At 68.0% G+C, this 55,606-nt stretch carries 55 protein-coding genes (2 of these 55 cut by a window edge); 18 read left to right on the top strand and 37 right to left on the bottom strand.

From position 1 onward, the window contains the following. From ABZ833_RS35005 to ABZ833_RS34995, 3 genes are all read right to left on the bottom strand, one after another. Positions 1-53 carry the start of a hypothetical protein gene (locus ABZ833_RS35005; RefSeq protein WP_361055509.1) on the bottom strand. The gene continues 199 nt to the left of window position 1, outside the view, so only the first 53 of its 252 coding nucleotides appear in the window; it begins with the start codon at positions 51-53; its stop codon lies off the left edge, out of view. Positions 54-501: 448 nt separating this feature from the next. Next, complete coding sequence (locus tag ABZ833_RS35000) at positions 502-795, bottom strand: hypothetical protein (protein WP_361055506.1); 294 nt, start codon at positions 793-795, stop codon at positions 502-504. Between the two features lie 1,653 nt (positions 796-2,448). Next, positions 2,449-2,838, bottom strand: a complete 390-nt coding sequence (locus ABZ833_RS34995) for a hypothetical protein (protein WP_361055503.1) — start codon at positions 2,836-2,838, stop codon at positions 2,449-2,451. Between the two features lie 600 nt (positions 2,839-3,438). Between ABZ833_RS34995 and ABZ833_RS34990 the strand changes: the two genes are divergently transcribed. Beyond that, a complete protein-coding gene (locus tag ABZ833_RS34990) occupies positions 3,439-3,591 on the top strand; it encodes a hypothetical protein (protein WP_361055500.1) in 153 nt (50 codons plus the stop codon). A gap of 677 nt (positions 3,592-4,268) precedes the next feature. Here ABZ833_RS34990 and ABZ833_RS34985 read toward each other — a convergent pair. From ABZ833_RS34985 to ABZ833_RS34970, 4 genes are all read right to left on the bottom strand, one after another. After that, complete coding sequence (locus tag ABZ833_RS34985) at positions 4,269-5,063, bottom strand: protein kinase (RefSeq protein ID WP_361055497.1); 795 nt, start codon at positions 5,061-5,063, stop codon at positions 4,269-4,271. Between the two features lie 12 nt (positions 5,064-5,075). After that, positions 5,076-5,969, bottom strand: a complete 894-nt coding sequence (locus ABZ833_RS34980; RefSeq protein WP_361055494.1) for a radical SAM protein — start codon at positions 5,967-5,969, stop codon at positions 5,076-5,078. Positions 5,970-6,712: 743 nt separating this feature from the next. After that, the gene (locus ABZ833_RS34975) at positions 6,713-7,093 is read right to left on the bottom strand and encodes a hypothetical protein (RefSeq protein ID WP_361055491.1); all 381 of its coding nucleotides are present in this window, start codon (positions 7,091-7,093) and stop codon (positions 6,713-6,715) included. Further along, positions 7,090-7,305, bottom strand: coding sequence for a hypothetical protein (locus ABZ833_RS34970; protein WP_361055488.1), 216 nt, complete (start codon positions 7,303-7,305; stop codon positions 7,090-7,092). The genes ABZ833_RS34975 and ABZ833_RS34970 overlap by 4 nt, the downstream gene beginning before the upstream one ends. 116 nt (positions 7,306-7,421) lie before the next feature. On the opposite strand from ABZ833_RS34970, the gene ABZ833_RS34965 reads away from it, so the two are divergent. Both ABZ833_RS34965 and ABZ833_RS34960 read left to right on the top strand, forming a co-directional pair. After that, a complete protein-coding gene (locus ABZ833_RS34965) occupies positions 7,422-8,264 on the top strand; it encodes a helix-turn-helix transcriptional regulator (protein ID WP_361055485.1) in 843 nt (280 codons plus the stop codon). Beyond that, positions 8,261-8,458, top strand: a complete 198-nt coding sequence (locus tag ABZ833_RS34960) for a DUF397 domain-containing protein (protein WP_361055482.1) — start codon at positions 8,261-8,263, stop codon at positions 8,456-8,458. Before ABZ833_RS34965 ends, ABZ833_RS34960 begins: the two co-directional genes overlap by 4 nt. Positions 8,459-8,559: 101 nt before the next feature. On the opposite strand, the gene ABZ833_RS34955 is transcribed toward ABZ833_RS34960, so the two are convergent. Next, positions 8,560-9,336, bottom strand: a complete 777-nt coding sequence (locus ABZ833_RS34955; protein ID WP_361055479.1) for a hypothetical protein — start codon at positions 9,334-9,336, stop codon at positions 8,560-8,562. Between the two features lie 50 nt (positions 9,337-9,386). After that, on the bottom strand, positions 9,387-10,214 hold the full coding sequence (locus tag ABZ833_RS34950) for a helix-turn-helix domain-containing protein (protein WP_361055476.1): 828 nt from the start codon (positions 10,212-10,214) through the stop codon (positions 9,387-9,389). Between the two features lie 267 nt (positions 10,215-10,481). Here ABZ833_RS34950 and ABZ833_RS34945 point away from each other — a divergent pair, with 267 nt between their 5' ends. Together ABZ833_RS34945 and ABZ833_RS34940 are read left to right on the top strand one after the other, a co-directional pair. Beyond that, positions 10,482-11,051, top strand: coding sequence for a peroxiredoxin (locus tag ABZ833_RS34945; protein ID WP_361055788.1), 570 nt, complete (start codon positions 10,482-10,484; stop codon positions 11,049-11,051). A gap of 15 nt (positions 11,052-11,066) precedes the next feature. After that, on the top strand, positions 11,067-11,597 hold the full coding sequence (locus ABZ833_RS34940) for an alkyl hydroperoxide reductase (RefSeq protein WP_361055473.1): 531 nt from the start codon (positions 11,067-11,069) through the stop codon (positions 11,595-11,597). Positions 11,598-11,658: 61 nt separating this feature from the next. On the opposite strand, the gene ABZ833_RS34935 is transcribed toward ABZ833_RS34940, so the two are convergent. From ABZ833_RS34935 to ABZ833_RS34915, 5 genes are all read right to left on the bottom strand, one after another. Continuing rightward, positions 11,659-14,988, bottom strand: a complete 3,330-nt coding sequence (locus tag ABZ833_RS34935; RefSeq protein WP_361055470.1) for a PQQ-binding-like beta-propeller repeat protein — start codon at positions 14,986-14,988, stop codon at positions 11,659-11,661. Between the two features lie 126 nt (positions 14,989-15,114). Further along, a complete protein-coding gene (locus ABZ833_RS34930) occupies positions 15,115-16,491 on the bottom strand; it encodes an AI-2E family transporter (protein WP_361055467.1) in 1,377 nt (458 codons plus the stop codon). 126 nt (positions 16,492-16,617) lie between these two features. After that, positions 16,618-17,358, bottom strand: a complete 741-nt coding sequence (locus tag ABZ833_RS34925; protein ID WP_361055464.1) for a lytic transglycosylase domain-containing protein — start codon at positions 17,356-17,358, stop codon at positions 16,618-16,620. 391 nt (positions 17,359-17,749) lie between these two features. Then, positions 17,750-19,072 carry a PhoH family protein gene (locus ABZ833_RS34920; protein ID WP_361055461.1) on the bottom strand — a complete coding sequence of 441 codons (1,323 nt, stop codon included), beginning with the start codon at positions 19,070-19,072 and terminating at the stop codon, positions 17,750-17,752. A 318-nt stretch (positions 19,073-19,390) separates the two neighbouring features. Beyond that, on the bottom strand, positions 19,391-20,152 hold the full coding sequence (locus ABZ833_RS34915; RefSeq protein ID WP_361055785.1) for an isoprenyl transferase: 762 nt from the start codon (positions 20,150-20,152) through the stop codon (positions 19,391-19,393). A gap of 129 nt (positions 20,153-20,281) precedes the next feature. On the opposite strand from ABZ833_RS34915, the gene mgrA reads away from it, so the two are divergent. Next, complete coding sequence (gene mgrA, locus ABZ833_RS34910; RefSeq protein WP_249588050.1) at positions 20,282-21,319, top strand: L-glyceraldehyde 3-phosphate reductase; 1,038 nt, start codon at positions 20,282-20,284, stop codon at positions 21,317-21,319. A 15-nt stretch (positions 21,320-21,334) separates the two neighbouring features. On the opposite strand, the gene ABZ833_RS34905 is transcribed toward mgrA, so the two are convergent. After that, positions 21,335-21,838, bottom strand: coding sequence for a hypothetical protein (locus ABZ833_RS34905; protein ID WP_361055458.1), 504 nt, complete (start codon positions 21,836-21,838; stop codon positions 21,335-21,337). Positions 21,839-22,183: 345 nt separating this feature from the next. On the opposite strand from ABZ833_RS34905, the gene ABZ833_RS34900 reads away from it, so the two are divergent. Next, the gene (locus tag ABZ833_RS34900) at positions 22,184-22,543 is read left to right on the top strand and encodes a DUF192 domain-containing protein (protein ID WP_361055455.1); all 360 of its coding nucleotides are present in this window, start codon (positions 22,184-22,186) and stop codon (positions 22,541-22,543) included. 257 nt (positions 22,544-22,800) lie between these two features. Here the strand turns inward: ABZ833_RS34900 and ABZ833_RS34895 are convergent, their stop codons facing one another. Continuing rightward, positions 22,801-23,214 carry a helix-turn-helix domain-containing protein gene (locus ABZ833_RS34895; protein WP_361055452.1) on the bottom strand — a complete coding sequence of 138 codons (414 nt, stop codon included), beginning with the start codon at positions 23,212-23,214 and terminating at the stop codon, positions 22,801-22,803. Positions 23,215-23,275: 61 nt separating this feature from the next. Between ABZ833_RS34895 and ABZ833_RS34890 the strand changes: the two genes are divergently transcribed. Then, positions 23,276-24,466 (top strand): winged helix DNA-binding domain-containing protein, encoded by a 1,191-nt coding sequence (locus tag ABZ833_RS34890; RefSeq protein WP_361055449.1) that lies wholly within the window; start codon positions 23,276-23,278, stop codon positions 24,464-24,466. Positions 24,467-24,516: 50 nt separating this feature from the next. On the opposite strand, the gene ABZ833_RS34885 is transcribed toward ABZ833_RS34890, so the two are convergent. Continuing rightward, positions 24,517-25,278, bottom strand: coding sequence for a class I SAM-dependent methyltransferase (locus ABZ833_RS34885; protein ID WP_361055446.1), 762 nt, complete (start codon positions 25,276-25,278; stop codon positions 24,517-24,519). A 326-nt stretch (positions 25,279-25,604) separates the two neighbouring features. Here ABZ833_RS34885 and ABZ833_RS34880 point away from each other — a divergent pair, with 326 nt between their 5' ends. Together ABZ833_RS34880 and ABZ833_RS34875 are read left to right on the top strand one after the other, a co-directional pair. Then, a complete protein-coding gene (locus ABZ833_RS34880) occupies positions 25,605-26,150 on the top strand; it encodes a hypothetical protein (RefSeq protein WP_249588056.1) in 546 nt (181 codons plus the stop codon). Beyond that, the gene (locus ABZ833_RS34875; protein WP_361055441.1) at positions 26,147-26,605 is read left to right on the top strand and encodes a hypothetical protein; all 459 of its coding nucleotides are present in this window, start codon (positions 26,147-26,149) and stop codon (positions 26,603-26,605) included. Before ABZ833_RS34880 ends, ABZ833_RS34875 begins: the two co-directional genes overlap by 4 nt. A 598-nt stretch (positions 26,606-27,203) precedes the next feature. Here ABZ833_RS34875 and ABZ833_RS34870 read toward each other — a convergent pair. From ABZ833_RS34870 to ABZ833_RS34820, 11 genes are all read right to left on the bottom strand, one after another. Beyond that, positions 27,204-27,866 carry an OmpA family protein gene (locus tag ABZ833_RS34870; protein WP_361055438.1) on the bottom strand — a complete coding sequence of 221 codons (663 nt, stop codon included), beginning with the start codon at positions 27,864-27,866 and terminating at the stop codon, positions 27,204-27,206. Positions 27,867-27,869: 3 nt separating this feature from the next. After that, on the bottom strand, positions 27,870-28,472 hold the full coding sequence (locus ABZ833_RS34865; RefSeq protein WP_361055435.1) for a hypothetical protein: 603 nt from the start codon (positions 28,470-28,472) through the stop codon (positions 27,870-27,872). A 32-nt stretch (positions 28,473-28,504) separates the two neighbouring features. Continuing rightward, positions 28,505-29,098 (bottom strand): pilus assembly protein TadG-related protein, encoded by a 594-nt coding sequence (locus ABZ833_RS34860; RefSeq protein ID WP_361055782.1) that lies wholly within the window; start codon positions 29,096-29,098, stop codon positions 28,505-28,507. 11 nt (positions 29,099-29,109) lie between these two features. After that, positions 29,110-29,298, bottom strand: coding sequence for a hypothetical protein (locus tag ABZ833_RS34855; RefSeq protein WP_361055779.1), 189 nt, complete (start codon positions 29,296-29,298; stop codon positions 29,110-29,112). Between the two features lie 492 nt (positions 29,299-29,790). Then, positions 29,791-30,681 carry a DUF5936 domain-containing protein gene (locus ABZ833_RS34850; protein ID WP_361055432.1) on the bottom strand — a complete coding sequence of 297 codons (891 nt, stop codon included), beginning with the start codon at positions 30,679-30,681 and terminating at the stop codon, positions 29,791-29,793. Between the two features lie 35 nt (positions 30,682-30,716). After that, positions 30,717-31,661, bottom strand: a complete 945-nt coding sequence (locus tag ABZ833_RS34845) for a type II secretion system F family protein (RefSeq protein ID WP_361055429.1) — start codon at positions 31,659-31,661, stop codon at positions 30,717-30,719. 70 nt (positions 31,662-31,731) lie between these two features. Continuing rightward, on the bottom strand, positions 31,732-33,090 hold the full coding sequence (locus ABZ833_RS34840; protein ID WP_361055426.1) for a CpaF family protein: 1,359 nt from the start codon (positions 33,088-33,090) through the stop codon (positions 31,732-31,734). A gap of 10 nt (positions 33,091-33,100) precedes the next feature. Then, a complete protein-coding gene (locus tag ABZ833_RS34835) occupies positions 33,101-33,430 on the bottom strand; it encodes a TadE/TadG family type IV pilus assembly protein (protein ID WP_249592868.1) in 330 nt (109 codons plus the stop codon). Between the two features lie 116 nt (positions 33,431-33,546). Continuing rightward, positions 33,547-35,157 (bottom strand): AAA family ATPase, encoded by a 1,611-nt coding sequence (locus tag ABZ833_RS34830; protein WP_361055422.1) that lies wholly within the window; start codon positions 35,155-35,157, stop codon positions 33,547-33,549. A gap of 91 nt (positions 35,158-35,248) precedes the next feature. Further along, entirely contained in the window at positions 35,249-35,962 is a 714-nt protein-coding gene (gene cpaB / locus ABZ833_RS34825) for a Flp pilus assembly protein CpaB (protein WP_361055419.1), read from the bottom strand. A gap of 109 nt (positions 35,963-36,071) precedes the next feature. Next, the gene (locus ABZ833_RS34820) at positions 36,072-36,980 is read right to left on the bottom strand and encodes a hypothetical protein (RefSeq protein WP_361055416.1); all 909 of its coding nucleotides are present in this window, start codon (positions 36,978-36,980) and stop codon (positions 36,072-36,074) included. Positions 36,981-37,196: 216 nt separating this feature from the next. Here ABZ833_RS34820 and ABZ833_RS34815 point away from each other — a divergent pair, with 216 nt between their 5' ends. Then, positions 37,197-38,210, top strand: coding sequence for a chitinase (locus ABZ833_RS34815; protein ID WP_361055413.1), 1,014 nt, complete (start codon positions 37,197-37,199; stop codon positions 38,208-38,210). 66 nt (positions 38,211-38,276) lie between these two features. Here the strand turns inward: ABZ833_RS34815 and ABZ833_RS34810 are convergent, their stop codons facing one another. Beyond that, the gene (locus ABZ833_RS34810) at positions 38,277-39,608 is read right to left on the bottom strand and encodes an Nramp family divalent metal transporter (protein WP_361055410.1); all 1,332 of its coding nucleotides are present in this window, start codon (positions 39,606-39,608) and stop codon (positions 38,277-38,279) included. A 148-nt stretch (positions 39,609-39,756) separates the two neighbouring features. Between ABZ833_RS34810 and ABZ833_RS34805 the strand changes: the two genes are divergently transcribed. Together ABZ833_RS34805 and ABZ833_RS34800 are read left to right on the top strand one after the other, a co-directional pair. Beyond that, a complete protein-coding gene (locus ABZ833_RS34805; protein WP_361055407.1) occupies positions 39,757-41,097 on the top strand; it encodes a M14 family metallopeptidase in 1,341 nt (446 codons plus the stop codon). 141 nt (positions 41,098-41,238) lie between these two features. Then, positions 41,239-42,057, top strand: a complete 819-nt coding sequence (locus ABZ833_RS34800; RefSeq protein WP_361055404.1) for an MBL fold metallo-hydrolase — start codon at positions 41,239-41,241, stop codon at positions 42,055-42,057. A gap of 89 nt (positions 42,058-42,146) precedes the next feature. Here the strand turns inward: ABZ833_RS34800 and ABZ833_RS34795 are convergent, their stop codons facing one another. The 4 genes from ABZ833_RS34795 to ABZ833_RS34780 all read right to left on the bottom strand — a co-directional run bounded on the left by ABZ833_RS34795 (position 42,147) and on the right by ABZ833_RS34780 (position 46,048). Beyond that, a complete protein-coding gene (locus ABZ833_RS34795) occupies positions 42,147-43,676 on the bottom strand; it encodes a gluconate:H+ symporter (protein ID WP_361055401.1) in 1,530 nt (509 codons plus the stop codon). Positions 43,677-43,805: 129 nt separating this feature from the next. Continuing rightward, complete coding sequence (locus ABZ833_RS34790) at positions 43,806-44,216, bottom strand: RidA family protein (protein ID WP_361055398.1); 411 nt, start codon at positions 44,214-44,216, stop codon at positions 43,806-43,808. A gap of 6 nt (positions 44,217-44,222) precedes the next feature. Next, positions 44,223-44,981 (bottom strand): IclR family transcriptional regulator, encoded by a 759-nt coding sequence (locus ABZ833_RS34785; protein ID WP_361055395.1) that lies wholly within the window; start codon positions 44,979-44,981, stop codon positions 44,223-44,225. After that, positions 44,978-46,048, bottom strand: coding sequence for a sugar kinase (locus tag ABZ833_RS34780; RefSeq protein ID WP_361055392.1), 1,071 nt, complete (start codon positions 46,046-46,048; stop codon positions 44,978-44,980). Before ABZ833_RS34780 ends, ABZ833_RS34785 begins: the two co-directional genes overlap by 4 nt. Before the next feature lie 129 nt (positions 46,049-46,177). Between ABZ833_RS34780 and ABZ833_RS34775 the strand changes: the two genes are divergently transcribed. Continuing rightward, positions 46,178-47,485: an amino acid deaminase gene (locus ABZ833_RS34775; protein WP_361055389.1), complete on the top strand. Its 1,308-nt coding sequence runs from the start codon at positions 46,178-46,180 to the stop codon at positions 47,483-47,485. Positions 47,486-47,684: 199 nt separating this feature from the next. Next, positions 47,685-49,295 (top strand): D-aminoacylase, encoded by a 1,611-nt coding sequence (locus ABZ833_RS34770; protein ID WP_361055386.1) that lies wholly within the window; start codon positions 47,685-47,687, stop codon positions 49,293-49,295. 17 nt (positions 49,296-49,312) lie between these two features. On the opposite strand, the gene ABZ833_RS34765 is transcribed toward ABZ833_RS34770, so the two are convergent. Continuing rightward, complete coding sequence (locus tag ABZ833_RS34765; protein WP_361055383.1) at positions 49,313-49,924, bottom strand: hypothetical protein; 612 nt, start codon at positions 49,922-49,924, stop codon at positions 49,313-49,315. A gap of 177 nt (positions 49,925-50,101) precedes the next feature. Between ABZ833_RS34765 and ABZ833_RS34760 the strand changes: the two genes are divergently transcribed. Next, the gene (locus ABZ833_RS34760; RefSeq protein WP_361055380.1) at positions 50,102-51,529 is read left to right on the top strand and encodes an FG-GAP-like repeat-containing protein; all 1,428 of its coding nucleotides are present in this window, start codon (positions 50,102-50,104) and stop codon (positions 51,527-51,529) included. A 68-nt stretch (positions 51,530-51,597) separates the two neighbouring features. On the opposite strand, the gene ABZ833_RS34755 is transcribed toward ABZ833_RS34760, so the two are convergent. Then, positions 51,598-52,464 (bottom strand): trypsin-like peptidase domain-containing protein, encoded by an 867-nt coding sequence (locus tag ABZ833_RS34755; RefSeq protein WP_361055377.1) that lies wholly within the window; start codon positions 52,462-52,464, stop codon positions 51,598-51,600. 178 nt (positions 52,465-52,642) lie between these two features. Further along, positions 52,643-53,476, bottom strand: coding sequence for a serine protease (locus ABZ833_RS34750; RefSeq protein ID WP_361055374.1), 834 nt, complete (start codon positions 53,474-53,476; stop codon positions 52,643-52,645). A gap of 229 nt (positions 53,477-53,705) precedes the next feature. Here ABZ833_RS34750 and ABZ833_RS34745 point away from each other — a divergent pair, with 229 nt between their 5' ends. Next, positions 53,706-54,917, top strand: coding sequence for a pyridoxal phosphate-dependent aminotransferase (locus ABZ833_RS34745; RefSeq protein WP_361055371.1), 1,212 nt, complete (start codon positions 53,706-53,708; stop codon positions 54,915-54,917). 81 nt (positions 54,918-54,998) lie between these two features. Further along, complete coding sequence (locus tag ABZ833_RS34740; RefSeq protein ID WP_361055368.1) at positions 54,999-55,409, top strand: hypothetical protein; 411 nt, start codon at positions 54,999-55,001, stop codon at positions 55,407-55,409. Between the two features lie 135 nt (positions 55,410-55,544). Here ABZ833_RS34740 and ABZ833_RS34735 read toward each other — a convergent pair whose 3' ends face one another. Continuing rightward, on the bottom strand, positions 55,545-55,606 hold the 3' end of the coding sequence (locus tag ABZ833_RS34735) for an Ig-like domain repeat protein (protein ID WP_361055365.1). 1,738 nt of this gene lie beyond the right edge of the window; only the last 62 of its 1,800 coding nucleotides appear in the window; its start codon lies off the right edge, out of view — the gene reads right to left on this strand; it ends in the stop codon at positions 55,545-55,547.

Here is a 55,606-nt window from a genome sequence, read left to right as displayed (position 1 = left end):
CACGCCTGGTAATCGGCAGGCTCGTAGTAGAAGAAGCGCGTGTACTTAGACATGGGCGCGCTCCACCCGATGCGCTTCACAGTTGCACCCCGGCATATTCGTGCAGTACATGGCCGAGTACCCATGCTTCGGAAGCACGATGTTCGCCCGGTAGTTGACATTCCCGGAGAGCCACCACTCGACCCGCTTTACAGCGGATTCCCAGTCATCACCCATGCGTCCCGGACAAGCTCCCCCATCAAAGGGTTCCGTGAGTATCCAGAACGTGACTTCACTCCGGATTACCATGCCCCAACGCTTGTCCATGTGTACTTGCACATGAGCGTTATTGCTTAGCCACACGGTGAGCACAAGAGAGTTACCTATCTCCTGCCTGCCTATCTCACCTATTCCTAGCATACCTAACCCCTCTCCGTACCTCACTGCGCCTATCGCAATGGGCGAGAGGGTGCACGGGGACGTAGCCCTACTCTCCGCGCACCCGACTCCCTTACGAGAGACCTACGAAAGCGGCGTCACACGCACGTTGAAGCCGTTCACCATGCAATAGCCAGTGCGGTAGATATCGGCCTTGGAACGCGTGCACATGCCCTGATGTGCAATCGTCGACGTGAACGCGACAACGGCGCGAATCATGTTCACCCATCCCCGGACCGGAACACGATAGGACCCCAAAGCGTCCGTGATGCTCACCTCAAACACGTCATGCCGCAGGTTTTCGCGATGAAAGGAGAAGTCTGCGTTGTTGATCAGATCCCCCACATCGTGCCGAGCCACCATTTCAAGTGATGCCATTACTACCTCTGAGGGTTGCTGTACGGCCCGTACGGGCCCTTGCGAGTGCCTTACGGCACTTCCCCCGGTAGACACGAACTCAGGGGCTTAGGGAGCAATCCACGGGGCGAGTGAGTATCAGTCACTCTGCCTCGCCACACTCCGGCCCTCCCTTGTTGCTCATGTCCGCCGTAGGAAATCCATAAAGCTGTACTTGCTTCGCTCGCCTCTTGCGCTTTGCATTGCTTCCGCTGGTGTTGATCCGTTCCGTAGGTACGTCACAACGGCTTTCACAGTGCGCCACGTTCAATGTCCGCTAGGCACGTAGGTCTATTCATCCCGGTTGACCAATCCCGGTTATAGAACTCAGGTTGGCGGCCTGGCTCATATGTCTGCTCACTCAGAGAGTGAGAGGAATCGCGTGTCGTCGGGTCGGTCCGCCTCTTACTCATTCCCATCACTGCGCTTTCGCTAGCCCTTGCCACGGCAGGCAAGACCCCATCAAATGCGTCTGAGGCTGCGTCTAAGCCTCTTGTAGGTGCAGCACAGGCCTACGGCCTATCTGTGGAGCTACAAGCGCTCAGAACGCCACTCAGGGCACGTCACATACTCACGCTCAGAGAATGAGCAGTCAGGATGACTGCCACTCAGACTCGCTATCCAGTTATCAAGGCACGTGTTCTCTGGTGTCACCCGTCGCATTCACGTCCGGACCACCACCAGGATTGGTCATCCATCAACCCCGAACCCCTGCGCCCGAATCCCGATCTCGGCGTGAACCCCGTTTCCGCTATCCCCTTCTGGGGTGGTACTCCGGGGCGCCTCTCTCGTTCGGCGCGGTTGGTGTTGCATGGAGAACACTGCCCGGAGAACGCACAGGGGGCAACTTAAGGCGTGAAGTTGAGTAAGAGCCGCGCTCGCGCACGTAGAGCCCCATAACCGCAGGTCAGAGGCGGCCTCCGCTCAGGATGATACTTGGACATAAACGCATGAACTACCCTCGTACACAGGGGGCAACTAATTTGCAAACGCTTTACCTTTGAAGTGGACATTAATGGGCAGATTGGGCACGCTCGTTACGCTTCCGAGATATACAAGACCCCTACCTATATACCCATCCCCTGTACACAGAAGCCGCTTATTGGACATCAGGCTGCGTGCTTTGTGCCCGTATTCATGTAGGTATCGCCGTGACGCAGGTCACTGACGCGCGAGCGCCTCACTCGCCCCTCAGTCACCGTTCCGAAATTCGCGCCCCGTAAGCGCACTAGCACCCTTCACGAGCTCGCAAGGAATGCACGCCTATTGATGCACCACTTAGCAATGCGACATTATTATTCACAAGCGCACAAGTAATTATTGTTACCTCACCCCTAGTGGTGCACATATACGGGGGTAATATAACGAGAATGCTCCCATGAGGACCGCAGGGGCGCCTTCCTTCCATCGTGTACGGGTTTCATCATTCACAATGGAACAAGCACTAATCTGCCGAGCATGCCTCCAGCTCCCTTGCGGGGTGAGGCTCGGCCGGCACTGTGACCTTCGAGGGTCCACGATGATGCATCAGATGGGGTGCGGTAACAACAATGTTGTGGCCTCAGCCACACTTCTGGGTAATCTCGTCCCGATTCCCTCTATAGGACACGTACGTAATCTATGGAGCCGGTTGGTCTATGCCTCAGGAGTCCGCGGGATCATTTCAAGAGACGTCACATACATCGCCAGTAGATAGGTTCTCGCCTTGTCACTTAGCGGGCCATGCATCTCCTCATAGTCCCGGACGAGGTGATCAATGAAGTCGCGCGATGGGGGTACGGCTCCTGTTATGTACTCTTCGGCGAACAAGTATTCAACCTTGTCTGCTCGCATTAGTTCAGAAACGCTTGTACCAAGTGAATGAAACATTGCATGCAACGTCTCAGCCAGCATGCGTCTCGCTTGGGGCTCGACGTTGGGGCAAGCATCAACGGAGCGCGGAAGTATCAGTTCCTGGGAATCTTCACCATGCGGCGGCAGGCCCCGATAGTTCAGCTTTTGAAAGATTTCAAGGGTCGCCGCCATAGGCTCCATGTCGGGCTCTGGGTTGTGCACCAGGTCGCAAAGGGGACAGGGACCCGTAGCGGTCCGCTCCATGGGACAGGAATAGGGAGGGAGCGGGACGATTTCCCGTGTCGTCCCTCCCGTCGGCTGTAGAGCAGAGACCAGGGCAGACAACCGTGAGTCGAAAGCGTCCCAATCGTCAGCAGGTCGGCCGGCAACTGGCCGCGTGTCGAGTTCGGCAAGCGTGTAGGCCACGGCAACCGCAGGGCCTTCACTGCATGTCTCCCCCAGCAGCAGGCGCCGCACCGTGGCGGTACTTACCTTCTGCCCTCTTGCTGCGGCGCGTTTTGCGATCACTGACAGCGAGGGCGTTCCCGCCTTCCTTCGCAGCTCCTTCAGCCACTCCAACCATGTACGAAGCGGCCCCTCGGGGATTGATTCCGGGATCTCTACCGCTCTACTAGCTGACCCTGGCAAGACGCCCCTCCCCTCGTGGGGCCGAGGGCTCGGTTCACCACGATTCACCACGGTTCTTTGTGCCTCGTAGCGTACCGCCGCAGAACATCACTGCCGTGGGTGCTGGAAGCTCAACTCATCTGCACAGAAGGGGAGGTGAGCGGCATGAAGCTCGATAGGGAGTGGTGGCGCACAGTCCGGTACGCCATCGAGGAGGAGCGCCGGACAGTGCGTCTCATCAGCATCCTGCTGACGGTGGGCGTTCTCGCGGTTGCGCTCATCACGATCACGAATGGGGTCTCTGTGACGATCGGCTGAGTAGGAGACTTCACGGGCCAGAGCCCCGGCAGTCTCGCCGGGGCTTCTCCGTCGCGGTACATTCGAACGTATGAACGAGAAGCCCGATGCCGTGGAGGTCCCCCGGTGGGCCCCGCAAGACGGTGCTCCTCCCTATGTCCACTACTACGGCGATCACGACTATCTGCGAGTGAACGTCCGAGTCGCCGGCAACATGCACCGGGCTGTGGCCACGGAACGCCGGGACTACCAAGACGGTCGTCAAGCGCTCCACCTGGCCGTGTGGCCCGCTCTGGGTGACGGTCGGCGTCGGTTGTGGGTGTGGTGGGACCCTGAGGCGGTTCGTGTCTCGTCCCACGGCACGAGCCCTGCTGAGGCCCAGGTCCACGATGGCGACGCTCGGCGCGTGCCCCTCAGAGGGGAGCGGGGCCCGGCGCCCTCCGTTCTACGCCTCTCCGGTCGCCCCCTGCCTATCCGCGTACGAGTCGGGGGCCAGTGGCACGATGGAGAGATTCACGCGCGGCTGTCATACAAGGACGGCCGCGAGGCCGTGCAGTGCCGAGTGACTTTCGTTGAGGGCGGCTGGCCCATCAGGTACTGGCGGCATTACTGGTGGGACCCAGAGGCCTTCGAGCCTCAGTAGTAGGCAGAAAGCCCCCACCTTCGCTGAGGGCTTTCCGTGCTGCGATTGGGCGTATTCACCTCTGCCTGTAGTCAACCCACGCCTGGGCAGTCGCCTCCATAGCGCCAAGCCATTTCTGTTCAGGAAATCGCTTGGCTCGCTTGCGGTACATCCGAAGGTTGGCCATGACGAAGGCGTCGATTGCCGCAGGATCGGACTTCGACCACGCAGGGCACTGCGATACCCACGACTCCGCAGCCTCCGGGCTGTGGCCCGCTGCGATGAGCTGCAATGCGAGAAGCGCGGGATCGATCAACGCGCTTCCCCTGGTGGGCCATGCCCAGTCAACGACCCAAGATCCCGCATCGCCGACGAGAAGGTTGCTCGGGTTGATGTCCCCGTGGATGAGGCTGTCACCCTTGAACAACGCGGCGTCACTCTGGTCCGACGCGAAGCGGTCCCATCGGGTCTCTGCCCAGTCCTCAGCCACTGCCGGCAGAGAGACGCCCCCGATTCTGTTCAGAAGCTGGACGATGGAGGGGAGATCGGCGGAGCTTGGTCCGAAGTCGCTTGTTCGGCCGTCGACCAGCTCGAATCCGAGCGCGATCCACTGATCGTTCTCCGCATGCCATAAGAGGCGCGGAGAGAGCGGGTGCACGGCTTCGTTGATCATCCGCTCTCGGGCGAGGGAGTCTCGCCGCCCCCCAGCTCGATTCTCGATCCCCTTCACGAAGAATCGTCCCTGACTAGCATCGATCAGCGCCAAGACATCAGAGCTGAAGCCTCGCGCTGGGGGCTGCGCGTCGGAAACGTCTCCTGTGTAGGGGTGGATGAGGTCCAAGAACTCGGCACTGGGGAGGCGGCGGTTCATTCCGACTTCCTTCTAGTTCCGCGGAGTGCACTCACTGCCCGGAAATCCGGGTGAGCACTCGTCGTCGTTGTCGTCATCGTCATCGTCATCCCCGCCGTTACCGCCCATGCGGATGACGGACGAGCGAATGAGGACTCCGGCTGCGGTCATGTCGTCGCCATCCAGGATGTCCTCAAGGGAGCGGCTGAGGACGTTGCCGACCGTCACCCACGTTGAGAAGACGCACGGCGACACGTTGCCGTCAGGGCCGATAGACGCGCGTCCGTCGCCGCACTGGCCACAGAGTCCGGAAGCGTTCGGCTCCTGCCCGCACGCGGCTCGGCCGAAGGGGCGAACCTTGTCCGTCTTGATCCTCTGTACGCCCAGGGCAGTCAGTTCGCGGCGTGCTTCTTCGATGCGCTGACCGCCCCCACAGTCGATGATTGCAACACGGATTGGAATGCCGAGGTCGACGGCCTTAGTGATGTTGGCCTTCGTGCGAGCGTGACTCGGGCGCCCCGTGATCGCGTCATGCTCGTTGGGGTCGTCCGAGTAGTACGACGTTGCGAGGCGGGCGCCCCTGCGTTGGAGGAACTCCCACCAGGGGCCTGAAACGTGAACGAGGTTGCTGTAGACCTCAACCACCATTCCGCGGTTCAGGGCGTGTTCCGCGAGTTCGAGTGAGCTGGGATGAAGCAGTGGCTCGCCGCCGAAGAGTTGGACTGCCGGAACGCCACTTGCGGCCCCCTGATCGATGACCCTGATCCAGTCCTCGTGGGTCATCTCTCCGTGACCGCCCGCAGGCCCCGAGGCGTTGAGGCAGTGAGCGCACTCCAGTTGGCACTTTCGGGTTAAGTCCAACCACAGGACGCCGGTCTTCTGTCGGCGCGCGGCTAGGGGCTGGGGCTCGACTGCTGATGCAGACATGCTCACTCCTCTGGTCAGAGTTTCTGTGCCTGTCCTTGCTGCCCCTCATTGGCCAATGATCAGCCGGGAGGGAGTCTCATTCGTCGCGGGGGGTCAACCTGTGCGGCTCCGTCGCGGGCAAAAGAGTCAACTTTTGCACCTCTGTAGCAGCTAGTAGGTGCTCCGGGTTTACGCTCCATTGGCTTCCCGACGGGCGCTGAAGAACGACCACGTCATTGGAGCTATAGCGAACACGACCAACCCAGTCCTTCTCTGGGTCGTACACGGCCAACCCGAAAACCAGCTCGTGACGTTGCATTGGCACCTCCTGCGACGATCAATTTGGCGGCCCGCTCAGGCCGTTACCCCATGCGGGGGTGGGAGGGACGACCAGAGCGGGCCTCATCCCGCCTCTGCTGCGGAACCGCCCGCGTACAGCAGAAGCGGAGTTCTGGGGCATGCTGACCACCCCAACCAGACCGAGGCGACCGCCAAGGCCTAGCCGGGGATGGCGTCTTAGCGAGCGCTCAAGGCGCTCAGGTCCCGTTGGTGGAGCTGGAGCGCCACCATGTGATGCAGCACAGACAGGCATGTGGCACAGGCGTGCAGGTCTCCGATCCCTGTGGGCGCCGATACACTGCCGACCCACAAGACCCACGCCTCTGCGCGGCGGCAGTAGAGCATGCAAGTCCCAGTGCTCCAGCAATTTCGTGGCCCTGATCTCACATAGATCAGGTCTTCGGGCTCAATGAGAGCGGGGCGAGTCACTGCGTCGCCGCGTGGTCCGTGGGGCGGTAGACCGTGCCTGGGCGATCCATCACCCAGAGACCATATTCACGAAGCACGAGGATCTTGCCGTCAATGTCAGACCTCCCCCTCATGTCGATGACTTCGCGGTACGCGCCCGCCACCCACACGTAGTCACGCAGCAGGACGCCACTCGGAAGAGCCTTGATGGGCGCCGTGCCGGAAGGTGCCGCTTGATCCACCGCCCTCGTCGCGGGCATGCAGCGCTCGGCTCGGGCTTCCCACTTCGCACCCGCCTCGTTCTCCAGGGTCAGTGTCGCTCCGAAGACTCCGAGGACCGTGGCAAAGCTCCTGCGCGTTGGCTCCCAAACCTCGTCACCCTTCGCGTACTTGGTCACCGGATCTCCCACCCCAGAGCTCGGCAGACCTGGTGCCCTTCGGCAAGGGTCACCGAACCGAGATGGATTCGAGGGTCCGCAGAGCTCCAGTCGACGCGCATCTGAGACAGCGCCACCCCGTGGAGCTTGAACGCCAAGCTCAAGGCTTCGAAGGTGTCTTGAACGATGTTGCCCGCTGCGCTGAGATCTTCTACCTGCTGGGGGGAGTCCATCGGGGAGCCCTTCGGATCTGTACGTTCTACGTCACTGTGTGTACTCCACGGTGGACCCAACGCGAGTACGCTGACCAGTAGTTACGGTTTAACTCAGCGCTGTTAAACGGAGAGCGATGCCGAACTCAAAGGATCTGGACCCCACCAAGAGCCCCTGGGACTTCTTCGGTAACCGCCTCCGACGCCTGAGGGAGGCCAAGGGTCTCTCGCAAGGGGACCTAGGCGGCCTGGTCTTCCAGTCACACGCCTACATCAGTCAGTTGGAGACCGCAGCTCGCATCCCTGAGTTGGAGCTTGTTGAGCGCATCGACGCAGCCTTAGACGCAAATGGCGACCTCGTCACGACGTTCCGCATGGCGAAGAAGGCTCAGGAGGATCGGACCTCCGTCCCTGAGTACTTCGCGGCCGTTGCGGACCTTGAGAAGGTGGCTCAACGCATCGACTGGTTCGCCGACTCACTCTTCCCAGGTCTCCTCCAGACCTCGGAGTACGCAGAGGCACTGATCAGGAAGTCTGATCCGTTCAGGAGTGAGGAAGCGATCACCACTCTGATCGCCGACCGTATGGACCGCAGCAGCATCCTTGGGGGAACTGCGGCTCCGCGTCTGACAGTTGTTCTCGATGAGTCCGCGCTGAGGCGTGTGACTGGTGGCAGAGAAGTCATGGCGGCTCAGCTGTCGCACACAGTGCAGATGGCCCGCACGCGACGTGTCGTCGTACAGGTCGTACCGTTTAGTGAGGGGGCGCACCCCCTGGTGGCAGGCCAGCTCATCATCATGCACTTTGCCGACACCCCGCCGATTGCGTACCAAGAAGGGCCGCACGGGGGTCAGGTACTGGAGAAATCGACGCTCACTGATGCTGCGATGCTGTCCTACCATCTGACCTGCGCCGCTGCACTTTCGCCGGAGCGGTCGTTGGAACTCATGGAATCAGTGGCTGAGGAGTACAGGAAATGAGCACTGCACCAGACCTCACAGCGGCTGTGTGGCGGAAGTCGTCATACAGCAACGGCGAGGGGGGCGCCTGCGTTGAGGTCTCAGACGGCCACACGGGCGTTGTCCCCGTCCGTGACAGCAAGAGCCCGGAGGGCCCCGCCCTCGTCGTCTCTGACGACGCTTGGTCTGCCTTCGTTGGCTTCGCCAAGCGCTAGACATTGATCGGGAGCCCGCCTAGAGCCCGATCCCGTAGACTGAACATGTTGAGAGCCCCACTCTGTAGCCCTGAGTGGGGCTCTCGGCCTGTCTGGGGAGACTAGGCAGTCACGGGCGTCCGGTACCGGTAGTACGTCGCCTGAGAGATCCCCAGAACGTTGCAGATCCTCTCAACGGTCGGCGTCTTGCCGTCAGCAGCGAGGCTCTCTCTTGTCTGCTCGATCTTCTCTTGGGTCAGCTCCAGCGCCTTGCGACGAGGCCTGGCCGTGAGAGCCCTCTCAGCCTCGTTCAACTCTCCATCAAGCGCTGCCGCCTCCTCCTCAGCCCACCCCGTGAGGTACTCGACCTTTCCGAGGGACGTGCCAATGCCCGCGAGGGTCCATCGGGCTTGAGAGAGGAGGGCCCTGCTCTCGGAGGCCACGAGGGCGACCATGAGGGACCCGTTCATCTGGCGGAGTTCCTCCATCTCCTCAGAGGCCGACTTCACCTGAGAGGGAGTCTCAGCCATGTGCACCAGGTGCGCGATGGTGAGAGGCGGCACGCAGGAGACGGCCACCAGCAGAGCAGCGGAAGACGTCATGTAGCTCTGTTGGATCAGGTGAGAGATCGACTGAGCGGACATGGCAAGACCGAGGGCGAGAGCACCACCAAGGAGAGCGGTTCTCTGTCCGGGGAGTTCCATCTTGCGTCGGTACCAAGAGATGGCGCCGGCAGCGAGGGCGTACACGGACAGGCAGACAGGCATGGCCGGTGCGTAGCGATCGGACCACCCTGCCGTCTTGGCGAGGGCGATCTCTCCGGGAATGGACATGTAGAGCGCGGCGAGGACCGCCGCAGGAATGGCGACGTACAGCACGGCCTTGATGTACCAGGGCACAGCACGCATGACAGGGATGTCCCTTCAGATGGGTTGAGAGGGGGCCGCAGTTAGCGGCAGTTGCGGCAGATGCCGCCAAGGTGACCGAGGGGGAAGATCACTTCACACTCAGGGCAGTGCTCCCGCCGCACAGGGGGAGCCTTCGGCGCCAGCGGGAGAGGCTCGATCTTCTCGGGCTGGTTCTTCAGGCGGTAGGAGATGAAGGCCGCCGCGGATTCCACAGAGGCCGGAAGGCTCCGGGTGAGGGCCTTGATGACTTCCATCTCTTCGAAGCCGTCAGAGAGCCACTGCGCCGCCAGCGGAGCCAGCCTGAGGGAGTCCCGCACAGAGAGCCTCAGCATGGGCTCGACACGGCCCACGCTGCTCAGGCAGGCGGCGGCTCGACCGATCACCGCGTCAGCGGTGGCGGGAGCTTCTTGCTGATTCTGAGGCGAGATCGTCTCCTCCCCCCCACTGAGGCTCTCGGCGCCCGCCGCTGGCTGCTCGGGGAGGGTAGGAAGGTCATTTCCCTTCGGGTTCTTTTCTCCCTTGGGAGAGCAGCCGACAGCCTGAGGGGTCGGCTCACCGACCGTCAGCATGTGGTCAGTCGGAGAGTCAGTGACCGTTGTGAGGGTGACCCAGCGGCCCGACTCAGGGTCCTGGACCCTCGCCCGCTTCACGTAGCCGTGGGCTATCAGTTCGTTCATGGCGTTGCCGACGGAGCGACGCCCATTGGGCACAGACGAGGTGATGCGCTCGACCGTGGCGCCGTTGGCGTCGGGGAGCGACAGGAGGTAGGTCAGCAGTCCCCGAGCCTCAAGGCTCAGGGACGTGTGCCGTGCGATCCGGTTCGGGATCTGCACGTAGGCATGGGTGTGCCGGTTACGATGGACCTGCATCTAGAGATGACTCCTCTAGGTGAGATGTGGGACCCCGGTTCGGGCGGTGCGCCAACACCACCCAGCGAGCCGGGGTCTCTTACTTGTGGGGGACCGTACGCGATCCGACGCACAGGGGGCAACTAAATGACTGAACCGCATGGTCAGGGCTCTGGTGATTGATCTGCTGCACTGATCAGTCTGACCGGATTGATAGATTTCTGTCAGATCACCCCATGTGACAGGGTTGGCAGCGTCCACCCCATGCACCACCCGAAGGGCCTGCAAGTGCTTAACGTCGGTGATCAGTTTCCCGAGTTCGACCTCATGGCGTGCGTCTCCCTGGACAAGGGCCAGGAGTTCGAGCGCATTGACAAGGACTGGCTGAAGCGGAATCGTGACGAGAAGGGTTGGTTGGTCGTCTTCGCGTGGCCCAAGGACTTCACCTTCGTGTGCCCGACCGAGATCGCCGCTTTCGGCAAGCTGAACGACGAGTTCGCCGACCGTGACGCCCAGGTGCTCGGCTTCTCCGGCGACTCCGAGTTCGTGCACCACGCCTGGCGCAAGGACCACCCGGACCTCACCGACCTGCCCTTCCCGATGCTGGCCGACTCGAAGCACGAGCTCATGCGTGACCTCGGCATCGAGGGCGAGGACGGCTTCGCGCAGCGCGCCGTCTTCATCGTCGACCAGAACAACGAGATCCAGTTCACGATGGTGACCGCCGGTTCCGTGGGCCGTAACCCCAAGGAGGTCCTCCGGGTCCTCGACGCGCTGCAGACGGACGAGCTGTGCCCCTGCAACTGGACCCAGGGCGACGAGACCCTGGACCCGGTCGCGCTGCTCTCGGGCGAGTGAACGGAGCTTTCTGACATGGCACTCGACGAACTGAAGTCCGCCGTACCGGACTACGCCAAGGACCTGAAGCTGAACCTCGGCTCGGTCATCGGCAACTCGGACCTGCCGAAGCAGCAGCTCTGGGGCACGGTGCTCGCCTGCGCGATCGCATCGCGCTCCCCGCGCGTGCTGCGCGAGCTGGAGCCCGAGGCGAAGGCGAACCTCTCCCCCGAGGCGTACACCGCCGCCAAGTCGGCCGCGGCCGTCATGGCGATGAACAACGTCTTCTACCGCACGCGCCACCTGCTCTCGGACCCCGAGTACGGGACGCTGCGCGCCGGCCTGCGGATGAACGTCATCGGCAACCCGGGCGTGGAGAAGGTCGACTTCGAGCTGTGGTCGCTCGCGGTCTCCGCGATCAACGGCTGCGGCCAGTGCCTCGACTCCCACGAGCAGGTGCTGCGCAAGGCCGGCGTGGATCGCGAGACGATCCAGGAAGCCGTCAAGATCGCCGCCGTGATCCAGGCCGTCGGCGTCACGCTGGACTCCGAGGATGTCCTGGCGTAACCGCCCCGCCTCAACAGGACGGCCCCGCCCGGCAGTTGCCGGGCGGGGCCGTCCTGCGTCGTCAGCCCGTGCGGCGCCCGGCCAGCGCGTGCAGCGTGCCGTCGTCCGTGAGCGCGAAGATCCGGTCGCCGCTGACGGACAGCGCCGACGTGACGCCCGCACCCAGGTCGTAGGCGTGCGTCCGGCGACCCGTCGAACGGTCGAGGACGAGCAGCCTGCCGTCCCATGTCCCCACGTACACATGGGACTTGGTCACCAGCGGATGCATGGTCGGCGACCCCTCGCCCGCCGTGCAGCCCATGGCCACCCGCCACGCGTCGTCCAGCGGACTCTCCCCCGGCAGATATCCGGCCTTGGTCTGCCAGAGCGGCTTCGACGGATCGGCCGCGCCCGTGTCATAGGCGCGTACGACACCGTCGCGCCCCGCCACGTACGCGACGCCGCCCCACACGGCAGGACTCGTCAGCGGCGCCGGACCCGGCTCGCAGACGCCCGCGCCGCCCGCCTTCGACTCCCACGTCTGGGCGCCCGTCCCGGGATCGAACCCGCGAACGCCTGACGACGTGAAGGTCACCAGCTGCGGATCGCCCGAGGCCGGATCGGTGAGCACGGGCGACGAGTGGCTGTCGATGTCGCCCTTGGTGTCCTTCACCCACAGCTGCTCGCAGCGCGCCAGGTCCATCGCGATGACGGTGTTGCTCGAACCGGAGTGCAGATAGGCCGTGTTGGAGCCCGGCTCGCGCACCGCGGTGCTGTGGAACTGCCCCCACGAGCCGGCGGCGGCGAACCCGCCGGGCAGCTTCTCGCCGGTCTTCGCGTCCCGGCAGCGCACCGTGTCCCAGTCCTGGTGGACGGCGACGGAACGGTCCCCCGCCGACTCACCGGTGAGCCCGAAGACGCTGACCGGGCCCCCGGCCCGCCCGTAGCGCCGCACGGTGTCCCCGTGCCGCTCCTCGCGGTCGACGGCCTCCCAGACGATGTGCCCGTCCTTCGGGTCGAGGGCGTAGACCCGGCCGACACCGGTCGTCAGATAGACCCGGCCGCCGTGCAGCGTGGGCGCCGACTCCGCGTCGCCGTCCAGGTACGTACGCCAGATCTCACGGCCGGAGGCCACGTCGTAGGCGAGCATCATGCTGTACGGCGAGTCGAAGGCCCGCGACGAGACGATGACCTTGCCGTCGGCGACGACCGAGCCGTTGAGGTTGAACTGCTCCCCGGTGTGGCGCGCCCACTTCAGGTCGAGCACCGGACCGGGATCGTCCCCGCTCGCGGAGCGCCCGGCCTCGTCGCCGCCCTGCCGGACCCAGTCCTGTCCCGCGCCCACCGCTCCCGCTCTGCGCACCACGGTGAACGGGCTCTTCATCGCGGGCCAGGCCTTGCCCCGGGTGTCGTACGCGATCGTCTCCGCCGTGTACGCGCCGGGCCGCAGGCCGCGCAGCCGGTCGCTCGCCCGCGTCCAGGAGCCGCGGGCGTCGGGACAGGGCTCGGGCTTGCCGCCGGGCGGGGTGTAGCAGTTCTCGATGCCGGGCCTCGAAGCACCGTCGCCGAACCGGAGCGAATCGCGTCGCACGACATGACCGCGCTTGTCCCGCACGGTCACCTCGGCCCGCCCCGGTGTGCGCCCGTCGTCCTCCGCGTACACCTCGACGGGCACGCCGTCCTTCGCCGTGTGCACACTGCCCCGCGCGGGGCTGACAAGGGCGGCGTCGTCGTCGACGTCGAACTGCCGGTGGATTCCGGTGACATGACCGGCGTCCTCGTCACGGCCCGTGCGCGGATCGTCGGTGATACCGCTGAAGTCGAGGACCTTGTAGTCCGGGTGGCCGCCGTCGATCCCGTACGTGCCCTGGTTGTTGATCTCGACGGAGCGCTTGAAGGCGCCGCGCCGGAACTCCGACTGCTGGTTGTGTCCTGCCGCGACCATCCGCACGTCGTACTTGGCGAGTTCGTCGATGGTCGGCTGCATGCCCGCGCCCGGACCCCACTGGGTGAACAGCGAGCGGTGCGCGAAGACGAACACCTGCTTGCCGACCGCGTGTTGGGCCAGATCCCGGCGCAGCCACTCCAGCTGCGGCTTCAGGCCGCTCGCGTCGTAGTTGTCCTCGAGGACGACGACGTGACGGCCGTCGCGGTCGAAGCTGTACCACTCGGGGCCGAGGTTGCGGCGGTAGTACTCCAGGCTGCCCGCGTAGCCCTCGGAGGCCGCGGTGCCGCCGAAGTCGTGGTTGCCCATCACCGGGTAGAAGGGGTGGCCGAGCCTGCCTTCCTTCAGCCCCTTGCTGAAGAGGTCGTAACCGCCCTGGCGGCGCGGCTCGTCGGCGTAGTCGGTGACGGTGAGGTCGCCGGTGGCGATCTGCATCGTCGCCCCGTCGACCTCCGACATCGCCCTGACCTGACCGGTCCACTGCGGCAGGGCCTTGCGGGCTTCCTCATCGTTACGGTTGCCGACCTCGGTGTCGGAGTTCATGACCCACTTCTCGGTGGGGTTCGCCGCGTTCTTGTCGGGGACGAGCGCGAAGTCGGCGCCCGTGGAGCCGCTCTCGGCGACCTGGCGGAAGTACTTCGGTATGTAGTCCTCGCGCAGCGCGGGCGTGTAGCCGTCGGGCGAGACGATGCTGACGAGGTCCGTCTCGCGCCGGGCGGGATCGATGTCCAGGCGGTACGAACCGTCGGCCCCCGAGGCCGTCCACACCGCCCCGTCGGTGACATCGACGCCGGGCAGGGGCCGCTCGCCCTTGTCCCGCTCGCCGTTGGCGTTGGCGTCCCGGAAGACGGTGCCCGTCACGGTGACGGTGTCCGCGGCCTCGGGGCCGTCGGCGAAGGCGGCCTGGGGCGCGAGGCAGGACAGCGCGACAGTCCCCGCGAGGGCGAGCTTCAGGCGCCGGGTGCGCACAAGGCGTACGAGGAGCGGGAGTTGCCAGGCGGCGAGCGCGAGGAGGGCTCCGGCCGCCGTCACCGTGAGCACGGTGGCCCAGGGGAAGGAGGGGAGCGCGTGCACGCCGCGGGCGTCCACGACCGGGGTGGCTGCCGTGGCGTCCACCGCGGTGCCGTCGAACTCGACGACGACCTGGCTGAGGCCGCCCTTCTCCAGCAGGGCGCTCACGTCGACGGAGTCGAGACGGCAGCTCCACGTCAGCTCCACGACGACGCCGCCCGGGACTCCGCCGCTGTCCCCGGCGACGCCGGAGCCGCGGGCCGGGCAGTCGGCCGAGAGCAGCCGGGACGCCCAGGCACCTGCCTCCCCGGTGGACACCACGTCGTGGTGCACGATCAGCCGCCCGCTCGTGCCGCCGTCGCCGGGGGCGACGACGAGTTCGGCCTGCTCGCGCGACACGTGCGCGGCGGCGGGCTGGACCCCGATGCCCAGCATCAGGACCAGCAGCCCGAGCACGAGCCCGCCCGCGGTGCGTATCCGTCTGTACCTGTACCTGTGGCTGTGTCTGTGTCCGTGGCTCTGTCTCATGCGCGCGGACTCTAGCCACCGGAGGTGGCCGTCAGGCCAAGATCCAGAGATCTTTCAGTCGGCGGCGGGCGGGCGGTCCACCGGTGCGACGTCCAGGGCGGTGGCGCCCCGCGGCTGAGGCGACTGCTTCAGGGCGGCCTCACGTGAGTACGCCCGCAAGTAGCCCACCACGGTGTTGGTGACGGCGACCAGCGGCACGGCGACGACGGCCCCGCCGATCCCGGCGACGAGTCCGCCCGCGGCCACGGACAGCACCACGGCCAGGGGATGCACCCGCACCGCGCGCCCGAGGATGAACGGCTGCAGGATGTGCCCCTCGATCTGCTGCACGGCGAGGACCACGACCAGGGTCATCACACCGGTGAAGACGCCCTGGGTCACCAGACCCACGACCACGGCGAGCGCGCCCGAGATGACAGCGCCCACCAGGGGGATGAACGCGAACAGGAAGATGAACACGGCCAGCGGCACCGCCATCGGCACCCCGAGGAAGTAGATCCCGAGCCCGATGAAGATCGCGTCGATCAGAGCCACTATCACCGTGCCGCGCACATAGGCCGTCAGCGTGCGCCAGGCCCGCGGCCCCGCTCCCGCGATGCCGGGCCGCGCGGGCGCCGGGACCAGCTTCAGGACCCACTCCCAGATGCGCTTGCCGTCGTAGAGGAGGAACAGCGTCGAGAACATCGCGAGCAGGATGCCGGTCATGGCCTCCACGATCACGGTGACCCCTTCGAGCCCCGCCGACGTCAGCTCCTCCGTGTTCGCGCCGACCGCCTCGCGCAGGCTCTTGGCGATGTCGTTGATCTGATCCTCGGTCACATGGAACGGGCTGGTGAGCAGCCAGTTGCGCAGATCGTCGATGCCGTCCTGGACCTGGCTTGAGAGCGTGTCCACGTTGTCCATGACCTGCCAGACAACGAACCAGCCGACCAGACCGATGACGACGAAGCCGAGGACGGCCGTGACGACCGTCGCGAGCCCCCTCGGAAGACCGAGCCGCTTGAGCCGGACCACCGTCGGCTGGAGCATCGCGGTGACGAGCAGCGCCGCGACGAAGGCGAAGACGACGAGCTGCACGGCGCTGATGACCTTCATCAACACCCAGAGCGTGCCCGCGAGCACGAGGAGACGCCAGCCGGCCTCGGCCGCGACCCGCATCCCCCACGGCACCGCCGCGACGGGGTCGGGCCTGGCCGTTATGTCCGGCGCGTACGCGGGCGGCGCGGGCACCACGGTCTCCGACTCTGGTGCCGCGGCCTCCACGGCCGCCGCGTCGCCCTCGGCAGCGGCGGCCTCGTCGGCGCTCGACCGCCGCGCCGCCTTCACGCCGTCGTCGTCAGGACCGGAGTCGGGGTCGTCGCGCCCCATCCGCTCGCCCATCTGAGACAGTCCGGCACCGAGCCGGCCGATCCACCCTGGTACTCGCGACATGATCCGTCCTCTTCCCCCGTCTTTCCCCACCACTCCCCCCTGGAAGTTGTCGGACTGACCGTACACGGCGAAGACCCCCCACCGAAGGACGGTGAGGGGCCTTGAAAAGGTTGAGCGAACCGCAGCTCAGTACCAGTTGTTCGCCTGCCAGAAGTCCCAGGCACCACACGGGCTTCCGTAGCGGTCGTTCATGTAGCCGAGACCCCACTTGATCTGCGTGGCGGGGTTCGTCTGCCAGTCGGAACCGGCCGAGGACATCTTGGAGCCGGGCAGCGCCTGGACGAGGCCGTACGCGCCGGAAGAGGCGTTGGTGGCCTTGTAGTTCCAGGTGGACTCGTGGTTGACGATGTTGCTGAAGCACTGGAACTGGTCACCGGGGACCATCTGCCGTGCCATCGCCTGGACCTGCGAGACGGAGTACGAGGACTGCGGGGCGAAGTCGGAGGCGTCGCGCGCGGAGGAACGGCTGGCCTTGACCTCAGCCTTCTCCTCGCGCTCCTTCTTGGCTGCCGCCTTCTCGGCGGCCTCCTCCTTCTCCGCGGCCTTCTGCTTCGCGATGGCCGCCTCGGCTGCCTGCTTGCGCGCCGCTTCTGCCGCAGTCTTCTTCGCGGCCGTGTCGGCAGCCATGGCCTGTGCGTCGGCCTGCTGCGTCAGGGACGCGGTCTGCACCTGGGCCTGCTGGCCCGCGGGAATGTCTGCGAGGAGAGTCGCGTCGCTTGCCGCCGCCTCGAAGTCGTTGTCATTCGAGGCGCCCGGGGTGCTGCCCGAGGCGACACCGACGACAGCGCCAACAGTGGTGACCGCGGTGGCGGATGCCACGGCGAATCCCCGGACCGAAATCCGGCTCACACGGTTTCCTTCCAGCATCGCCCGCATAGGTGACCTCGCGGACGCAATCGTGCCCCTGGACGCTGGCCTCCGCTTGGTTCTCGGTCACGGGAGGCACGGGCCCGGTGGGCAACTCCCGGGAAGGGAGCGCCGCGTGGTGCTCGGGCGGCATGCGACGGCCACTATGAAGTTCTGGTGTTTCCGGTTTGCGGTACCGCTGGGGGTACAGGTGTGTCGCATGCGGGGCCTGACAGGACCCAGACTCTGCCCCAGCCGGACGTCGCAAGGCAATTCTCCGTGCCGTGTGAAAGCTCACACCTCGTTTGCCCCAGGAGTTTTTCGGAAAAGGGCGAACGCCATGACGCCGCCCGGCTAGGCTCCTTCGCTTCGCCGGGCGGCGCCAACTACTGCGTAACCAGGGTGAACTGGCTCAGATCGATCCGTCCTCCAGCATTTCGGTCACGAGCGCCGCGATCGGCGAACGCTCGGAGCGGGTGAGCGTGACATGGGCGAACAGCGGATGGCCCTTCAGCTTCTCCACCACGGCAACTACCCCGTCGTACCGCCCCACTCGGAGGTTGTCGCGCTGGGCGACGTCATGAGTGAGGATGACACGGGAGTTCGCCCCGATCCTGGACAGAACGGTCAGAAGAACGTTCCGCTCCAGGGATTGGGCCTCGTCGACGATCACGAACGCGTCGTGCAACGAGCGCCCGCGGATATGGGTGAGCGGGAGCACTTCGAGCATGCCGCGCGCCGTCACCTCCTCGATGACCGCCTTGCCCGCCACCGAGCCGAGCGTGTCGAAGACCGCCTGCGCCCAGGGGCCCATCTTCTCGGCCTCGGTGCCGGGCAGATAGCCGAGCTCCTGCCCGCCCACCGCGTACAGCGGCCGGAAGACCATCACCTTCTGGTGCTGCCGCCGCTCCAGGACGGCCTCAAGTCCCGCGCAGAGCGCGAGGGCCGACTTGCCGGTGCCCGCCCGGCCGCCCATCGACATGATGCCGATGTCCGGATCGAGCAGCAGATCCAGCGCGATGCGCTGCTCCGCACTCCTCCCCTTGATGCCGAAGGCCTCACGATCGCCGCGTACGAGACGGACGTTGCCCTCGGCCGTGACGCGGCCCAGGGCCTTGCCCTTCTCGGACTGGATGGTGAGGCCCGTGTGGACGGGCAGGTCGGCCGCCTCGGGGACGTACAGCGTGTCTTCCTCGAAGAGGAGGTCCACCTGTTCCCCGGAGAGGGTCAGTTCGGACATTCCGGTCCAGCCGGAGTCCGTGATGGCGAGCTCGGCGCGGTACTCCTCCGCGAGGAGGCCGACCGAGGACGCCTTGATCCTCAGGGGCAGATCCTTGGAGACGACGGTGACGTCGTACCCCTCTGCCTGGAGGTTGCGCGCTACGGCGAGAATCCGTGAGTCGTTGTCCCCCAACCGGTAGCCGGCCGGAAGCACGCCGGGATCGGAGTGGTTGAGCTCGACGCGCAGCGTGCCGCCCAGATCGCCGATCGGGATCGGCGCGTCCAGGCGACCGTGCCGGACCCGGCAGTCGTCCAGGAGGCGCAGGGCCTGCCGGGCGAAGTAGCCGAGCTCGGGATGGTGCCGCTTCGCCTCGAGCTCCGTGACCACGACGACGGGCAGCACGACTTCGTGCTCGTCGAAGCGGTACATGGAGTTCGGGTCTGCGAGCAGAACGCTGGTGTCGAGAACATAGGTGCGCCTGTCGGGCATGCGGCGCTTTGTGCTGGTCACCACGGAAGGACGTACCCCCTCGGATGAGGTCGGGGAGCGACGGGAAGGATGCCGGGAGAAGTCCGGACCGGTCTCGTGCCGCAGTGCGCGGGCCGAGCTCCGGCCCTCCACTTCGCCCGTACTCACCGCACGGTCGTCCTGGTGCAAAGGGCCTCCCGGGCGGACGGCCCCATGCCGCCCGCTGAGATACGACATCCGTGAATCGGATGTCGACCTGCAAGGCTTATTCCCTCGAACACGTGCAGCCATGCCAGGGCATATGACGGCGCGTCCGTGAACTCTGGGTTACTCGTGCCTCACCAACACGAGCACGCGCGGGTGTCAGCCGCCGTAACGCCGGTGACGGGCCGCGTAATCACGCAGCGCACGCAGGAAGTCCACCTTGCGGAACGCCGGCCAGAAGACTTCACAGAAGTAGTACTCGGAGTGGGCCGACTGCCAGAGCATGAAGCCGGACAGACGCTGCTCACCACTCGTTCGGATCACCAGGTCCGGGTCCGGCTGGCCGCGTGTGTAGAGGTGCTTGGAGATCAGGTCGACGTCGACGGTCTCGGCGACGTCCTCCAGGCTCGTGCCCTTCTCCGCGTGGTCCAGGATCAGCGAGCGGACCGCGTCGGCGATCTCCTGCCGGCCGCCGTATCCGACGGCCACATTGACCAGTATTCCCTTGTTCCCGTGGGTGGACTGCTCGGCCTCCTTGAGGACGGCCTGGGTGCGGGCGGGAAGGAGGTCCATCGTGCCCACGTGGTGCACGCGCCAGCGGCCGTCGGCGGCGAGGCTGCGGACCGTGTCCTCGATGATGCCGAGGAGCGGGATGAGCTCCTGCTCCGGGCGGTCGAAGTTGTCCGTCGACAGCATCCAGAGGGTGACGACCTCGACGTCCGTCTCGGCGCACCAGCCGAGGAACTCCTCGATCTTGTACGCACCCGCCTGGTGGCCCTGTTCGGTGGTCCCGCCGGACGCCTTTGCCCAGCGCCTGTTGCCGTCGAGGATGACCCCGATGTGCTTGGGCACCTGGTCGTGGTCGAGGCGGCCTTCCACCCGGCGTGCGTAAAGTCCGTACACCAGGTCGCGCAGGTTCACTTCTGTCAGCCCCTCCATGCAGATGGCAGTCCCCGAAGGCGAAAGCCTACCGCTGTGGGGGCGAGCCTTTGCCCTCGGGTGATGCGCGGCCGACACCGCAAGATCCGGGCCTGAAGTAGCTTCGTACCCATGAACGACACGTCTCTGTACCGAGCGGCAACGGACCGTTACAGCACCATGGAGTACCGGCGCACGGGCCGCAGCGGCCTGAAGCTGCCCGCCGTCTCCCTCGGCCTGTGGCACAACTTCGGTGACGACAAGTCCCTGGAGAGCCAGCGCGCGATCCTGCGTCGCGCCTTCGACCTGGGCGTCACTCACTTCGACCTGGCGAACAACTACGGCCCACCGGCCGGTTCGGCCGAGCTCAACTTCGGCAAGCTGTTCGCCCAGGATTTCGCCCCGTACCGCGATGAATTGGTCATTTCGACCAAGGCGGGGTACCTCATGCACCCCGGCCCGTACGGCGAGTGGGGTTCGCGCAAGTACCTGATGTCGTCCCTGGACGCGTCGCTCAAGCGCATGGGTGTGGACTACGTCGACATCTTCTACTCGCACCGCTTCGACCCGGACACCCCGCTGGAGGAGACGATGGGCGCGCTCGCGTCCGCCGTGCAGCAGGGCAAGGCGCTGTACGTGGGCGTCTCCTCCTACAACAGCGAGCAGACCGCCGAAGCGGCGCGCCTGCTGCGGGAGATGGGCGTCCCCGCCCTCATCCACCAGCCCTCGTACTCGATGATCAACCGCTGGACCGAGGACGACGGCCTGCTGGACACCCTCGAGACCGCGGGGATGGGCTGCATCTCGTTCGTGCCGCTGGCGCAGGGCCTGCTCACGAACAAGTACCTGAAGGGCATCCCGGAGGGCTCGCGCGCGACGCAGGGCAAGTCGCTCGACCCCGACCTCCTGAGCGACGAGGTCGTGCGCCGTCTCAATGGCCTGAACGACATCGCGGCCCGCCGCGACCAGTCGCTCGCGCAACTGGCGCTCAACTGGGTCCTGCGCGACGAGCGGATGACCTCGGCGCTCATCGGCGCCTCCAGCGTGAAGCAGCTGGAGGAGAACGTGGCGGCACTGGCCGGGCCGAAGCTCACGGACGAGGAGCTCGCCGAGATCGACACGTACGCGGTCTCCACGCCCGGCACCAACATCTGGGCCGGGCGGGGCTGATTCCGGCGGGGTGCCTCAGCCGGTGTACCCCTGGCCCTGCCACTGCGCGGGGCCGGGGGTGCTCGGGCGCTTGAACCAGGCGCCTGCGGCACCTTGGCTGAGCAGGATCACGAGCGCGATCGAGCAGCCGACGAGGATGAGGGCGCCCGGCCCGCCGCCGCGGCCGAGGGCACCGAACCCCACCAGGATCTGCACGCTGCTGAGCACGATCGACGCCACACGCTTCCCGTGTCCGGGAAGGTGATAGCGGAAAGCCAGAACGCACAGCGGTATCAGGAGGAAGTTGCCCCCGAGGACCGCACCTGCGGCCCGCGGCCCGTACATGGCGCCGCCGATGACAGAGCCGATCAGGCACATCCCGGAGAGCACCCAGATGATCACCTGTGCGGCGCGGACACCGCCCGGCATCTTCTGCGGCTGGGCCGGCCCATAGACATACGACGGGTCCAGCGCGGGGCCCGTGTAACTGGGCAGGCCCGCCTGCGGGTTCTGATGTGGCGGGGGGAACTGGTTCGACATGTCCCTGACCATATCCGGAGGTCCCGCCTCCCCGACCGGGCGGTGCGGGGCGCGGGCGGCGCGGGGCCCGGCGTCCGGGCACAAAAAATCGGGCCGGTCCGTGGGGGGGAGACGGACCGGCCCGAGGGGGGGTTTCCACCATAACCCTTCGTAAGTGATGCTGCGCGCATCGGCGTGCGACAACTACTCTCCGAAACCGGCCGACGACTCCGGGCCCCTGTTCCCCCACCGGATTTCGGCCGCGGCGACAGAATCAGGCCCCGCGTGGCGGTAGCCCATTGGAGGGACGGGGCCCTGGGCGCCCCCTTGACGCGGCGGGCGCACGGGCCGCTAGCTTCGGCTCGCATGGCGACGCTTCTGCTCCCGTCCGGCCGGACCCTCCCCCTGGAGATCGCGGACTCCGCCGGGGCGCGGCGGCGCGGGCTGCTCGGCCGGGACGGGGTCGCCGGGGCGCTGCTGCTGACCCCGGCGAGCAGTGTGCACACGGTGGGGATGCGGTTCGCGATCGACGTGGCGTACCTGGACCGGGAGCTGCGGGTGCTGTCCGTGCGGACGATGCGTCCCGGGCGGATCGGGCGGCCCCGGGCGCGGGCCCGGCACGTCCTTGAGGCGGAGGCCGGGGCGATGGCCCTGTGGGGCGTGCGCCGGGGTGCGCGGGTCGAGGTGCGGTCCGCGGACCCCTTCGCCGACCCCGGCGGGAGATGAGGGCGCGCGGAGCCGCGCAGCCCCCTCCGCCGCGCGGCACCGCACACGTGGCTTTGCTCACGCGAATTCGCCTTGGTCTGAACTTACGTGATGTGCGCGGCTGAATCGAGCCGGTCACGATAACGATGCGGAATCAACGCGACCTGTTTCGGGATCACTTGGTTAACGATCGTCGCGCGGAGCAACCCTCCGCCCCGCTTTCCCGTCACGCGACCGTTTCCCGTGAGGCGACCGTTCCCGTCACGCCACCGTTCCCGTCAGGCGGCTTTGCCGTCCTTCTTGCACTCGCGGTTGGCCACCAGCTGCTGCATGTGCTCGTCGCCCCACACGCCCAGCGGGATCAGCGCCTCGTTCAGGGACTGGCCGAGGGAGGTCAGCGAGTACTCGACCTTCGGCGGGACCTCTCGGTACACCTCGCGGTGCACGATGCCGTCGGACTCCAGCTCGCGGAGCTGCTGGATGAGCACCTTCTCGCTGATTCCGGCGATGTGGCGCCGGAGCTCGCCGAAGCGGAGCGTCGCGCCCGCGTACAGCGCCCAGAGGATCATCGGCTTCCACTTGCCGCCGACGACGTCCACGGCCGCGTCGAGCCCACAGGCGTACAGCGTCTTGGTCTCCTTGCCGCTCCCGCCGCCGCTCTCCGAATTACCCTCCGTGCCGCTCTTCGGCATGGTCCACTCCTCAGGTGCGCAGAGCCACTTACTGGATCGACAGTACTGAAGGGGAACGCCGATGACCCTCGCCGCTATTTCGTGGAGTGCCGCCAACGCCCGGCGCATGGAGCGGCAGTTCCTGCTGAATCCCGCGAAGCCGGGCGAGGCCGGCCCCGGCGAGGTCGTCGACGCGATGCTGGCGGCGCACGCCCAGGTGATGTCCGCCGCCGAGCTGTCGGTGGGGCTGCGGATGGACGGGGCGACCCGCCTCGACGTACGCGACGCGCTGTGGGGCGAGGAGCCGAGCCTGGTCAAGACGTACGGGCCGCGCGGCACGATCCACTTCCTTCCCGTATCCGAACTGCCCATGTGGACAGGCGCGTTGTCCGCGGCCCCGGGCGGGCCGAGCCCCTTCAAGGCGGGCGACCGGCTGACGCCGTCCCAGACGGACGAGATCGTGGACGCGATCGGCGAGGCGCTCGACGGGGCCTGTCTGACCATCGACGAGCTCAGCGACGAGGTGGTGGCGCGTACCGGGCCCTGGGCGGGCGACCTGGTGCTGCCCGCCTTCCAGGGGATGTGGCCGCGCTGGCGCTCGGTCATGCATGTGGCGGGCCACCGCGGGGTGCTGTGCTTCGCGCCGAACCGGGGCCGCAAGGTGACGTACACGCGCCCGTCGGCCGCCGGGTCCGACGAGCCGCCGCTCTCCGCCGAGGTGGCGACGGGGCGTCTGGTGCGGCGCTTCCTCTACGCGTACGGGCCCGCGACGTCTGCCGAGTTCGCCAAGTGGGCTGCCGCGCCTGCTCGTTGGGCGGGCGAAGTGTTCGCCTCGCTGGCTTCCGCCGGGGAGATCGAGGCGGTGGAGATGGAGGCGCTGGAGATGGAGGGGGTGCCGTCGTCGTGGGTGGTGGCGGGCGACACGGAGTTCCCGGCGGAACCGGTGCGGGGCGTCCGGCTCCTCCCCTACTTCGACGCGTACGTCATCGCCTCGCACCCGCGCGAGCGGCTCTTTCCCGGTCGGGCCTACGAGCGTGCGCTGGCCGGGGGCCAGGCGGGCAACTTCCCCGTGCTGCTGGTCGACGGGATCGTGGCGGGGGTCTGGCACCAGCGGCGCTCCGGGCGGCGGATCACCGTGACGGTGGAGCCGCTCGGCTCGCTGAGCGCGGGGCAGGAGCGGGAGCTGGAGGGGCAGGCGGAGCGAGTGGGGGAAGTGCTTGAGGGGCGGGCGGAGCTGGTGGTGGGACCGGTGACGGTGGGGGCGCACGCGTAGTCCCACCGGACCGCCCCTCCGCGTTGGTAGCGCTTTTGCTAGCGCTTTTGCTAGCGCTTCCTGGCGTCGAAGAGATGCCTCGTGCTGTGGGCCACGAACGGGCCCTCGGTCTGGATCTGCTCGTGCAGTTCAAGGAGCCGCGGCCGGTACTTCTCCACCGAGAAGTCCGGCACCATCCACACGACCTTCCGCAGGAAGTGGACGACGGCCCCGATGTCGCGGAACTCGATCCGCAGGCGCTCGGCCCGCAGGTCGACGATCTCCAGGCCCGCCGCCTCCGCCTCGGCGCGCTCGCCGTCGGGGTGACGTCCGTTGCGTACGTCCTCGGTCTGCGGCCCGAGGAAGTACTCGACGACCTCGAAGACGCTGGCGGGGCCGACGTGCTGGGCGAAGTACGTCCCGCCGGGACGCAGCACGCGCGCGATCTCGTCGAAGTGGGCCTTCACCGGGTGCCGGCTGGTGACCAGGTCGAACGCCTCCGCGGCGAACGGCAGCGGCGCGTCCTCGGGCGAGGCCACGACCGCCGCGCCGCGCGGATGCAGCAGGGCGGTGGCCTTGGCCACGTTCGGCGGCCACCCCTCCGTGGCGACGGCGAGCGGCGGCAGCGCGGGCGCGGAGGCGAGGACTTCGCCGCCGCCGGTCTGGATGTCCAGGGAGGCGGTGGCGCGCCCGAGCCGCTCGCCCATGGCGTGGGCGTACCGCCAGGAGGGCCGCTCTTCCGTGGCCCGCCCCTCGAACCAGGAGAAGTCCCAGCCTTCGGTGGGGGCGGACTCTGCTTCGGCCACAAGTTCATCGAAGGTGAAGCTGCTCATGAAGCGATCTTCGCATCGCACGGGCTCCCGGCTCACGCCCATTACTCCGGTGGGGACTGGCCGGTGGCCATCACCGCGTTCGCGAACCGAGCGAACGCCGTGCGGGAGCCGCAGGAGACTCCGGTGGCGCCGGACCCGGGGCTGTGCGGGCGCGATCGTCACGTTCCCCTGCCGCGCGCAGCAGCGCGATCCGGTCGCGGGCATCTCGGCGGCGCCTCGGCTGACGGGTGGCTGACGGGCGCCTGACGGGACCCGAACGTGCAGGTCAGAGTCCCTGCACCGTCGAGTACGATCTTTGGCGACCAAGATTATTCATGGGGGAACGCATGCACCTCAGCTCGACGACTCGCATCGCCGGAGCCGTACTCGTCCTGTCCGCCACGCTGGTGGCCACCGCCGCCCACGCGAACGCCGCACCCGCAAACGACGGAGCCTCGCCCACCGCGAAGCCCGACGTGTCGACCAGGGCCGCGGTCGGCAAGTACAGCAAGCTCATCAACAAGTCGAAGCAGAGCAACTACACGAACCAGAAGGACGAGATCGCCCGCTGCACGGCCCAGACCAAGGGCATGACGTGCATGATCAACAAGACGGCGTCGGCGACGCGGACCATCGACGCGGGGTTCGGTCTCAGCCGCGGCGCCGTCGCGGGCAGCCTGAACATCAGCCAGGCCAAGACCCAGTCCGTCGCCGTGACGTGCAGTTCGCCGGTGAAGAAGGGGCACTCCCTCGTCGCCTACCCGATCGGCACCCGGTACAAGTACAAGATCGAGAAGCACATCACCACGCCTCTCGACTACAAGGCCGGCACGAGTGGGTGGAAGCACGCCTTCAACCCGGCTCCGGCGAAGGTGAGTTGCAAGGTCAAGTGAGCGCCTATTCTGACCGAGCCATGCCCCGCCGCGCCACGGCGGGGGCCGTTGCCGTGGCCCTCTCGGCGTTCGCCGGGGGCGTGATGCTGCTGAGCGGGTGCGGTACCCACTCCGACTCCGGCTCCGGCTCCGACGAGCCCGGCCCTGTGCCGATCTCCTCTTTCGTCGGCCAGACGGTGGCCCAGGTGGAAGGGGGTCTGCCGTCGGCCTCGTCGATGGTGTCGTACGACCTGTCCAAGCCGGTCACCGGCGCCGAGGCGACGTACGGCACCGCGAAGGACAAGGGGACGCACGCCGATTGGATCGTGGTGGTGGCGTGCGCGGATACGAAGAACCTTGAGGACGACACTCGGCTCGCGGCCGGGGTCCTGCGGGCGGATGCGTATACGGATGCCGTTGCGCGGAAGGCCAAGGAGCGTGCCTTCGACCGCTACTTGGCGGAGTGCGGGAAGTAGCTTGGTGCTTGGTGCTTGTGGCTTGGTGCTTGTCGCCGGGCGCTTCGGGGGGCCTGCGTCGAGTTGGTTGCCGGGGCCGCCCGGTTGTCCCGAGGTTGGCGGTTCCGGGACGGGAGTCAAGGGCGCTCCGCTGCGCTACGCGTCGGCTGCGCCGATTCCGCTTCGCTCCACCCTTGACACCCGGCCCTCCACCGCGCGAAGCGATATGACCGGGCGGCCACGGGGTGGGACTCTCGACCACTCCCGTCGGGCCGTCGGGCTCTCGCTGCCGGGTGCGGCCCGGCTCATTGCGGGTGGCCCCTACGGGGAGAAGGGCGGGCGCCCGGTCCGCAACCGCTTCGGGGGTGGGTGCGGGTCTCGTCAAGCGGCTGCCGACCGGATCTTCCGGGGCGGCCGTCACGGAGAAGGTGTGCGAGGAAGAGTCACACCCAGCGGCACCTACTTTCGCGAAGTTGTGTTCTGGCAGAAGGGGGGCGCGCGCTTCGCGGAACGCGCCTTCCCGAAATTAGGTGCCGGACCCCCTCCCCTCTCGGGGCACGACGCCGATTCCAACACCGGCCCGGCAACGCCCGGTGGGGCCGGCGTCCAGGGCCGCAGGTCAGTCGTCCTGGCTCCCGGAGGGGGCTGTCCCCGTGTCCGCCCCGGAACCCCGGGGGAAGGACACCTCGACGCGGCGGTTCTTCTTGCGGCCCTCTTCGGAGCCGTTGTCCGCGATCGGGTAGTCCTCGCTGTAGCCGCGTACGGAGTACGTGACCTCGGGGCCCAGATAGCTCGCCATCTTGTCGTGCACCGCCTCCGCGCGTTCGCGGGACAGCTTCTTGCCGTGGCTGTACGAGCCGAGGTTGTCCGTGAAGCCGAACACCCTGACATTCGTTGCCTGTTGGGCCTTCGCCTCCTCGGCGATCGCCTTGATCCGCGCGTTCGCCTCCGGGTTCAGCTTGGGGCTGTTCTTGGCGAACAACACCTCCGCCTGCAGCGCGAACTTCACGTCCGTGTTCGTGTCCTCGCGGCGCTCCTCACCACCGAGGTCCTCGACGACCGACTTGATGTCCAGGACCTTCGCGGGGGCCAGGGTCGCCCCGTCGGCCAGCTTCAGGCCGGGGCTGTTGGAGTCCACTTCCTGGGGGGCGGTGGAGGTGGTGCTGCCGGGAGGTGCGCTGGGGTCCTCGTCGTCGGCGAAGGCGGGGGTGCCGGTCAGGAGGACCAGGGCCGTGAGGGTGGCCGTGGCTGTGGCGAGGGTGCGGGAGCGTGGGTGGCCCATGGGTCACTCGCTCTCGGAGATCTCGATGGAGGCGGGGGGCATCGACCCGACCTGGAAGTTGACCTTGCTGGTTCCTTCAGGCGGGGCGGGGAACTGAGCGAACCAGCTGGCTGTATCACCCTGCTTCACGCGCCCACTGAACTTTGTGCACAGGCAACGCCCCGAAGTATCCCTGAGCACGAGGTACTTCTTCTTGCCGTCGTTGTCCACCAGGCTGGCACCGGACAGAGACCCTCCGTTTGAACGAAGCTCCCGTTCATCACTTGCCCAGTTCGCTCCGAGCCAGGACTGGCTGCCATTGTTCGTCACTGTTCCGGAGACGGTGACGAAGCCGCCCCCGTCACGGAGAGCCGAATTGATCACGACGTTGATGTCACCATCTTTGGCCTCCGCCAGGACCTTGTCGGTCTCGGGTGCTTCCGTCTGCTTCTGCTCTTCATCACCCTCGCCATTCTTGGCCGGCGAAGAGGAAGACGCGCTCTTGTCGGGCTTGTCCTCGTCTCCACCATCGCCCCCACCACAACCGGCGACCGTGAGGACCAGCCCAGTAGTGATCGCCACAGCGGTCATTGCCCTGCGGGTCTTAATGGTGCGCCGAATGTTCATCGGTACAGCTTCCTTCTTTCGTCGGCCACTCATCAGTCAGCCAGGTGGACAGAGAAGAGAACGGATGCGTCCGGAAGATCATCCAGTTCGAAGTCGTCCGGGTCGATCTCGAAAGAGTCGCCGCCGTCGCAGTCGAATTCCACGGCCTTCTCCGGGTCGGCCGAAGGAGCAACATCGCAGCGCGGCTTAATGATGGCGGTGGCCTCGGCCGTGGCGTGCTGGCTCTCCGTGCCCGGAATGATGGAGTCTCCGACGGTGTAGTTGGTCTCGATCTTCACCGAGAAACCCGGGTAGCCGTTTACCTCAGCCGCCCCGAACTGCCTGACAGCCGAGTCGTTGTCCGCAGCCAGCGCATCCGCCGCGCCTGCGGCCCCGTCACCGTTGAATTTGTCGCCATCCAGCCAGTCCAGCCAGTCGTCCCCCTCGCCGATGGACGCCCCCAGCCCATCAACGAGTTCCTCTCTGGCATCCTGAGCAGCCGCCAACGCCGCGGCATCAGCTGCGGATTGGGCACCGTTTCGGGCGGATGCAGCTTGAGCGAACGCGAAGAACGCGAACGCAACAAAGAGCAGAATCCCCGTCATCCAGATGTAGATGGGAAGAGTCTGCCCTCGGTCACTGCGCAGGCGGCGCGCAATCAGCCGCCGATCACCTGGTCGACCGCGTCCCCGATCGCCCCGGAGATCAGACCGTCCAGCCCCAGCTGATCGATCAGCGTAAAGATCCCCGCGATAAGAATCATGAGCCCCGCATACTCCACAAACCCAGCCCCCGCATCCCGCTCCCTCCCCCGAACCCGGGAAGTCACGGTCACGGTCCAGTCCACCCAGACTCTGAGTACGCGATCTTTCAGCACGACGGCCCCTTCTCTCCCACCCGATACACGCACACGCACCGCTGGCGCAACCAATTCCGATGCCGCTGTCGTCATAGGCAACGTACGCGAGATCATGTGACCCAACAGCCACTCTCCGCAACCAATGCCGTTTGTGACGCGCAAGTTGGCGAGTTCCCTTCCCCGGCGGCGAGGTCATCACGCACCCCGGAGGCGTGCGGCAGTGGTGCGCGACCGGACCGTCGGCGGCTCAATGCGTTCCACGACTTCCCCTCCCGCGAATACCGTGAACTCGTCTTTTGCAAAGGATGGTTGGGGTGCGTGGCGCTGACCGGTCCCGGCAGGGGCCACCCCCGGGGTCAGTCCGCCCTTCCCGCCCTCGGGGTGACTGTCCCACATTGGGTTGCAGCCGCGAAGAGTTTTCGCTGACTGGCTTGATACCTGCTCCGGCCGCGAGGCCCACCGCACCGTTCATCGCCACCCTCACTTCCCCAGGATCGAGCCGAAGTCCGAACCCGAGCCCAGGAACATGCCCGCCGCGATCAGAATCATCGTGGCCGGAAGCATGAAGACCAGCGTCACCATCGTTGCCTTGGGGATCGTCTTGGCCGCCCTGCGGCGCGAGTTCTGCGCGTCCGTGCGCCGCATGTCCGTGGCGAGCTGGATCAGCGTGTCCGCGATGGGCGAGCCCAGTTCCTCGCCCTGCTGGAGCGCCGAGACGAACTGTGAGACCTGTTCCGACGCGTTCCTGCGGCGCAGTTCGTCGAACGCCTGGCGGCGGCTGACTCCCATGTCCATCTGGCGCAGCGTGATGCGCAGTTCGTCCGCCCACGGGCCCTCGTAGCGTTCCGCGACCCGGTCCAGTGCCTGGCGGAAGCCCAGACCCGCCGACACCACCACCGCGAGTACGTCCAGGAAGTCCGGCAGCGTGCGGTCGATGACCTCGCGGCGCTCCCGTATCGCCTGCCAGATCAGCGCGTCCGCCGCCGTCACGCCGAAGGCGAACGTGAGCAGGCCGAAGAGCGAGGAGCCGTTCGAGAGGAAGACCAGGCCCATCACGAGGCCGAAGATGCCGTAGACCGCCCTGCGCGCCGCATAGCGGTCGATCGTCAGGCCTCCCGGGTTTCCCGCCATGTCGATCCTGCGGCGCTTGGCGTCCACCCGTTTCGGGCCCATCAGGCGCAGGACCAGCGGCGCGAAGCGCATGCCGATGCGGTCCACCGCCGAGCCCGCCGCCGAGACGCGGGTGGCGCCGACCTCCAGGGCGATCGCCAGGTCCGAGGGGAGCTTCGCCTCCGCGCGGTACATGCGCACGCCTTGGCAGACTCCCGCCACCGCGAGTCCCATCACCACTGCCAGAGCCAGTGCCAGCAACTTGACGCCCCTCCCTTCAGGTTGGGTTGGTCTCTCTAGACTTCGATCTTGCCCAGGCGTCTGATCACGAAGAAGCCCACCGCGTACAGGCCCAGCGCGATCAGGATCAGCATCTGGCCCATCGGTGAGCCCGTCACCCTCGCCAGCGCTCCCTCATTGGAGGAGTTGATCAGGAGCAGGGAGCCCAGGCCCAGGAGCGGGACCGTGAACGCCGTCGCGTGGACCTCCGAGAGCATCGTGCGGACCTCTCTGCGGGTCTCCTTGCGGTCCTCCAGGGTCTGGGTGAGGTTCCGGAGGGAGTTCACCACCGAGCCGCCCGCCTTGTTGGAGAGCACCAATGTCGTGACGAGGACTATCAGTTCGCGGGACGGGAGGCGTTCTGCCAGTTCGCCCAGCGTGTCGTCGATCGAACGGCCCAGTGTTAATTGGTCTGCGACCATTGACAGTTCCTCGCCCGCTGGGGCTTCCAGTTCCTCCGCCGCCATCGCGAGTGATGTGCGCAGTGCCAGGCCCGCCGCCGTCGCGTTCGCCAGGATGCGTGCAACGTCCGGGAGTTGGTTGATGAAGGCCTCGATGCGCTTCTGGCGTTGCCAGTTGAGGAAGACGACCGCGCTCCAGACCGCCACGATGCCCGCGATCGGGCCGAAGAACGGGGCCAGCGTCGCCGCCGCCATCAGCCAGAGCGCGGCGACGACCGCCACGACGTAGACGAAGAACTCGCCCGCCGTCAGGTCGAGTCCCGTCGCCGAGAGGCGCAGGTGGATGGAGCGGCCCAGGCGGGTGCGGCGCAGGCGGCGGTCGACGGCCGAGAAGCGGCGGCCTCGGTGGCCCGCGTCGCCCGTGCCGGGGCCGATCGACAGGCGGTCCACCAGCGCCTGGCGCTGCGCGCGGCCGGACGCGTAGGCATGGATGCCCGCGACCGCGAGTGTGCCGGTCAGGATCGTGGCGCCGAGGGCCAGGAGGGCGGCTTGGTTCTCCATCAGGCCGTGGCCTCTCTCGTACCCGACCTCGTACCCGGCCTCATGCCCGGCCCTGTACGCGCCCGCGTGCTCATCCGATCGCCTCTCTTGTGTTCAGTGCGTCTATGGCCTGGGCCACGCCGAAACCGGGCGGCACCGGCTCGCCCGCCACGTAGAGGCGCTCGGCGACGGAGCGCGGCAGCGGCAGGTGCTCGAAGTAGCCGTGCACGCGGCGGTCCAGGCCGCCGCCGCCCGGCCGGTTCGGCACGAAGCGGGTCACGGGGGCGATGCGGAACTGCTCGCGGCCGTGCGAGACGAGCAGGACGATCTCGGCGATCTTGCGGGAGCCGTCCGCGTGCCGGGCGAGCTGGACGACCACGTCCACCGCCGAGTTGATCTGGTCCTTCAGGGCCTCGAAGGGGATCTGGACCTCCGACATCGAGCCGAGGGTCTGCAGGCGCATCAGGGCGTCCTCCGCCGTGTTCGCGTGGACCGTGGCGAGCGAGCCGTCGTGGCCCGTCGACATCGCCTGGAGCATGTCGAGCGTCTCGCCGCCCCGGACCTCGCCGACGATGATGCGGTCGGGGCGCATGCGCAGGCTGTTGCGGACCAGGTCGCGGATGGTGATCTGGCCCTTGCCCTCGACGTTCGGGGGGCGGGATTCGAGGCGGATCACGTGGTCCTGCTGGAGTTGCAGTTCGGCCGAGTCCTCGATGGTGATGATGCGTTCGTGGGAGGGGAGGAGGCCGGAGAGGGCGTTCAGGAGGGTCGTCTTCCCCGAGCCCGTGCCGCCGGAGACGATGACGTTGAAGCGGGCGCGCACGAAGGCGGAGAGCAGGAGCAGCATGTGCTCGTCGAGCGAGCCGAGGCCGATGAGCTCGTGCAGCGTGTACGCGCGGGGGAAGCGGCGGATCGTGAGGGTCGCGCCGGTGAGGGCCAGCGGCGGAATGATCACGTTCACTCGCTCGCCGGTGGGCAGGCGCGCGTCGACCATCGGGTTCGACTCGTCCACGCGGCGGTTGACCGTGGAGACGATGCGTTCGATGGTCTGCATGAGCTGGTCGTTCGACGCGAATCGGAGGGGCAGTTGCTCCACTCTTCCGGCTCGCTCCACGAAGATCGAGTCCGGGCCGTTCACCATGATTTCCGTGATGGACGCGTCGGCGAGGAGTGGTTCGAGTACGCCCAGGCCCAGGGCCTCGTCCACGACGCGGCGGATGAGCTGGGAGCGCTCCGAGGTCGACAGGACGGGGCCCTCGCGGCTGATGATGTGGCCCATGACGCGTTCCAGGCGGACCCTGCGGTCCGCCGTGGTGAGGGACGACATCTCGGCGAGGTCGATCTCTTCCAGGAGCTTGGCGCGGTAGACGGCCACGAGGCTGTCGTCGCGGCTGGGGTCGCTTCCCTTGCCGTGGTCGTGCGGGGTCGCCATGCGGTCGCGGAGGCTCATCGGTTCTCTCTCAGCTCCCGTCTTCGTCTTCGTCGTTGGGCATGGTGGCCGACTTCGTGACGGACCAGCCTCCGTCCACGAAGGGGAGGAGGGTGGGGACCTGGACAGTGACCTCCGCCGTGGTCGTGTCGCCGCCCCCGCTGAGGGCGACCTGCGCGTCGAGGCTGCCGTCCATCGCCGCCAGGCCCGCGGCCTGGCCGCCCTCGCCCTGCGATGCGACACGTGCTGCCGCGCGGGCGCCTGATCCGGCCTGGTTGACGGCGTATCCGACCAGGCCGAGCTGGATCGCGGCCAGGCCGATGAGGAGCAGGATGGGGAGGAAGCCGGCGAACTCGAGCATGGATACGCCGCGGTCGTTCCAGCGGGGGTTCTTTCGCCGGGACCGATGTGCACCGTCGGTCACCGGCTTCGCCGCGTTCGTGCTCAGACGCCGGACGGGCTGAACCCTCAGCCCTGTCACTGGTCCTCACCCTCCTTCGCCGCCCCCGCCTCCCCGCTCACGCTCCACCCCGCGTCGATCCCGGGGAAGAACAGCGGCACGTCCGCGTCCACGTGGGCCTTCCACACCGCCCCGTCGTCCGTGCAGGACACCTCCGCGCCCTGCCACGCCGAGGGCAGATGCTCCTTCGCGGCGGACTCGCACGCCGCGGCCCCGCCCTCGCCCACCGCGTACGCGGCTGTCGCCGCCCGCGCCGCCTCGTCCGCGGCGTTTCCCGCCAGGGAGAACGTGTAGCCGTACAGCGCGCACTGCCACAGGAGGCCCATCACGGCGAGCAGCAGCGGGAACATGCCGGCGAACTCCAGGGTGACCGCGCCCCGGTCGCCGCCGATCCGCTTGCGGAGGGTCAGCGCACCGCGCTTGCCCGTGCCGGACGCCTCCGGGTCCACCAGGCCGAGCTCGCCCGCGAGCGCCCACAGCGCCTGCTTCACCGTGGACTTGCTGTCCAGGTCCTGCATGCGGCCCGCGTCGACCGCGCCCTGCAGTTCCTTGAAGTTGGCGGGGACGGTGGTGCGGGCCACCCGTGTCCCCGTCACCCGTTCCACCAGGGAGGGCTGGATCTCCGCTCCCTTGCCGTGGCGGTTGACGACCGTGAGCGTCTCCTCCGCCTTGCGGATCTGGAGGCGGTCCCACAGGCGGACCATGCGCTTGGCGGCGCGTACGGAGACGACGTCCGGGGTGACCAACAGGATGGCCTGGTCGGCGAGTTCGATGGCTGCCGCGCTCGCCCCGGTGACGTACGTACCGCAGTCGACGAGCACGACGTCGTAGCGGCTGCGCAGCGCGCCGAGCGTCTGGCGGGCGACCCGGTCGGTGATCTCCTCGCCCCGCTCGCCCTCGCCGGGGGCCAAAAGGAGTCCGATGCCGGTCTCGTGGGTGTAGACGGCGTCCTGGAGGACGCGGGGCGTGATGTCGGTGATCGCCGCGAGGTCGGCGATGGACCGGCGGAACTGGACGTCCAGGTAGGAGGAGACGTCCCCGGACTGGAGGTCCAGGTCGAGGAGGGCCACGCTGCGGCCGGACGCGCATGCGGCCAGGGCGAGTTGGACGGTGGTGAGGGTGGTCCCGACCCCTCCCTTGGCGCCGCTCACCGCGACGACGTGACCGCCGCCGGGGGTCTCCCCCTGCCCGGCGTAGAGCTCCATTCCCCCGCTGCCGAGATGCCGGCGCATACCGGCCGACCAGGCCGCCGCCGCGTGCACCCGCTCGGCGAGCGCGTCGTAGGCGAGCGGGAAGCCGACGATGCCGCGTGCGCCGGAGTCCATCGCGGCGGTGAGCAGGCCGGGGCTGGTGTCGGCGGTGATGAGGACGACGCCCACCGCGGGGAAGCGGAGAACGAGGTCGCGGATCAGGTCGAGGGCGGGGACGGGGCCGATGCGCTCATGGATGAGGACGACTTCGGGGAGCTCGTCGAGGGACTCGGATGCGAGCCTGGCCAGGGTGTCCAGGAGCGCGGTCGAGTCGGCGAGGGGCAGCGCGGGTTCGGCGTCCGGGAGCTGCCCGACGAGGGTCGAGAGCGCGCGGGCGGCGTCCAGGTCCCCCACCGCGGGGAGGATGCGGGTCGTCATACGTCACGCTGCCGGGCAGTCGGGTGGGTGGGCAGGAGAGATCCGCCGTGAAGCGGCGGTTCGGACGTGCGTCGCCTCATCCGCTGGCCCCCTACTTGTCCTCGTCGAGTGTGTAAGTCCGGTCGCCCCGCGGGATGGCGCTCTCCCCGCCCTGGCCCACCAGGGCCAGGCGGACGTGCGTCGCGAACGACTCCGCGTACGCCACGCGCTGCGCGTCCGCCGTGTCCAGGGCGAACGTGATCGGCACGGCCTCCGTCGCCGTGCGACGGCTGCTGCGGTCGTCCTGGTCGGGGTCGAGCGCCGTCAGCTTGCCCACGTCGATCACCTTCGCGGACTCGACGATGACCTTCGACTGGTCCTTGGCGTTGTCGGTCTCGCCCTTGAAGGTGGCGTAGATGTTCACCGTCGAACCCGGCGTGATCTTGCCCGCGACGCCCGTCGCCGCGTCGATCATGATGGCGATCTCCTGCTGCCCCGGGTCGAGTTCCGGGCGCTTCACGATCATGTCCGTCTGGAGCAGCGACCCCTTCCGCAGCTCCGTGACCGCGATCTTTCCGCGCACCTGGCGCAGGTCGGTGACCGCGTTCTCCGAGAGCCACCGCTCCGGCATCTCGACCTTCTCGAACTGGTCCGCGCTCAGCTCCTTGTAGGGGGCGATGTCCCCCTTGAGCTTGTACGCGGCCACCTCCGGCCCCACCTTCGAGTTCACGTCCCGGATCACCGAGAGGACACCCGCGAACGCGCCGAACGCGGCCAGGACCGACAGGACCAGCAGGATGACGCCGCGGCGCTGGCGTGAGTTCATGAACCGGACTACCTCGATCGGGTGCGGACGGCTACGGACAGTGAGCGGTGTGGCGCGCGTTCAGTTCGGGGTCGTTCGGGGTCGTGCACAAGGGGACAGAGGGCAGGCTCTACGTCGCGCCTCGCGGCAGCGCTCGTACGACGGAAGCGGCAGATGAAGCGGAAGCCGCCACCGAGCGTTCAGGAGGCGGCGGCAGCGGCGCGGCGCAGAAGCCGCAGCGGTCGCCGATGAGTTCGAGGCCGCACCAGTGGCAGTCGTCCCGCCTGACGGACGCCACCAGTTGGTAGAGCACGGAGATGTCGGGGATCGCCGCGGCGAACTCGACGAGCTTGCCCGTCGCCCACCAGCGCGCGGACTCCCCCGGCAGGCGCGTCTCCGAAACCCCCTGGGCCCGCCAGGCGGGAGCGAGCGTTTCGGTGACCCAGGCGGCCGATCCCAGCTGCCCGGTGGCGTACAGCATCTTCGTGCCGAATCCGGGGCCGGGGAGCGTCGCGTCACCCGTCACCTTGATCAGCTCGGGGCGCGGCGTCGCGAGGACGGCGAACTGGGCGCCCGGCACCCACGACTTGGCGTGGGACTGCAGGGTGACCGGGACCCGGTCGAGCTTGGCCACCGAGCCGAGCAGCGCGCCCGCGTAGATGTAGTGCGACAGGAGCCGGGCCGCCGACGCGAGCACGCCGGGGCTGAAGTCGCAGATCGACAGCTGGCGGAGCTGGAGCGCGAGGACCGCGAGACCCAGTGGTGGCAGGTCGGGGCGGAGGATCGCGATGCGGTCGCTCTCCAGGACGGAGCGGATCGCGTGCAGGCGCTGCGCGACGGCGGGCGGCGCCGACGCGGGGCACAGGACGATCACATAGCCGTGGTGCTCGATGAGCGTGTGCATCTCGGTGAGCGCCTGGTCCAGGGAGTACGTCCGCGGTGACTGGACGGCGCTCTGGAGGACGGCCGCCGACGGGGTGTGCCGGTCGGGCGATGGCAGCACCAGGTCAGGGCCGGTGACGGCTATGGCGGTCGGCATACGCACACCCCCCGGTCTTCGTGCACTTCTGCCTCAGCACCTTATCCAGGTCAGCGCCACCTCAACACCCAACTTCCCACTGTTCACATTGAGGTTGGCCGGACTGGCGGGGTCCGGGTGATGCCAGAGGTCTTGACAACTCAATTGGTCTGGACCAGCTTGTACGACCAAGTGAGAGCTCTCCGAACGCCCCAACTCCCCCCACCGGAGGCAGAAGTGGACCACGCACGCGGCAGGACACGCAGGAAGGCAGGTTCCGTCATCGGTCTGACAACGGCACTCGCCCTCGCGCTCACCGGCCTGCTCACCGGCGGCGCCGACGACGCGGAAGCCGGGACCCGCGCGGTGCCCAAGCATGCGGTGACCGGCTACTGGCAGAATTTCGACAACGGCGCCACGGTCCAGAAGCTGGGCGACGTACAGGACGAGTACGACATCATCGCGGTCTCGTTCGCGGACGCGACCTCCACGCCGGGCGAACTCGCCTTCAACCTCGACTCGGCCGGGCTCGGCGGGTACACCGTCGACCAGTTCAAGGCCGACATCAAGGCCAAGCAGGCGTCGGGGAAGTCCGTGATCCTCTCGGTCGGCGGCGAGAAGGGCGCGGTGGCCGTCAACGACGGAGCCTCCGCGACCGCCTTCGCTGACTCGGCGTACAAACTCATGCAGGAGTACGGCTTCGACGGCGTCGACATCGACCTGGAGAACGGGCTCAACTCGACCTATATGTCGCAGGCGCTGAAGTCCCTTGCCGGAAAGGCCGGTTCGGGGTTCGTCCTGACCATGGCTCCGCAGACGATCGACATGCAGTCGACGTCGAACGAGTACTTCAAGACGGCGCTCGCCGTGAAGGACATCCTCACGGTCGTCAACATGCAGTACTACAACAGCGGTTCGATGCTGGGCTGCGACGGCAAGGTCTACAGCCAGGGCTCGGTCGACTTCCTCACCGCGCTCGCCTGTATCCAGCTGGAGGGCGGCCTCGCCCCGTCGCAGGTCGGCATAGGCGTCCCGGCCTCGGCGAAGGCCGCGGGCGGCGGATACGTCTCGCCGTCCGTCGTGAACCAGGCCCTGGACTGCCTGGCGAAGGGCACCAGCTGCGGTTCCTTCAAGCCGTCCAAGACGTACCCCGACATCCGGGGCGCGATGACCTGGTCGACGAACTGGGACGCGGCCGACGGCAGTTCCTGGTCCAAGGCGGTGGGCCCCCACGTCCACGGCCTGCCGTAGGCGCGACCCCTCCCAACCGCAGCGCCGCCGCTCCCCCGGCGGCGCTGCCGCATGCGTGGCCGGCCGTCAGAAGAAGCTCCCCCAGTCCTGGTCCGTGATCTGCTTGACGCACAGGACCAGGAACACCAGGCCCGCGATCGCCAGCATCCCGTTGCTGAGCCAGCCATTGCGCCACTCCCGCGGTGTGCGCGAGGAGTTGAGGAGCCAGACCAGGGTGAGCGAGAGGAACGGCATGAAGGCCGCGCCGAGCACGCCGTAGATGATGATGAGGCGGAACGGCTGCCCCTGGAAGAGCAGGATCATCGGCGGGAACGTCATCCAGAGCAGGTACGCACGGAACGGCACCGACTTCTCGCGGGCTCCGGACGCCACCTCCTCGCCGCTCAGGGACTTGTCGTCGGCGCCCGACCGCTGCTTGCGGTAGCGCTCCACGAAGTCGGCGAACATCAGGCTCACGCCGTGCCAGACGCCGATGAGCGAGGTGAAGGACGTGGCGAAGAAGCCGATCAGGAAGAGCTTGGCGGTGGCATCGCCGTACTCCTTCTCCAGGATGCCGGAGAGCTGCACGAGGCCCTGGTCGCCGCTGGCGATCGCGACGTTCGCGGAGTGCAGCAGCTCGGCACCGACGAAGAGCATGGAGACGACGAAGATGCCGGTGGTGATGTACGCGACGCGGTTGTCGAGCCGCATCACCTTCATCCAGCCCGCGTTCGTCCAGCCCTTGGCGTTGACCCAGTAGCCGTACGCGGCGAGCGTGATGGTGCCGCCGACGCCGCCGATCAGGCCGAGCGTGTTGAGGATGGAGTCCTTCTCGTCGGGCAGCACCGGCAGCAGGCCCGCGAAGGCGTCGCCGAGGTGCGGCGTGACACGAATGGCGAGATACACGGTGACGACGAACATGATGCCGACGAGCACCGTCATGACCTTCTCGAAGACGGCGTACTTGTTGAACCAGACGAAGACCAGTCCGACGACGCCGGTGAGCATCGCCCACCACTTGAGCTCCATGACGTCCGGGAAGAGCGCCTGGAGCGGGAGTCCCGACGACGACATGGCCGCGGCCCCGTAGACGTACCCCCAGATCACCACATAGACGACGAAGAACCACGTCGTCCAGCGGCCGATGCTGGCCCAGCCGTCGAAGAGGGTGCGCCCCGTAGCCAGGTGCCAGCGTCCGGCCGCCTCGGCGAGCGAGATCTTGACGACGCAGCCGATGACAGCGGCCCAGAGCAGGGTGTAGCCGAAGTTGCTGCCCGCGATGAGCGTGGCGACGAGGTCGCCCGCGCCGACGCCGGTCGCCGCGACGACGATGCCGGGTCCGATGTATTTCCAGCTGGACTTGCGGGGCTGGGGAGCCGCATCTCCCGTGGCAGTGCCACTGCCTGTCGTTTCAGCCATGCCGATCAAGAAACCGCATGGCGGCGCGCGGCACAAGGGGTTGGCCGAAGACAGCGTTGACCGGAGCATGCCATGCCTCCACGATGGGGCCGCGCAACCCGCACCGCACGCGTCGCAGTGGACCACCCCCCACCCCTCAGGAGACTTCATGCGACTTCGCATACGCGGCAGAAGATCCGCGGCCCTCGCGGTTCTTCTCGCCCTCGCCGTCGCGGCACCCATCACCGCCAACGCCTCACCGGACACCACCGAGCGGACCGCACGGAGCACGCCGGCGGCCGACGAAGAAACGCGCCAGTACGAAATCCCTCTCGGCGACGACAAGGCCGCACGCACCGCGCTCGCCCGCACCGGCGTCGCCATCGACGAGGTCGACGCCCGCGCGGTCGTCGTCTCGGCCGACGGCCGCGAGGCGGCCCAGCTCCGGGACGCGGGCTACGAGCTCAAGGCCCTGGCCGGACCCCCGAAGCGTACGAACGGCGAACCCGTGGAGGCCAAGGACTTCCCGCCCGCCGACGCGAGGTACCACAACTACGCGGAGATGAACGCGGAGATCGACCAGCGCATCGCGGCCCACCCGACCCTGATGAGCAAGAGGGTCATCGGCAAGTCCTACTCGGGCCGGGACATCGTCGCCATCAAGATCAGCGACAACGTCGGCACGGACGAGGCCGAGCCCGAGGTCCTCTTCACCCACCACCAGCACGCCCGCGAGCACCTGACCGTCGAGATGGCGCTCTACCTGCTGCGCGAACTGGGCGACGACTACGGCACGGACGCGCGCATCAAGAAGATGGTCGACGAGCGCGAGATCTGGATCGTGCCGGACCTGAACCCGGACGGCGGCGAGTACGACATCGCGACCGGCTCCTACCGCAGCTGGCGCAAGAACCGTCAGCCCAACAGCGGTTCGTCGAACGTCGGCACCGACATGAACCGCAACTGGGCCTACCGGTGGGGCTGCTGCGGCGGCTCGTCCGGCTCCACCGGATCCGAGACCTACCGCGGCCCGAGCGCCGAGTCGGCACCCGAGGTGAAGGTCGTCTCCAACTTCGTGCGCAGCCGCATCGTCGGCGGCAAGCAGCAGATCAAGGCCTCCATCGACTTCCATACGTACAGCGAGCTGGTCCTGTGGCCGTACGGCTACACGTACAGCGACACGGGCCCCGGCCTCACCCAGGACGACCGCGACGCGCACGCCGCCATCGGCCGGAAGATGGCCGCGAGCAACGGCTACACGCCGCAGCAGTCCAGCGACCTCTACATCACGGACGGGTCGATCAACGACTGGCTCTGGGGCAACCAGAAGATCTTCAGCTACACCTTCGAGATGTACCCGTCGTCCGCGGGCGGCGGCGGCTTCTACCCGCCCGACGAGGTGATCGAGCGGGAGACGAACCGCAACAGGGACGCGGTTCTGCAGCTCCTGGAGAACTCGGACTGCATGTACCGGTCCATCGGCAAGGAGCAGCAGTACTGCACCGGTTGAGCGGACCGGGACCGGGCGAAGGGCCGTCGTCGATCGGCGGCGGCCCTTCGCCCGGGGTGCGGCGGCGACGGAACAGGACGACGATGGATACGTAGAGGCCGCGACGCGATCACCATCCCTGAGGGGGCATGGAGATGTGTCATGCGCGTCCACAAGGTACGCCCCGACATCAGCGCCCTGAGCGACAGCCTGGAAGTACCGGGAATCGGACACATACCGGTCAACGCCTTCGTGCTGCACGCCTCCCAGCCCGTCGTCGTCGACACCGGCCTGGGGCTGCCCGACCGCAACTTCCTGGAGGCGCTCGCCGCCGTCCTCGATCCCGCCGATGTGCGCTGGATCTGGCTCACCCACCCGGACCGGGATCACACCGGCGGGATCTTCGATCTGCTGGAGGCGGCGCCCGAAGCGCGCGTCGTGACCACGTTCGCGGGCGCGGGGATCATGTCCTGTGAGCGCCCGCTGCCGCTCGACCGGTGCTATCTGCTCAACCCGGGGCAGACCCTGGACGTCGGCGACCGCACCCTCACGGGGTTCAGGCCGCCCCTCTTCGACAACCCGGCCACGGTCGGGTTCTTCGACGACAAGTCGGGCGCCTGCTTCAGCTCCGACTGCTTCGGAGGGCCGATGGCCACCGCCGACCTGGCGCGGGCGGACGACGTCCGCGAGGTCCCCGTGGAGGATCTGCGGGCCGCGCAACTGCTCTGGGCGACGGTCGACAGTCCTTGGGTGCAGGTCGTGGACCCCGTGAAGTTCCTGGACAGCTTCCGGCCGCTGCGGGACGGTGCGCCCGAGATCGTCCTCTCCACGCATCTGCCACCGGCCCTGGGCATCACCGGGACGATGATGGACACACTGGGCTCGGCGACCGGGGCCTCACCGTTCGTGGGGCCCGACCAGGCGGCACTGGAGCAGATGCTGGCCGGCTTCGAGCCCGCCGACGGTCACCAGGTCGCGTGACGCCGACATGACGCCGAGGGCGTCCCGGACCGTCGCGGCCCGGGACGCCCTCGGCGACGTACGACAGCGCCCCTGTCGTCGGTGAACCGCTAGACGAACAGGCTCACCACGGCCGCCACCGCGAACCCGGCCAGGGACAGCACCGACTCGAGCACCGTCCACGTCTTCAGCGTGTCCCGCTCCGAGATGCCGAAGTACTTCGCCACCATCCAGAAGCCGCCGTCGTTGACGTGCGAGGCGAAGATCGAGCCCGCCGAGATCGCCATGATGACCAGGGCGACGAACGCCTGCGAGTGGTCTCCCTCGGCGAGGAGGGGGGCCACGATGCCCGCCGTCGTCACGATCGCCACCGTCGCCGAGCCCTGGGCGACGCGCAGGACCAGGGAGAGCAGGTAGGCGAGGACGATGATCGGCAGGCCGACGTCCTGGAAGGTGTCCGAGAGGGCCTTGGCCACGCCGCTCGCCTTGAGGACCGCGCCGAAGATGCCGCCCGCGCCGACCACCAGCAGGATGTTGCCGACCGGCTTCAGGGAGGAGGTCGAGACCGTCTCCAGGGACTTGCGCGACCAGCCGCGCCGGATGCCCAGGAGGTAGTACGCCATCAGCAGGGCGATCGTCAGGGCGACGAAGGGGCTGCCGAAGAACTCGATCACCGAGCGGAGGGTCGAGGGGTCGAAGGCGATCGACGAGAAGGTCGCGAGGAGGATCAGGAACAGCGGTGTTCCGATGATCGCGAACACGATGCCGAGCGGCACCGGCTTCTCGCGCGGCTCCACGCCCTCCCCCAAGCTCTCGGCTTCGCTCGAGCAGGGGGTACCCCCATCCCGCTGCTCGGCGACGACCGCCGCCTTCGCCTCGTCCGCGGCCTCGACCATGTCCTGCGGGACGGGCACGAAGATGCGCTTGCCGATCCAGGCCGAGTAGACCCAGGCGGCGATGACGGCGGGGATGCCGCAGACGATGCCCATCAGGATGACCCAGCCGAGGTCCACCTTGAGCAGACCGGCCGCGGCCACCGGGCCGGGGTGCGGGGGCAGGAACGCGTGGGTCATGGACAGACCCGCGAGCAGGGGCAGGCAGTAGAGCAGGATCGACTTGCCGCTGCGCTTGGCGGCGGCGTACACGATCGGCGCGAGGACGAAGATGCCGACGTCGAAGAAGACCGGGATGCCGAATATGAGGCCCGTCAGGCCCATCGCGAGGGGGGCGCGCTTCTCGCCGAAGAGGCCGAGGAGGCGGGAGGCGAGGACCTCTGCCCCGCCCGAGACCTCGAGTATCGCGCCGAGCATCGTGCCGAGGCCGATGATGATCGCCACATGGCCGAGGATGCCGCCCATGCCGGACTCGATGACGGATATCGCGTCGGACTTCTGGACCGTGCCGAAGAGTTCGGTGACGGAGAGGCCGGCCGAGAGGCCGACGACTATGGAGACCGCGAGCAGCGCGACGAAGGGCTGCAGCCTGATCTTGATGATCAGGAAGAGGAGAAGCACGATGCCGAGCGCGGCGACGGTGAGGAGACCGGCCGTGCCGTCGATCAGGGTGAGGATGCCGCCGGTGTGCGGTGGTTCCTCGGCGGGGGCGGCGGCCGCGAGCGCGGCGAAGGGGGACGGGGACATCTTTGACCTCGTAAGTGCATGGGGCTTTCGGGGCAGGGGGGATCACGGCGCGGCGCCCGAAGGGGGGAGTTGGGCACCGCGCCGTGACGACTAGCGGCTTGCGGAGGGTGGATCAGGGGACGGGCTGCGTCAGCTCAGGACGGCGAGCGCGTCGATCTCGATGAGCAGACCCTTGGGCAGGCCCACGTAGACCGTGGTGCGGGCCGACGCGGGGGCCTTGAGGCCCTGCTCCTCGAAGTACGCGTTGTAGATCTCGTTCATCTCGGCGAAGTGGTCCACGTCCGTGAGGTAGACGCGCATCATCATCACGTCGTCCCAGGTCGCGCCGCCCTCTTCGAGGATCGCCTTGACGTTGGCGAACGTCTGGAGGGTCTGCTCGCGCAGGGTCGGGCCCGCGGGGGTGGGGGCCTTGCCCTCCTCGGCGGGCAGGAAGCCGACCTGACCGGCGACCTGAAGGATGTTGCCCTTCTTCACGCCGTGGGAGAACTTCGCGGGCGGGGTGGTGTGGGTGGCCGGGGTGAGCGCGGTCTTCTCGGTCATGGTCGTTCAGGCTTCCTTGAGGGGTGACTTGCCGGAGTACTCCCGGCTGATGGCATCCGCCGTACGGCGCACCAGCGGGAGCAGCGTGAGGAGTTCGTCGGCGGTGACGACGACATTCGGCGCGGAGACCGACATGGCGGCGACGACCCGGCCGTCCGCACCGCGGATGGGGGCCCCGATGCAGTTGATGGACTCCTCGTGGCCACCGAGGTCGGTGGCCCATCCCTGTTCGCGCACGGCGCTGAGTTCCTTGAGGAACGCGGCGGCGTTGGGCGTCGAACGGGACGTGTAGGTGGGGTAGTCGAGCTTCTCCGCGATGGCGCGGCGCTCGGCCTCGGGAAAGTCGGAGATCAGCAGCTTGGCCACGGCCGCGACGGTGATCGCGACGGGCTTCCCGATGCGCGAGTACATCCGCACCGGGTAGCGGCTCTCGACCTTGTCGATGTAGAGGACTTCCTGCTCCTCGTAGACCGCGAGGTGGACCGTGTGGCCGCACTTCTCGTTCAGGGCGAGGAGGTGGGGGTGCGCGATCTCGCGTACGTCGAGGTTCTCGACGGCTTCCTGGGCGAGCGCGAAGAGGCGGGCGCCCAGGCGGTAGCGCTGGTCGGACTGGCGGTAGACCAGGCCGTGTTCGTGCAGCGTGCGCAGGAGTCGCAGGGCGGTGGACTTGTGCACTTCGAGACGCTCGGCGACCTGGCCGAGGTCGGCGGGGCCTTCGGCGAGCAGCGGCAGGATGGACAGGGCGCGGTCGACGGTCTGGCTCATGTACGTGCCTCCTCCTTGGCCTCAGTGTTCACGGGGACGCCGTCCGTCCAACCCGGGCCGAGACGAAGTGTCCCCCAGGCCTCTGCGTCCAGTGCGGCAAGACGATCGGTGTGCTCCCTCGCGGGCGGCGTCGCGAGGTCGCCGGGCACGGTGAGCGCGGCGGCGGCCATGAGGTGCCCGTGGCGCAGGCGCTGGTCGGCGGTCAGTCCGCGCAGGGTGGCGGAGAGGAACCCGGCGGCGAAGGCGTCGCCCGCGCCCACGGGGGCGACGACGTCGACCTTGAGCGCCGCCTGGAAGACCGCGGGCTCGCCCTCGGTGTAGACGGTGGCGCCGCCGCTGCCCTGCTTGACGACCAGGGTCGCGGGCTCGGGGAGCGCGGCGCGGATGGCGTCGGGGCCGCCGGTGACGCCCCAGGCGTCGGCGGCCTCGTCCTCGCCGACGAAGACGAGGTCGGCGCCGCGTGCGAGGTCGAGGAGGACGCGGGGGCTCTCGCTCGCCGCGCCGCTCCACAGACCGGGGCGGTAGTTGACGTCGAAGGACACCAGGGGGCGGCCGGGGCGGGGTGCGGTCAGCTCGCGCAGGAGGGCGAGGCAGTCCGCGGAGAGGGCGGCGGTGATGCCGGAGAGGTGCAGGATGCGTCCTGCGTCGAGGGCCTCGCGGTCCACGCTGCGGGGCGCCATCGCGGAGGCCGCCGAGCCCGCGCGGTAGTAGAGGACCTCGTGGGCGTCGGTGTCGCGGTCGTCGGCGGTGCGGAAGTAGATGCCGGTGGGGCGGTGCGGGTCGCGGCCGACGCAGCGGGTGTCCACGCCGTAGCGGGCGATGGCCTCGACGAGGTGGTCGCCGAAGCCGTCGGCGCCGACGCGGCTGACCCAGCGGGTGCGGTGCCCGGCCGCGGCGAGGGCGCAGGCGACGTTCGACTCGGCGCCGCCGATTCCGCGATCGAAGGAGGGGACGTCGGCGAGGCGGCCCGCGCGGGAGGGCAGGAACGTGACCATGGACTCGCCGAGTGCCACGACGTCCACTGCTGCCTGCGCGGCCTCTGCGGCGTTTGCGGCCTCTGCGGTCACGATCTTTCCTGCCCCTCAACCGACTGTCCGGATCCGTTGACCCGGCGTTGGCTCGGATGTTAGACAGCAGTAAGCGACATACGCAATGACCGTTGCACATCATGCAACGCACCTTTTCGAGGAGGCGCCATGGCCGCCGACAACGCCGCAGACCACTCCGCCGGGCGTGCCGCCCGGGAGCTCGCACGGCTCAGCGAGGAGCGGGTGGACCACCGCTTCAAGGGCCTGCCCCCGGACGCGGAGGGACTGACGGTCGGCGAGCTCGCGGCCCAGCGCCGCAACCTCTTCACGGACGGTTTCACCACCCCCGTCCTCGCCCTCTCCGCCGAGCGCCTGGAGCACAACCTCGCGCTGATGGAGACATACTCCGAGCGGCACGGCCTCGCCTTCGCCCCGCACGGCAAGACGTCCATGGCTCCGCAGCTCTTCGCGCGGCAGACCGAGCGCGGCGCGTGGGGCATCACGCTGGCCGTGCCGCATCAGGTGCGGGTGGCGCGTGCCTTCGGGGTGGAGCGGATCTTCCTCGCCAATGAGCTGGTGGACGCTTCGGCGCTGCGCTGGATCGCGGGCGAACTGGACGCCGATCCCTCCTTCCGCTTCATCTGCTACGTCGACTCCGTGCCCGGCGTCGCCCTGATGGACGCTGCTCTGCGCGAGGCGAACGCGACGCGTCCGGTCGACGTCGTGGTGGAGCTCGGCGCGGGCGACGGTGCGCGCACCGGTGTGCGCACCGAAGCCGAGTGCGTGGAGATCGCCAACGCGGTCGCGGCGGCGGACACGCTGCGCCTGGTGGGCGTCGCGGGCTACGAGGGCGAGGTGCCGGACGCGACGCCCGAGCGCGTGCGCGCCTGGCTGGAGCGGCTCACCGCGCTCGCGGTCGACTTCGACAAGGCGAACCGGTTCGCGGACCTGGACGAGGTCGTCGTCAGCGCCGGTGGCAGCGCGTGGTTCGACGCCGTGGCGGACGTCTTCGCCCAGATCCCCGAACTGTCGGTGCCTGTCCTGAAGTTGCTGCGTTCGGGCGCGTACGTCTCTCATGACGACGGCCACTACCGTCACCTGACCCCCTTCAACCGCGTCCCGGACGAGGGCGCGCTGCACCCGGCGTTCCGGCTCTGGGCGCAGGTGGTGTCCCGGCCCACGCCGGAGCAGGCGTTCACGAACGCGGGGAAGCGGGACGCGGCGTACGACATCGACCTGCCCGAGGCGCAGGTCGTCCACCGGGGCGGGGTGGACCGGCCCGCGACGGGTGTCACGGTGACGGGCCTCTCCGACCAGCACGGGTGGGTCCGTACGACCCCGGAGGCGGATCTCGCCGTGGGCGACTGGGTGGGCATGGGGCTCTCGCACCCGTGCACTTCCTTCGACAAGTGGCAGTTGATCCCCCTGGTCGAGGCGGACGGCACGGTCACGGATTACATCCGCACCTATTTCTGACCCCTGGGTCTTGGGCGGCTCCCCGGTCACCCCGCGGTGCCGGGTGGCCGACCAAGCAGAACCGCCGCTCCGCGGCGGATGTCTCCCACCCACCCACCCGATTACCCCGCAGACGCCGACGGCGGGTGGGAACAACAACCCGGCCGGAGGCCGGGTGCACCACGCACAGCCCGCAGCCAAGCAAAGAGAGAGGCACCCCGTGGACCTCGTCATCCGAGACGCCCGCGTCATCGACGGCACCGGAGGTGCCTCCTACCGAGCCGACGTCGGCGTACACGAGGGCAGGATCACCGAGATCCGCAGGGAGGGCGAAGGCCCCCGGCTCACCGGGGCCAAGACCCTGGACGCCCAAGGCCTGGCGCTAGCGCCCGGTTTCATCGACATGCACGCCCACAGCGACCTCGCCCTCCTCCGCGACCCGGACCACAGCGCGAAGGCCGCCCAGGGCGTGACCCTGGAGGTCATCGGCCAGGACGGGCTGAGCTACGCCCCGGTCGACGACCGCACCCTCGCCCAGGTCCGCCAGGCCATCACCGGCTGGAACGGCGACGGCGGCGACATCGACTTCGACTGGCGCACGGTCGGCGAGTACCTGGACCGCCTCGACCGCTCGCACGGCGGCCGCGGCATCGCCGTGAACGCGGCCTACCTCATCCCCCAGGGCACCGTCCGCATGTACGCGGTCGGCTGGGACGACCGCCCGGCCACCCCCGCCGAGGTCGAGCGGATGAAACAGCTCGTCGCCGAAGGGATGGCGGAAGGCGCCGTCGGCATGTCGTCGGGCCTCACCTACACCCCCGGCATGTACGCCGACGACTCCGAACTCACCGAGCTCTGCAAGGTGGTGGCCCGGTTCAACGGCTACTACTGCCCCCACCACCGCAGTTACGGCGCCGGCGCCCTCCAGGCGTACGAGGAGATGGTCGACCTCACGCGCACCGCGAACTGTCCGCTCCACCTCGCGCACGCCACCATGAACTTCGGCGTGAACAAGGGCAAGGCCCCCGACCTCCTCGCCCTCCTGGACGCCGCGCTCGCGGGCGGCGCCGACATCACCCTCGACACGTACCCCTACACCCCCGGCTGCACGACCCTCGTCGCCATGCTGCCGAGCTGGGCGAGCGAGGGCGGGCCCGACTCGATCCTGGCCCGGCTCCAGGACGACGAGACCGCCGAGAAGATCCGCCACCACATGGAGGTCATCGGCGCCGACGGCTGTCACGGCGTACCGATCGAGTGGGACAAGATCGAGATCTCGGGTGTGAGCGACCCCGGTCTTGCCTCCTGCGTGGGCAAGACCGTCGCCCAGTCCGCCGCCCAGCGCGGCGAGGAGCCCTGGGTCACCGCACGCCGCCTGCTCATCAACGACAAGCTGGGCTCGACGATCCTCCAGCACGTCGGCCACGAGGAGAACGTCCAGGCGATCATGCGCCACCCCGTGCACACGGGCGGCAGCGACGGCATCCTCCAGGGCTTCAAGCCGCACCCGCGCGCGTACGGCACGTTCCCGCAGTACCTCGGCCGCTACGTGCGCGAACTCGGCGTCCTCACCCTCGAAGAGTGCGTCGCCCACCTCACGTCGCGCCCGGCGGCCCGCCTGCGCCTCCCCGACCGGGGGATCGTCCGCGAGGGCTACCGCGCCGACCTGGTCCTCTTCGACCCGGAGACGGTCGCGGCGGGCTCCACCTTCGACGCTCCCCGCACCCTGCCGACGGGCATCCCGCACGTCCTGATCGACGGCAGGTTCGTGATGGAGGACGGGCGACGCACGGACGTCCTCGCGGGACGGTCCGTGCGCCGGACTCCGTAGGTCCCGCCGCTACTTCCTCACTTCTTCTTGCCCTTGATGTCGATGTGGGCGTTGAACTTCGCCCCCACGATGGTCACGAACACGTTGCCCTGCCGTCCGCGCGTGGCCAGGGTGTCCCCGACCTGTCCCTTGCCGAGAGCCTCCTTGTCCTGGATGGCGGACGACGTGAACTTCGTGAACTGGTCGTAGCCGCGGTCAGCGATCTCGGCGGCGTCCGACCATTCCTCGCGGAAGGCCGCGTAGTCGTCCTCCGTCATGCCCGAACCGAAGGTGAAGTTCGGGTGGTTGGCCTGCTCGTAGTGGTGCCTGCACAGTTCGAGGAGCTCCCCGGCGGTCGTCTTCGCCCCGATCGCCTTCACCAGGGAGTTGCCCTGGGCCTGGATCGCCGCCGTGCGTTCCGCCACCCGCGCCGCGCGCCGCTGGTCGTTCACGTCGTCCTCGATGGTCTTCTTGGCCGCTGCCAGACCGTTGTTCTTGTCCTCGTCCCACGCGACGCGAACAGAGGCGTCCCGCTTGCGCTGCGGGATCACTCCCCAGGGCAGGCCGAGCGACTCGCTGTAGGCGGTCAGCAGCTCGATCGCTTCCGCCTCGTCGTCCGCGTACTCCACGTGATTCAGGAACCTCGTCATGGTGTCCCCCTCGTCCCTGCCGGTCCGTCCGGCGGGAGTGCCGCGGGCAACGTCTCACCGGAGCGGGCCGCCGTCACCGGGTGGCGGCCCGTCCGTTTCCGCCCTCGCTCGTACAACCCTTCGACTCCTTGGATTGTCTTTGGCACCGTCCAGCACGGCTCCAAGGAGAGAACCTTCATGCCCCTTCCCTTCCGCACCGTTGTCGCCGCCGCGGCCGTCACCGCGCTGACCGGCGGTCTGTTCGTCGTTGGTCCGGTGGCGTCCGCCTCCGCCGCTCCTGCCAAGCTCGCCGACGACTTCAATGGCGACGGGCACCGGGACATCGCGGTCGGCGCGCCGTACAAGACCGTCGGCGGGGCGGAAGCCGCGGGTGAGGTGGTCGTGGCCTTCGGGACGGCCGGCGGTCTGGCCACCACCGGCAAGGCCTCTCTCACCCAGAGTTCCGCGGGAGTGCCGGGCACGCCGGAAGACAGTGACCATTTCGGAAGCTCGATCGCCAGCGGCGACCTGGACGGTGATGGATACGCGGACCTCGTCGTGGGCGCCGACGGTGAGGACGTGGGGGCCTATGAGGGCCAGGGCAGCGTCACCATCCTGTGGGGCGGCACCAAGCCGTTCACCACCAGCACCACCACCACTGTGGAGAATCCGGAGCAGTGGCAGGCCCACGGCTGGGACGTCGCGGTGGGGGACTTCACCGGCGACAGCGGCGCGGACCTCGCGGTGATCGAGCCGGGCGCGGTCGTCGTGTACAAGGGCGGCCTCGCCCGGGACAGCAACCCGGTCCCTGCGTACACCCTGTCGGCCTCCAGTGCGGGCCTGCGGTTCTCGGAGGCTGCCGTGGGCGACGTCAACGGGGACGGCAAGGACGACCTGGCGGTGACCGGCGATGCCGGTACCGAACGTCCGGGCACCGCCGTCTTCACGGGCCAGGAGGGCAGTCCGAACCGCATTCAGCGCGTGGACGACGGCAACACCGCCGTCGCGCTCGGTGACATCAACGGTGACGGCTTCGACGACATGGCCACGTCCCTGACCTGGCCCGACTTCTTCTCCGTCGAAGACCCCAGCAACGGCTCCGGCTACGTCACCGTCCGCTACGGCAGCCAAACGGGCTTCGGCGACCCGGTGACCCTGCACCAGAACAGCACGGGTGTGCCCGGCGCCAACGAGGACGGCGACAACTGGGGAGCCTCGGTGGCGATCGGTGACGTCACCGGCGACGGCAAGGCCGAACTGGTGGTCGGTGCCAACGGCGAACAGCTCGGCGACCTGGACAACGCGGGCGACGTGACCGTCTTCCGCGGCTCCGCCGCCGGTGTCTCGCAGTCCGGGGTCGTGCGCATCTCCCAGGACACCGCCGGAGTTCCGGGCGCCGCCGAGACCGGGGACCTCTTCGGCGCACAGGTCCGGATCGCCGACTACGACAAGAACGGCAAGGGCGACCTGGCCGTGACAGCCTCCTTCGAGAACGACCGCAGCGGTGGCCTGTGGACCCTGCCGGGCTCGTCGTCCGGCCTCACCGGTTCCGGTTCCAAGTCCCTCAGCTCGGCCGAGTTCGGCCTCGCGAGCGGCTCGCGGTTCGGTGAGACCCTCCAGGACTGACGACGGACGGCCCCCGTCCCCGTAGGTGACGGGGACGGGGGCCACGTGCGCCGGGAGGGGCGAACCCGCTACCTCTGGGCAGCGGCCGGTCGCGGCAGCTTGCAGCCCTTCCGGCCGAGGTCGATCTTGCTGTCGTGTCCGACGCAGGGCACGATCCCGTACGTCTGCTGTGCGTAGTTGATGCCCTTGCGGACCGTCACGTTGCCGTGCCGGTCGACCTCACACGGGTTGTCGAGGGTGCAGCGCTCGCCCGCCTCGTTCCCCGTGTTGTTGACGGCGGTGACCTTGCCGGTCTTGTGGTCGATCACCGGCGAGCCCGAAGTGCCGCCGATGGTCTGGCACTCGGGGGTGTAGCGGACCGAGTCCTTCCAGGTCCACTCGCCCTCCTTGAGGCGGTAGGCGAACCCGTCGATCTTGCAGGTGTACGTCTCTTTCCAGTACCCGGAGACGACCGTGATGGCCCGCTTCTTGACCGGGTGGGCGTCCTCGATCTCCAGCGCCTTGATGCCGTACTTCTTCTTGATGTCGCCGTAGCTGGTGGTGAGTTGGTACAGCGAGATGTCGGTGTCGGTCATCGTCGCGTACGAGATCTTGCTCGCCTTGAGTGTCGCCTTCTCCGCTCCCGTCGCGTCCAGGAGCTTGAAGGTGCGGGTGGACGGCTGGTCGACGATCACCTCGCCCGCCGCCGGGAATCCGCTCTCCAGGCAGTGGCCGTTGGAGAGGACGAGCGCGGGGTCGTCCGCCTTCGACTGAGGCATGCGGACGACGGAGCCCGAACAGTTGCTGAGCGCGACGGTCCCGGCGAAGTCGACGCCCTTCCCGGCGGCCTCCCCCGCCGCCGTCGACGGTGCGCTGTCCGGAGCCGCGACCGAAGGCGCGGAGCCGAACCCTACGAGGGTGAGGGCGAGTAACCCGCCCGCGAGAGCCTTCTTCATCTGTGGAGCCCCCCTTGCAGCTGTGCCCTGTGTGGTTGTCATGGGCATTCTTCGGGGGCCCACGAATAAGGGACAAGGGGCGAGAACTCTTGCATTTCGGCGCGTGCGCAGGGGCGGGTACCGCACGAAAACGGCGGGACCGGCCCGTGAAGGGCCGGCCCCGCCGTGGCCCGAAGCCTTACGGCTTGGGGAGCTCGCAGCCCTCGCGGCTCAGGTCGATCTTGTTGCCGGGCGCCACGCACGGCACGATGCCGTACGTCTGCTGGGCGTAGTTGATGCCCTTGCGGACCGTCACCTTGCCGTTCTCGTCGACCTCGCACGGGTTGTTGTCCGTGCACTCCTCGCCGCTCTCGTTGCCGGTGTTGTTGACGGCGACGACCTTGCCGGTCGCGTCATCGATCACCGGCGAGCCCGAAGTGCCGCCGATGGTCTGGCAGTCGGGGGTGTAGCGGACCGAGTCCTTCCAGGTCCAGTTCCCCTCCTTGAGACGGTAGGCGAAGCCGTCGATGCTGCACTTGTACATCTTCTTCCAGTAGCCGGAGGCGACGGTGATCGCCTTGCCCTGCTCCGGGTGCGCCGCGTTCAGCTCAAGGGCCTTGATGCCGAACTCGCTCTCGATCTCGCTGTAGGTGCTGGTGAGTTCGTAGAGCGAGAGGTCCGTGTCGGTCATCGTCCCGTAGGCGATCTTGCTCGCCTTGACCGTGCCGGCGTCGCCGCCGCTAGAGTCAAGCAGGGTGAAGCTGCGCGACGACGGCTTGTCGAGGACGACCTCACCGGGCGCCGGGAACCCGGCCTCCAGGCAGTGGCCGTTGGACATCACGAGCGCCGGGTCGCCGGGCTGCGAGTCCGGTACGCGGACGACGGAGCCGGAACAGTTGCTCAGCGCCACGGTGCCCGCGAAGTCAACTGCCTTCGCCTTTGCGGGCCGTTCGTCACTGACGGCCGTCGCGGGCGCCGCCGTGGCTCCGAGGAGCAGGGCGGAGAAGCACGCGACGACGAGAGGCTTGTTCATGTGGGGGGTCCCCTCTGTTGACCATGTGACCGAAGTTGCTTCGGTTTTGTCATGCGCATTGTTGAGGTAGTCGGCCTCGAGGACAAGACCACATACGGACACGACTGACCGCTGACAGGACAGTCCGCAGTTCCACGCCCGGCTCCGCCACGCCGCACCGGAGGCCGTCACCCCCTACGTGGCGGAAAACACGAGGCGGCCCTCGTGACACGGCCGTAAGCTCGCGGACATGCAGGTCATCCAGTCGACGAAGCTCGCCAACGTCTGTTACGAGATCCGGGGCCCGGTGCTCGAGGAGGCGATGCGGCTGGAAGCGGCGGGCCACCGCATCCTCAAGCTCAACACCGGCAACCCCGCGTCCTTCGGGTTCGAGTGCCCGCCCGAGATCCTGGAGGACATCCTCCGCAACGTCGGCGACGCGCACGGCTACGGAGACGCGAAGGGCCTGCTCGCCGCCCGCCGCGCGGTGGTCATGCACAACCAGACCCTGGGCATCGAGACGGACGTCGAGCACGTCTTCATCGGCAACGGCGTCTCCGAGCTCATCGTCATGGCCATGCAGGGCCTGCTCGACGACGGCGACGAGGTCCTCGTACCGGCGCCGGACTATCCGCTGTGGACGGCCGCGGTCTCGCTCTCCGGCGGCACGGCCGTGCACTACCGCTGCGACGAGCAGGCGGACTGGATGCCGGACCTCGCCGACATCGAGCGCAAGGTGACCGACCGCACCAAGGCGCTCGTGATCATCAACCCGAACAATCCGACGGGCGCCGTGTACAGCGAGGACATGCTGCGCGGCCTCACCGACATCGCACGGCGCCACAATCTCCTGGTCTGCTCGGACGAGATCTACGACAAGATCCTCTACGACGACGCCGTCCACACCCCCACCGCCGCCATCGCCCCCGACCTGCTCACCCTCACCTTCAACGGCATGTCGAAGGCGTACCGGGTGGCCGGTTACCGCGTCGGCTGGGTGGCGATCTCCGGGCCGAAGGCGCACGCGTCCTCGTACATCGAGGGCCTGACGATCCTCGCGAACATGCGCCTGTGCGCGAACATGCCCGGCCAGCACGGCGTGGTCGCGGCGCTCAGCGGGCGGCAGACCATCAACGACCTCGTCCTGCCGGGCGGGCGTCTGGTGGAGCAGCGCGACACCGCGTACGACCTGCTCACGCAGATTCCCGGCGTGAGCTGCGTGAAGCCCAAGGGGTCGCTCTACCTCTTCCCGCGGCTCGACCCGAAGGTCTTCAAGATCAAGGACGACCGCCAGATGGTGCTCGACCTGCTCCGCGCCGAGAAGATCATGGTCGTCCACGGCACCGGCTTCAACTGGCCCGAGCCGGATCACTTCCGGGTGGTCACGCTGCCCACGACGACGGATCTGACCGAGGCCGTCACCCGGATCGGGAACTTCCTGGACGGCTACAGCCAGACCTAGCCCCCGGGATCAACCCCGGCTCAACTTTAGACTGAATCTAATGTAGGATGGCTTTCAAGCTACCCGCCAGGAGGCCATCCCATGTACGAGCCGATCCGCACCAAGTCGGTCCATGCCATGGCCGACCCGGGCGACTTCCCGCACCGCTCCCGCGAGGAGGAGCTGGACATCCAGCTCGCCGCGCATCTGGCCGCGCTCCTCGCCGTCACGGACGAGCTGCGCGCCCTCGCGCCCGCCGCCGACCTCGACGACGCCGCCGAGCAGCTGGCGTCCGAGGTGGCCCGGCTGCGCGGAGGTCTCACGCCCGTCCGCTCGGCCGTGGTGACCGCGATCCACGAACCGCACCTCACCGCCCTGCACCAGCGCGCCCACGCCCTCGCGGGCCGCGCCCTGGTGGTGGCGGCGTCCCGCGCCGACACCGCGGCGGCGATTCTCGCTGCGCGGCGCATGGACGCGCACGCTGGCGCGGCCCGGCTGGTTGGCGCCCACTGAGCTGCCGCTCAGGCTGCTTGCGCGGCCGCGGGTGCGCCGTGGCTGAGCGCGCAGTTCCCCGCGCCCCTTCGGGGGCCCACCAACGGCCCCGGTCCGGACGCCTCGAGGCATCCGGACCGGGAGCCATCTACCCGGCTAGCCGACCACCCGTACCGTCGCCTCGGCCGACGACGCCGTGTGCAGCGCGTCGCCCTCGT

This window comes from Streptomyces sp. NPDC047525, assembly GCF_040643025.1.
Classification (GTDB): Bacteria; Actinomycetota; Actinomycetes; order Streptomycetales; family Streptomycetaceae; genus Streptomyces; species Streptomyces durmitorensis.
This window is presented reverse-complemented; position numbering and strand designations above follow the sequence as displayed.

What these genes read in the sequence shown, in the direction of transcription:
- ABZ833_RS34750 (WP_361055374.1), bottom strand. Translation starts at nt 53,476, where the DNA reads ATGAACAAGCCTCTCGTCGTCGCGTGCTTCTCCGCCCTGCTCCTCGGA.
- ABZ833_RS34865 (WP_361055435.1), bottom strand. Translation starts at nt 28,472, where the DNA reads ATGAACATTCGGCGCACCATTAAGACCCGCAGGGCAATGACCGCTGTG.
- ABZ833_RS34970 (WP_361055488.1), bottom strand. Translation starts at nt 7,305, where the DNA reads ATGGACTCCCCCCAGCAGGTAGAAGATCTCAGCGCAGCGGGCAACATC.
- mgrA (WP_249588050.1), top strand. Translation starts at nt 20,282, where the DNA reads ATGAACGACACGTCTCTGTACCGAGCGGCAACGGACCGTTACAGCACC.
- ABZ833_RS34805 (WP_361055407.1), top strand. Translation starts at nt 39,757, where the DNA reads ATGCGACTTCGCATACGCGGCAGAAGATCCGCGGCCCTCGCGGTTCTT.
- ABZ833_RS34885 (WP_361055446.1), bottom strand. Translation starts at nt 25,278, where the DNA reads ATGAGCAGCTTCACCTTCGATGAACTTGTGGCCGAAGCAGAGTCCGCC.
- ABZ833_RS34960 (WP_361055482.1), top strand. Translation starts at nt 8,261, where the DNA reads ATGAGCACTGCACCAGACCTCACAGCGGCTGTGTGGCGGAAGTCGTCA.
- ABZ833_RS34840 (WP_361055426.1), bottom strand. Translation starts at nt 33,090, where the DNA reads ATGAGCCTCCGCGACCGCATGGCGACCCCGCACGACCACGGCAAGGGA.
- ABZ833_RS34985 (WP_361055497.1), bottom strand. Translation starts at nt 5,063, where the DNA reads ATGAACCGCCGCCTCCCCAGTGCCGAGTTCTTGGACCTCATCCACCCC.
- ABZ833_RS34845 (WP_361055429.1), bottom strand. Translation starts at nt 31,661, where the DNA reads ATGGAGAACCAAGCCGCCCTCCTGGCCCTCGGCGCCACGATCCTGACC.
- ABZ833_RS34995 (WP_361055503.1), bottom strand. Translation starts at nt 2,838, where the DNA reads ATGGCGGCGACCCTTGAAATCTTTCAAAAGCTGAACTATCGGGGCCTG.
- ABZ833_RS34900 (WP_361055455.1), top strand. Translation starts at nt 22,184, where the DNA reads ATGGCGACGCTTCTGCTCCCGTCCGGCCGGACCCTCCCCCTGGAGATC.
- ABZ833_RS34980 (WP_361055494.1), bottom strand. Translation starts at nt 5,969, where the DNA reads ATGTCTGCATCAGCAGTCGAGCCCCAGCCCCTAGCCGCGCGCCGACAG.
- ABZ833_RS34790 (WP_361055398.1), bottom strand. Translation starts at nt 44,216, where the DNA reads ATGACCGAGAAGACCGCGCTCACCCCGGCCACCCACACCACCCCGCCC.
- ABZ833_RS34965 (WP_361055485.1), top strand. Translation starts at nt 7,422, where the DNA reads ATGCCGAACTCAAAGGATCTGGACCCCACCAAGAGCCCCTGGGACTTC.
- ABZ833_RS34880 (WP_249588056.1), top strand. Translation starts at nt 25,605, where the DNA reads ATGCACCTCAGCTCGACGACTCGCATCGCCGGAGCCGTACTCGTCCTG.
- ABZ833_RS34870 (WP_361055438.1), bottom strand. Translation starts at nt 27,866, where the DNA reads ATGGGCCACCCACGCTCCCGCACCCTCGCCACAGCCACGGCCACCCTC.
- ABZ833_RS34830 (WP_361055422.1), bottom strand. Translation starts at nt 35,157, where the DNA reads ATGACGACCCGCATCCTCCCCGCGGTGGGGGACCTGGACGCCGCCCGC.
- ABZ833_RS34760 (WP_361055380.1), top strand. Translation starts at nt 50,102, where the DNA reads ATGCCCCTTCCCTTCCGCACCGTTGTCGCCGCCGCGGCCGTCACCGCG.
- ABZ833_RS34785 (WP_361055395.1), bottom strand. Translation starts at nt 44,981, where the DNA reads ATGAGCCAGACCGTCGACCGCGCCCTGTCCATCCTGCCGCTGCTCGCC.
- ABZ833_RS34925 (WP_361055464.1), bottom strand. Translation starts at nt 17,358, where the DNA reads ATGCTGGAAGGAAACCGTGTGAGCCGGATTTCGGTCCGGGGATTCGCC.
- ABZ833_RS34765 (WP_361055383.1), bottom strand. Translation starts at nt 49,924, where the DNA reads ATGACGAGGTTCCTGAATCACGTGGAGTACGCGGACGACGAGGCGGAA.
- ABZ833_RS34930 (WP_361055467.1), bottom strand. Translation starts at nt 16,491, where the DNA reads ATGTCGCGAGTACCAGGGTGGATCGGCCGGCTCGGTGCCGGACTGTCT.
- ABZ833_RS35000 (WP_361055506.1), bottom strand. Translation starts at nt 795, where the DNA reads ATGGCATCACTTGAAATGGTGGCTCGGCACGATGTGGGGGATCTGATC.
- ABZ833_RS34940 (WP_361055473.1), top strand. Translation starts at nt 11,067, where the DNA reads ATGGCACTCGACGAACTGAAGTCCGCCGTACCGGACTACGCCAAGGAC.
- ABZ833_RS34740 (WP_361055368.1), top strand. Translation starts at nt 54,999, where the DNA reads ATGTACGAGCCGATCCGCACCAAGTCGGTCCATGCCATGGCCGACCCG.
- cpaB (WP_361055419.1), bottom strand. Translation starts at nt 35,962, where the DNA reads ATGAACTCACGCCAGCGCCGCGGCGTCATCCTGCTGGTCCTGTCGGTC.
- ABZ833_RS34950 (WP_361055476.1), bottom strand. Translation starts at nt 10,214, where the DNA reads ATGCAGGTCCATCGTAACCGGCACACCCATGCCTACGTGCAGATCCCG.
- ABZ833_RS34795 (WP_361055401.1), bottom strand. Translation starts at nt 43,676, where the DNA reads ATGTCCCCGTCCCCCTTCGCCGCGCTCGCGGCCGCCGCCCCCGCCGAG.
- ABZ833_RS34835 (WP_249592868.1), bottom strand. Translation starts at nt 33,430, where the DNA reads ATGCTCGAGTTCGCCGGCTTCCTCCCCATCCTGCTCCTCATCGGCCTG.
- ABZ833_RS34800 (WP_361055404.1), top strand. Translation starts at nt 41,239, where the DNA reads ATGCGCGTCCACAAGGTACGCCCCGACATCAGCGCCCTGAGCGACAGC.
- ABZ833_RS34905 (WP_361055458.1), bottom strand. Translation starts at nt 21,838, where the DNA reads ATGTCGAACCAGTTCCCCCCGCCACATCAGAACCCGCAGGCGGGCCTG.
- ABZ833_RS34890 (WP_361055449.1), top strand. Translation starts at nt 23,276, where the DNA reads ATGACCCTCGCCGCTATTTCGTGGAGTGCCGCCAACGCCCGGCGCATG.
- ABZ833_RS34820 (WP_361055416.1), bottom strand. Translation starts at nt 36,980, where the DNA reads ATGCCGACCGCCATAGCCGTCACCGGCCCTGACCTGGTGCTGCCATCG.
- ABZ833_RS34810 (WP_361055410.1), bottom strand. Translation starts at nt 39,608, where the DNA reads ATGGCTGAAACGACAGGCAGTGGCACTGCCACGGGAGATGCGGCTCCC.
- ABZ833_RS34745 (WP_361055371.1), top strand. Translation starts at nt 53,706, where the DNA reads ATGCAGGTCATCCAGTCGACGAAGCTCGCCAACGTCTGTTACGAGATC.
- ABZ833_RS34990 (WP_361055500.1), top strand. Translation starts at nt 3,439, where the DNA reads ATGAAGCTCGATAGGGAGTGGTGGCGCACAGTCCGGTACGCCATCGAG.
- ABZ833_RS34775 (WP_361055389.1), top strand. Translation starts at nt 46,178, where the DNA reads ATGGCCGCCGACAACGCCGCAGACCACTCCGCCGGGCGTGCCGCCCGG.
- ABZ833_RS34895 (WP_361055452.1), bottom strand. Translation starts at nt 23,214, where the DNA reads ATGCCGAAGAGCGGCACGGAGGGTAATTCGGAGAGCGGCGGCGGGAGC.
- ABZ833_RS34755 (WP_361055377.1), bottom strand. Translation starts at nt 52,464, where the DNA reads ATGAAGAAGGCTCTCGCGGGCGGGTTACTCGCCCTCACCCTCGTAGGG.